55 protein-coding genes (1 of these 55 running past the window's edge) are annotated in these 56,015 nt (G+C 64.9%); 32 read left to right on the top strand and 23 right to left on the bottom strand.

Going from position 1 to position 56,015, the window contains the following annotated elements:
* Positions 1-193: 193 nt before the first annotated feature.
* A complete protein-coding gene (locus Q0K00_RS02065; protein ID WP_297226994.1) occupies positions 194-988 on the bottom strand; it encodes a hypothetical protein in 795 nt (264 codons plus the stop codon).
* Positions 989-1,339: 351 nt separating this feature from the next.
* On the opposite strand from Q0K00_RS02065, the gene panC reads away from it, so the two are divergent.
* From panC to panB, 8 genes are all read left to right on the top strand, one after another.
* Entirely contained in the window at positions 1,340-2,188 is an 849-nt protein-coding gene (gene panC / locus Q0K00_RS02070) for a pantoate--beta-alanine ligase (protein WP_297226997.1), read from the top strand.
* A gap of 18 nt (positions 2,189-2,206) precedes the next feature.
* Positions 2,207-3,379, top strand: a complete 1,173-nt coding sequence (gene metK / locus Q0K00_RS02075; protein ID WP_297226999.1) for a methionine adenosyltransferase — start codon at positions 2,207-2,209, stop codon at positions 3,377-3,379.
* Positions 3,380-3,478: 99 nt separating this feature from the next.
* Positions 3,479-4,201 (top strand): class I SAM-dependent methyltransferase, encoded by a 723-nt coding sequence (locus Q0K00_RS02080; protein WP_297227002.1) that lies wholly within the window; start codon positions 3,479-3,481, stop codon positions 4,199-4,201.
* 280 nt (positions 4,202-4,481) lie between these two features.
* The gene (locus tag Q0K00_RS02085) at positions 4,482-5,267 is read left to right on the top strand and encodes a threonine/serine exporter family protein (protein ID WP_297227004.1); all 786 of its coding nucleotides are present in this window, start codon (positions 4,482-4,484) and stop codon (positions 5,265-5,267) included.
* Positions 5,264-5,821, top strand: a complete 558-nt coding sequence (locus Q0K00_RS02090; protein ID WP_297227006.1) for a threonine/serine exporter family protein — start codon at positions 5,264-5,266, stop codon at positions 5,819-5,821. The genes Q0K00_RS02085 and Q0K00_RS02090 overlap by 4 nt, the downstream gene beginning before the upstream one ends.
* Positions 5,822-5,980: 159 nt before the next feature.
* On the top strand, positions 5,981-6,844 hold the full coding sequence (speB, locus tag Q0K00_RS02095; protein WP_297227008.1) for an agmatinase: 864 nt from the start codon (positions 5,981-5,983) through the stop codon (positions 6,842-6,844).
* A 5-nt stretch (positions 6,845-6,849) separates the two neighbouring features.
* Positions 6,850-7,500 carry a type B chloramphenicol O-acetyltransferase gene (gene catB, locus Q0K00_RS02100; protein ID WP_297227011.1) on the top strand — a complete coding sequence of 217 codons (651 nt, stop codon included), beginning with the start codon at positions 6,850-6,852 and terminating at the stop codon, positions 7,498-7,500.
* A gap of 1 nt (position 7,501) precedes the next feature.
* Positions 7,502-8,326, top strand: coding sequence for a 3-methyl-2-oxobutanoate hydroxymethyltransferase (panB, locus tag Q0K00_RS02105; RefSeq protein WP_297227013.1), 825 nt, complete (start codon positions 7,502-7,504; stop codon positions 8,324-8,326).
* A 71-nt stretch (positions 8,327-8,397) separates the two neighbouring features.
* On the opposite strand, the gene Q0K00_RS02110 is transcribed toward panB, so the two are convergent.
* From Q0K00_RS02110 to Q0K00_RS02170, 13 genes are all read right to left on the bottom strand, one after another.
* Positions 8,398-9,699: an amidohydrolase gene (locus Q0K00_RS02110; RefSeq protein ID WP_297227015.1), complete on the bottom strand. Its 1,302-nt coding sequence runs from the start codon at positions 9,697-9,699 to the stop codon at positions 8,398-8,400.
* A gap of 169 nt (positions 9,700-9,868) precedes the next feature.
* Positions 9,869-10,876 carry an inorganic phosphate transporter gene (locus Q0K00_RS02115; protein ID WP_297227017.1) on the bottom strand — a complete coding sequence of 336 codons (1,008 nt, stop codon included), beginning with the start codon at positions 10,874-10,876 and terminating at the stop codon, positions 9,869-9,871.
* The gene (locus Q0K00_RS02120; RefSeq protein ID WP_297227019.1) at positions 10,869-11,498 is read right to left on the bottom strand and encodes a DUF47 family protein; all 630 of its coding nucleotides are present in this window, start codon (positions 11,496-11,498) and stop codon (positions 10,869-10,871) included. Before Q0K00_RS02120 ends, Q0K00_RS02115 begins: the two co-directional genes overlap by 8 nt.
* Before the next feature lie 41 nt (positions 11,499-11,539).
* Entirely contained in the window at positions 11,540-12,568 is a 1,029-nt protein-coding gene (locus Q0K00_RS02125) for a pseudouridine synthase (RefSeq protein ID WP_297227021.1), read from the bottom strand.
* Positions 12,565-13,710, bottom strand: coding sequence for a GAK system CofD-like protein (locus Q0K00_RS02130; protein WP_297227023.1), 1,146 nt, complete (start codon positions 13,708-13,710; stop codon positions 12,565-12,567). Before Q0K00_RS02130 ends, Q0K00_RS02125 begins: the two co-directional genes overlap by 4 nt.
* Entirely contained in the window at positions 13,707-14,312 is a 606-nt protein-coding gene (locus Q0K00_RS02135; protein WP_297227095.1) for a 3'-5' exonuclease, read from the bottom strand. The genes Q0K00_RS02130 and Q0K00_RS02135 overlap by 4 nt, the downstream gene beginning before the upstream one ends.
* Before the next feature lie 41 nt (positions 14,313-14,353).
* A complete protein-coding gene (mnmE, locus tag Q0K00_RS02140; protein WP_297227025.1) occupies positions 14,354-15,751 on the bottom strand; it encodes a tRNA uridine-5-carboxymethylaminomethyl(34) synthesis GTPase MnmE in 1,398 nt (465 codons plus the stop codon).
* Entirely contained in the window at positions 15,748-17,166 is a 1,419-nt protein-coding gene (gene jag, locus Q0K00_RS02145; RefSeq protein WP_366937598.1) for an RNA-binding cell elongation regulator Jag/EloR, read from the bottom strand. The genes mnmE and jag overlap by 4 nt, the downstream gene beginning before the upstream one ends.
* Before the next feature lie 63 nt (positions 17,167-17,229).
* Positions 17,230-18,882 carry a membrane protein insertase YidC gene (gene yidC, locus Q0K00_RS02150; RefSeq protein WP_297227027.1) on the bottom strand — a complete coding sequence of 551 codons (1,653 nt, stop codon included), beginning with the start codon at positions 18,880-18,882 and terminating at the stop codon, positions 17,230-17,232.
* Positions 18,869-19,162 carry a membrane protein insertion efficiency factor YidD gene (gene yidD, locus Q0K00_RS02155; RefSeq protein ID WP_297227029.1) on the bottom strand — a complete coding sequence of 98 codons (294 nt, stop codon included), beginning with the start codon at positions 19,160-19,162 and terminating at the stop codon, positions 18,869-18,871. The genes yidC and yidD overlap by 14 nt, the downstream gene beginning before the upstream one ends.
* A complete protein-coding gene (rnpA, locus tag Q0K00_RS02160) occupies positions 19,150-19,548 on the bottom strand; it encodes a ribonuclease P protein component (RefSeq protein WP_366937599.1) in 399 nt (132 codons plus the stop codon). The genes yidD and rnpA overlap by 13 nt, the downstream gene beginning before the upstream one ends.
* 38 nt (positions 19,549-19,586) lie before the next feature.
* Positions 19,587-19,721: a 50S ribosomal protein L34 gene (rpmH, locus tag Q0K00_RS02165; protein WP_296303392.1), complete on the bottom strand. Its 135-nt coding sequence runs from the start codon at positions 19,719-19,721 to the stop codon at positions 19,587-19,589.
* Between the two features lie 216 nt (positions 19,722-19,937).
* Positions 19,938-20,786 (bottom strand): hypothetical protein, encoded by an 849-nt coding sequence (locus Q0K00_RS02170; RefSeq protein WP_297227032.1) that lies wholly within the window; start codon positions 20,784-20,786, stop codon positions 19,938-19,940.
* 207 nt (positions 20,787-20,993) lie between these two features.
* Between Q0K00_RS02170 and thrB the strand changes: the two genes are divergently transcribed.
* From thrB to fliW, 11 genes are all read left to right on the top strand, one after another.
* Positions 20,994-21,557, top strand: coding sequence for a homoserine kinase (thrB, locus tag Q0K00_RS02175; RefSeq protein ID WP_297227034.1), 564 nt, complete (start codon positions 20,994-20,996; stop codon positions 21,555-21,557).
* A 64-nt stretch (positions 21,558-21,621) separates the two neighbouring features.
* On the top strand, positions 21,622-23,028 hold the full coding sequence (locus Q0K00_RS02180) for an MFS transporter (protein ID WP_297227036.1): 1,407 nt from the start codon (positions 21,622-21,624) through the stop codon (positions 23,026-23,028).
* Between the two features lie 70 nt (positions 23,029-23,098).
* Positions 23,099-23,539, top strand: coding sequence for a hypothetical protein (locus tag Q0K00_RS02185; RefSeq protein ID WP_297227038.1), 441 nt, complete (start codon positions 23,099-23,101; stop codon positions 23,537-23,539).
* Positions 23,540-23,560: 21 nt separating this feature from the next.
* Positions 23,561-23,869, top strand: a complete 309-nt coding sequence (gene flgM / locus Q0K00_RS02190; protein WP_297227040.1) for a flagellar biosynthesis anti-sigma factor FlgM — start codon at positions 23,561-23,563, stop codon at positions 23,867-23,869.
* A 214-nt stretch (positions 23,870-24,083) separates the two neighbouring features.
* Positions 24,084-25,190 carry a flagellar basal body P-ring protein FlgI gene (locus Q0K00_RS02195; RefSeq protein WP_297227042.1) on the top strand — a complete coding sequence of 369 codons (1,107 nt, stop codon included), beginning with the start codon at positions 24,084-24,086 and terminating at the stop codon, positions 25,188-25,190.
* A 27-nt stretch (positions 25,191-25,217) separates the two neighbouring features.
* Positions 25,218-26,702: a rod-binding protein gene (locus tag Q0K00_RS02200; RefSeq protein WP_297227045.1), complete on the top strand. Its 1,485-nt coding sequence runs from the start codon at positions 25,218-25,220 to the stop codon at positions 26,700-26,702.
* Positions 26,703-26,819: 117 nt separating this feature from the next.
* The gene (gene flgN / locus Q0K00_RS02205; RefSeq protein ID WP_297227047.1) at positions 26,820-27,287 is read left to right on the top strand and encodes a flagellar export chaperone FlgN; all 468 of its coding nucleotides are present in this window, start codon (positions 26,820-26,822) and stop codon (positions 27,285-27,287) included.
* Positions 27,288-27,289: 2 nt separating this feature from the next.
* On the top strand, positions 27,290-29,413 hold the full coding sequence (gene flgK / locus Q0K00_RS02210) for a flagellar hook-associated protein FlgK (RefSeq protein ID WP_297227049.1): 2,124 nt from the start codon (positions 27,290-27,292) through the stop codon (positions 29,411-29,413).
* 19 nt (positions 29,414-29,432) lie between these two features.
* Positions 29,433-30,998, top strand: coding sequence for a flagellar hook-associated protein FlgL (gene flgL / locus Q0K00_RS02215; RefSeq protein WP_297227051.1), 1,566 nt, complete (start codon positions 29,433-29,435; stop codon positions 30,996-30,998).
* Between the two features lie 10 nt (positions 30,999-31,008).
* Complete coding sequence (gene csrA, locus Q0K00_RS02220; protein WP_297227053.1) at positions 31,009-31,245, top strand: carbon storage regulator CsrA; 237 nt, start codon at positions 31,009-31,011, stop codon at positions 31,243-31,245.
* On the top strand, positions 31,224-31,697 hold the full coding sequence (gene fliW / locus Q0K00_RS02225; protein WP_297227054.1) for a flagellar assembly protein FliW: 474 nt from the start codon (positions 31,224-31,226) through the stop codon (positions 31,695-31,697). Before csrA ends, fliW begins: the two co-directional genes overlap by 22 nt.
* Positions 31,698-32,011: 314 nt before the next feature.
* On the opposite strand, the gene ldhH is transcribed toward fliW, so the two are convergent.
* The 5 genes from ldhH to Q0K00_RS02250 form a co-directional block, all read right to left on the bottom strand.
* Complete coding sequence (gene ldhH, locus Q0K00_RS02230) at positions 32,012-34,186, bottom strand: L-lactate dehydrogenase (quinone) large subunit LdhH (RefSeq protein WP_297227056.1); 2,175 nt, start codon at positions 34,184-34,186, stop codon at positions 32,012-32,014.
* A complete protein-coding gene (locus tag Q0K00_RS02235) occupies positions 34,179-34,817 on the bottom strand; it encodes a lactate utilization protein (protein WP_297227058.1) in 639 nt (212 codons plus the stop codon). The genes ldhH and Q0K00_RS02235 overlap by 8 nt, the downstream gene beginning before the upstream one ends.
* 17 nt (positions 34,818-34,834) lie before the next feature.
* Positions 34,835-36,145, bottom strand: coding sequence for a (Fe-S)-binding protein (locus tag Q0K00_RS02240; RefSeq protein WP_297227060.1), 1,311 nt, complete (start codon positions 36,143-36,145; stop codon positions 34,835-34,837).
* Between the two features lie 11 nt (positions 36,146-36,156).
* Positions 36,157-37,545: an FAD-linked oxidase C-terminal domain-containing protein gene (locus Q0K00_RS02245; RefSeq protein WP_297227062.1), complete on the bottom strand. Its 1,389-nt coding sequence runs from the start codon at positions 37,543-37,545 to the stop codon at positions 36,157-36,159.
* 78 nt (positions 37,546-37,623) lie between these two features.
* On the bottom strand, positions 37,624-38,118 hold the full coding sequence (locus tag Q0K00_RS02250) for an EVE domain-containing protein (protein ID WP_297227064.1): 495 nt from the start codon (positions 38,116-38,118) through the stop codon (positions 37,624-37,626).
* 278 nt (positions 38,119-38,396) lie between these two features.
* Between Q0K00_RS02250 and Q0K00_RS02255 the strand changes: the two genes are divergently transcribed.
* Positions 38,397-40,037 (top strand): lactate permease LctP family transporter, encoded by a 1,641-nt coding sequence (locus tag Q0K00_RS02255; protein WP_297227066.1) that lies wholly within the window; start codon positions 38,397-38,399, stop codon positions 40,035-40,037.
* Between the two features lie 449 nt (positions 40,038-40,486).
* Here Q0K00_RS02255 and Q0K00_RS02260 read toward each other — a convergent pair whose 3' ends face one another.
* Together Q0K00_RS02260 and Q0K00_RS02265 are read right to left on the bottom strand one after the other, a co-directional pair.
* Positions 40,487-41,020 (bottom strand): hypothetical protein, encoded by a 534-nt coding sequence (locus Q0K00_RS02260; RefSeq protein WP_297227068.1) that lies wholly within the window; start codon positions 41,018-41,020, stop codon positions 40,487-40,489.
* Positions 41,021-41,162: 142 nt separating this feature from the next.
* Positions 41,163-42,350 carry a hypothetical protein gene (locus tag Q0K00_RS02265; RefSeq protein ID WP_297227070.1) on the bottom strand — a complete coding sequence of 396 codons (1,188 nt, stop codon included), beginning with the start codon at positions 42,348-42,350 and terminating at the stop codon, positions 41,163-41,165.
* Positions 42,351-42,459: 109 nt separating this feature from the next.
* Between Q0K00_RS02265 and Q0K00_RS02270 the strand changes: the two genes are divergently transcribed.
* Positions 42,460-43,152, top strand: coding sequence for a DedA family protein (locus Q0K00_RS02270; RefSeq protein WP_297227072.1), 693 nt, complete (start codon positions 42,460-42,462; stop codon positions 43,150-43,152).
* A gap of 25 nt (positions 43,153-43,177) precedes the next feature.
* Here Q0K00_RS02270 and Q0K00_RS02275 read toward each other — a convergent pair whose 3' ends face one another.
* Entirely contained in the window at positions 43,178-44,647 is a 1,470-nt protein-coding gene (locus Q0K00_RS02275) for an ATP-binding cassette domain-containing protein (protein WP_297227074.1), read from the bottom strand.
* A 467-nt stretch (positions 44,648-45,114) separates the two neighbouring features.
* Positions 45,115-45,786, bottom strand: coding sequence for a septal ring lytic transglycosylase RlpA family protein (locus Q0K00_RS02280; protein WP_297227077.1), 672 nt, complete (start codon positions 45,784-45,786; stop codon positions 45,115-45,117).
* A 414-nt stretch (positions 45,787-46,200) separates the two neighbouring features.
* Between Q0K00_RS02280 and Q0K00_RS02285 the strand changes: the two genes are divergently transcribed.
* From Q0K00_RS02285 to Q0K00_RS02335, 11 genes are all read left to right on the top strand, one after another.
* Entirely contained in the window at positions 46,201-47,280 is a 1,080-nt protein-coding gene (locus Q0K00_RS02285; RefSeq protein ID WP_297227078.1) for an aminopeptidase P family protein, read from the top strand.
* A 148-nt stretch (positions 47,281-47,428) separates the two neighbouring features.
* Positions 47,429-47,731: a 30S ribosomal protein S6 gene (gene rpsF, locus Q0K00_RS02290; protein ID WP_297227079.1), complete on the top strand. Its 303-nt coding sequence runs from the start codon at positions 47,429-47,431 to the stop codon at positions 47,729-47,731.
* Complete coding sequence (rpsR, locus tag Q0K00_RS02295) at positions 47,731-47,994, top strand: 30S ribosomal protein S18 (protein WP_297227080.1); 264 nt, start codon at positions 47,731-47,733, stop codon at positions 47,992-47,994. The genes rpsF and rpsR overlap by 1 nt, the downstream gene beginning before the upstream one ends.
* A gap of 10 nt (positions 47,995-48,004) precedes the next feature.
* Positions 48,005-48,514 carry a 50S ribosomal protein L9 gene (gene rplI / locus Q0K00_RS02300; RefSeq protein ID WP_297227081.1) on the top strand — a complete coding sequence of 170 codons (510 nt, stop codon included), beginning with the start codon at positions 48,005-48,007 and terminating at the stop codon, positions 48,512-48,514.
* A gap of 5 nt (positions 48,515-48,519) precedes the next feature.
* Positions 48,520-49,986 (top strand): replicative DNA helicase, encoded by a 1,467-nt coding sequence (dnaB, locus tag Q0K00_RS02305; RefSeq protein WP_297227083.1) that lies wholly within the window; start codon positions 48,520-48,522, stop codon positions 49,984-49,986.
* Positions 49,987-50,487: 501 nt separating this feature from the next.
* Positions 50,488-50,754 carry an RNA-binding protein gene (locus tag Q0K00_RS02310; RefSeq protein ID WP_297227085.1) on the top strand — a complete coding sequence of 89 codons (267 nt, stop codon included), beginning with the start codon at positions 50,488-50,490 and terminating at the stop codon, positions 50,752-50,754.
* A 67-nt stretch (positions 50,755-50,821) separates the two neighbouring features.
* A complete protein-coding gene (locus Q0K00_RS02315) occupies positions 50,822-51,397 on the top strand; it encodes a YbhB/YbcL family Raf kinase inhibitor-like protein (RefSeq protein WP_297227086.1) in 576 nt (191 codons plus the stop codon).
* A 113-nt stretch (positions 51,398-51,510) separates the two neighbouring features.
* Positions 51,511-52,065, top strand: coding sequence for a hypothetical protein (locus Q0K00_RS02320; protein WP_297227087.1), 555 nt, complete (start codon positions 51,511-51,513; stop codon positions 52,063-52,065).
* Positions 52,066-52,190: 125 nt separating this feature from the next.
* Positions 52,191-52,667 carry a siroheme decarboxylase subunit beta gene (locus Q0K00_RS02325; RefSeq protein WP_297227089.1) on the top strand — a complete coding sequence of 159 codons (477 nt, stop codon included), beginning with the start codon at positions 52,191-52,193 and terminating at the stop codon, positions 52,665-52,667.
* 9 nt (positions 52,668-52,676) lie between these two features.
* A complete protein-coding gene (hemL, locus tag Q0K00_RS02330) occupies positions 52,677-53,951 on the top strand; it encodes a glutamate-1-semialdehyde 2,1-aminomutase (protein ID WP_297227090.1) in 1,275 nt (424 codons plus the stop codon).
* Positions 53,952-54,496: 545 nt separating this feature from the next.
* Positions 54,497-56,015 carry the 5' portion of a PAS domain-containing methyl-accepting chemotaxis protein gene (locus tag Q0K00_RS02335; RefSeq protein WP_297227091.1) on the top strand. 74 nt of this gene lie beyond the right edge of the window, so the window shows 1,519 of its 1,593 coding nt (coding positions 1-1,519); the start codon lies at positions 54,497-54,499; its stop codon lies off the right edge, out of view.

Below are 56,015 nucleotides of genomic sequence, written 5' to 3' on the forward strand. Positions count from 1 at the left end.
ATGTGCCGCCATATAGTCTCTCCTCAGTGTAAGTGAAGAGATTATAACACACTCTTTAATTTGACGACACTACCTAGAAGAGCCCTCCGACGAAGATCAGGAAAATAAGGAAACTCAAGACCTCAACCATGGATCGACCTCCTGTGCGGGGGATCCTTCCCCCGAAATATGCAGTGAATAGTGGTGACAGCCTCTAGCGTTTGTCGGGACGGGCTACGGTGCGCCGTCTGGGCTGTTGTGGCTCGCTCTCGAGGTTTTTGCAGAGGACGGACAGCTTTTTCCGGGCCGCTTTCAGAAGGTTGCCGGTCTCATGCCGTCTGCGGGCATCCCAGGCCAGAAGGTTGCGTCTGGCCTGCGCGTGGAGGGCTTCTCCCCTGGCCTTGCAGGCATCGAGCTGCATTTTGGCCCGCTGGCTGGCCTCGCCGGCGAGTCCGCCGTATCCCTTCAGTTGCGCCATGTCGTCGGCGGAGAGTTTCACGTTCCGCCCGGCAGGGGCGTCTTCATCCTCCCCATCCGCGCACAGCTCCTCACAGGCGGAGAAGATCAGGCTGGTGGCGGTCTTCTGGCCGGTCTCGTCCGGGAGCGCTCCCGACAGATAGAGCCGGCAGAGATCATCGGCGGCGCAGGATCTGTTGCCGACTTCCATGCTCCGGCGGTAGCACATCTCGGCCCGCTCCATACTGGGCGGCTCCGTCCCGGCGTAGAGTGTGGCCAGGTAATGCATGGCCAGGAGATCGCCCGCTTCCGCAAGCTGCACGTTCCAGAAAAGGGCCTCGCGGGAGGACGGGGAGGACGCATCGAGCGGGGGATAAAGATGCATGGCGGGGTAATCGTCCGAATCTTCGATGTACAGATCCAGATTCTGGTAAAAGGACTCCTGAGCCTCGGTGTTGGACGCCTTGAGCAGGGGCAGATACTCCTGAAAGCTCTCCGGGGGCGTAAAGGGGAGGTCATGCCCGCAGACGCAGAGCAGCGCGGCGGCCTCCATGCCATCCCGGCTTCCGACGGAGCCGCTGCCCCGGAAGTGCTCGACCGCCCGCCCGCCGCCAGGCGGCCCTGCTGGCCTGGAGCGTCTTGCCGTTGAAAAAGGCAAGACGGGCGGCATAGCGTCGGAAAACGCGTTTTTCGCGAAGCATCAGGGCATAGGGGGGAACGCCGCGTGTTTCAACCGGGAAATACGCCATGCTGTCGTCCAATTCTCTTATGCCTGAGCCGCGTCGGCGGGTCAATGCGGCAGGCCTCCCCGACGTGGCGGGACGGCAGGCAAAAAGAAGGCTTTACAAGGCGTCGTTCGGCGGGTATAAAAAACTTCCCGTTAACAATATCACAAAACCTTGATATGCAGATATTGACATCACCTCAGGAGCTGGCGGCCCTCTGCCGCCAATGGCGCAAGGACGGCGAGCGTATCGCCCTCGTCCCGACCATGGGGTATTACCATGCCGGGCATGAATCCCTCATGGCGCGGGGGCGCGCGCTCGGCAGCAAGCTGGTGGTCAGCCTCTTCGTCAATCCGACCCAGTTCGGCCCCAATGAGGATCTGGCCGCCTATCCGCGCGACTATGAGCGGGATGCGGCCATCGCCCGCAAGCAGGGCGCGGATGTGCTCTTCATCCCCGAAGAGGGCAGCATGTACGCCCCGGATCACGCTACCTGGGTGGAAGTGCCGGACATGGCCCGTGGGCTGTGCGGGGCCAGCCGTCCCATCCACTTCCGCGGCGTCTGCACGGTGGTCATGAAACTGTTCTGGCTGGTGCAGCCGGATGTGGCCGTGTTCGGCCAGAAAGACTGGCAGCAGCAGGCCATCATCCGCCGTATGGTGCGGGACATGAACGTGCCGGTGCAGATCGAGACGCAGCCCACCATGCGCGAGGCTGACGGGCTGGCCATGTCGTCCCGCAATGTCTACATGACCGAGGCCGAACGCGCCCAGGCCCCGCAACTGCGGCAGGGCCTCGAGCTGGCCCGCCGTCTGGCGGCGCAGGGAGAGACCAGCGCCGCGCGCCTGCGGGATGCCGTGCTCCTCTACTGGGCCGAGCACCTGCCGCTGGGCCGTCTGGATTACCTGAGCGTGGTGGATGCCGACTCCCTGGAGCCGCTGGACACGCTCAACGGGCGCGGGCTCATGGCCTGTGCCGTGCATATGGGCAAGGCCCGCCTTATCGACAACATCCTTTTGCAAGACTAATCCCGCAAGGAGATACCCATGCAGACCAAGGGCAAATACTTCTTTACCTCCGAGTCCGTTACCGAAGGTCATCCCGACAAGGTGGCCGACCAGATTTCCGACGCCGTGCTGGATACCCTGCTGGCGCAGGACCCCGACGCGCACGTGGCGTGCGAAACGCTGGTGACCACCGGCATGGCCGTCATCGCCGGCGAGATCTCCACCAAGGGATACGCCGACCTGCCGCACGTGGTGCGCGAGACCATCCGCAACATCGGCTACACCAGCTCGGACATGGGCTTTGACGCCGACACCTGCGCCGTGCTGTCCTCCATCGACCATCAGTCCCCGGACATCGCGCAGGGCGTCAAGCGCGCCGCTCCCGAAGAGCAGGGCGCGGGCGACCAGGGCATGATGTTCGGCTTTGCCTGCTCCGAAACGCCCACCCTCATGCCGGCCCCCATCTTCTGGGCGCATCAGCTCTCGCAGCAGCTCACCCGCGTGCGCAAGGACGGCACCGTGCCCTTCTTCCGTCCTGACGGCAAGACGCAGGTCTCCTTTGAATATCAGGACGGCAAGCCCGTGCGCATCAATAACGTGGTGGTCTCCACCCAGCACGCGGCCAGCGCCTCGCAGGACGACATCATCGAGGCCGTGAAAAAGCACGTCATCCGCCCCGTGCTCGAGCCTTCCGGCTATTTCAATGAGAAGGATTGCGAGATCTTCATCAACACCACCGGCCGTTTCGTGGTGGGCGGTCCCATGGGCGACTGCGGTCTGACCGGCCGCAAGATCATCCAGGACACCTACGGCGGCAGCGGTCATCACGGCGGCGGCGCCTTCTCCGGCAAGGACGCTTCCAAGGTGGACCGTTCCGGTGCCTACATGGCCCGCTACATCGCCAAGAACGTGGTGGCCGCCGGTCTGGCTCCGGTCTGCGAAGTGCAGATCGCCTACTGCATCGGCGTGGCTGATCCGGTGAGCGTGCTCGTGTCCTCGCAGGGTAGCGGCGATGTGCCGGACGAAGTGCTGACCAAGGCCGTGCGCGAAGTGTTCGACATGCGCCCCTACTTCATCACCAAGCGTCTGGATCTCAAGCGTCCCATCTACTCCAAGACGGCCTGCTACGGCCACTTCGGACGCGAACTGCCCGAATTCAGCTGGGAAAAGACCGACGCCGTGGCCGATCTGCGCACGGCCGCCAAGGTCTAGTCCTCTCCGCCTTTCGGTCGTCATGCCTCGCCCCTCCGGGGGCGAGGCTTTTTTCTGCGGTCCCGCCCGCGCGGAGTCGATATCATCGAGAGGGCTTCCATGATGCCATCCTCCCCGTTGCCCCCCTCGCGGCCCAGTCTGCTGGACAGTCTGGCCCATGCCGCCCTGGCGCGCGCCTGTGCGGCCTTCCGTCAGTCCGGCGCGGAGATCTCCGCGCTGCCTCCCGTGCTGGTGGACGCCACCCTCGGCAATGGGCACGATGCCGCCTTCCTGTTGTCCTGTGCGCCGCCGGAGGCATTGCTGCTGGGGGTGGACATCCAGCAGCAAGCCGTCCAGGCGGCGACGGAACGTCTTGCGTCGGCCCGGCGGGAGCGTCCGGACTGCCGGGTGCAAATTTTTTGCCGCGGCCATCAGGAGTTGCCCCTGATCTGGGCGGGATTGCCGCCGGAAGAGCGGCAACGCCCCTTGCTGGCAGGCGTATTCAATCTGGGCTGGCTTCCGGGCGGGGACAGGGCCTGCCTTACGCAGGCGGATACGACGCTCACGGCACTGGATTTCCTGCTGGAACGACTCATGCCGCAGGGCTGCCTCAGCGTGCATTGCTATACGGGCAATGACGGCGGCCCGGAGGAAGAGCGCGCCGTGCTGCGGCGGGCCGCGGCTTTGCCGCCGCGCCGCTGGCGGGTCGTGCACTGCCGGGACGCCAACCGGGAAGCCTCCGGCGGGCGGGCGGAAAGCCTCATCCTCATGGAACGTCTGCCGGTTTCCCGACGAGAGTTGCGTCACGAAGCCTTCTACCAGACCCCGGTCGAGGAAGTATGACGGGGGATGGTTCAAAAATTTTTCTAGAGATTTCCGTGACAACGGGGAGGGCTAGAAAAAAGTTAAAAAAATTGTACGTTAATTGCTGGGGATATAAAATTAAAAGTTAATAAAATAAGTGTGTTAATTTGTTAGGCCGCTAGGGTTTTACTTGGCATGACATTTGCTAGAATAAAAGTACCTTCCTTTCTTAAACTGACAGTTCTCCAACCGGCCTGCCGCCCCAGCAGGCCGTTTTCCTTTTCGGCGGGGCAGCCTTGCATAGGGAAGCGGAGGCAGCGTGGCAACGGAACGGCAGACGCCGTCGGATGTGCGGCGGGTGAGCGAATTCTTGCAGACTTTCTGCGTCGTCATGCTGGCAGGCGGCGCACAGACCTTGCGCGTGGAGCGCAATGCCCGTCGCATCGGCACGGCCTACGGCATGGCGGTGGAGCTGGCCATGTTCTCCCGCCACATCATGCTGACGGTCAGCGACGGCGCGAGCGGCGAAACATGTACCGCGGTCCGTTCCCTGCCGGCGGGCGGCCCGAACTTCACGCGTGTGCAGGCACTCAATGCGCTGGGCTGGCGCATGGTCAATGAGCACCTCCCGCTGGAGGACGCCTGGCGGGAGGTGGAACATATCCTGTCGCTGCCTTCCGTGCCGCCGCTACGGCTCTGTCTGCTTGTGGCCTGCGCCAATGCCGCCTTTTGCCGTTTGTTCGACGGGGATGCCGTGGCCATGCTGCTGGTCTTCGTGGCGACCCTCATCGGTTTCAGCGTGCGGCAGGCATTGAGCCGGGTGGGCATGAATCCCAAGATCGTCTATCTGTGTGCCGCCTTCTGCGCCTCGCTGACGGCCTCCTGCGGGGTCGTCTGGCAGTTGGGGACGACACCGCAGACCGCGCTTGGGGTCAGCGTGCTCTTCCTCATCCCCGGCATCCCGCTGATCAATGCCGTACAGGACATCCTGGACGGGCATGTGCTCATGGGCATCGTTCGTGCCGTACAGGCGGGTATGCTCATCGCCGCCATCGCGCTCGGTCTGTCGCTGACCATGCTGCTGGTGGAGGGGGCGGGCGTATGAGCGACTTTTTGCTGCTGGCGGGCAAAGTGGCGGCGGACGGCCTGTTCGCCGTGGTGGCCTGCATCGGCTTTGCCCTCATCTCCAATGCCTCGCGTCCGGTCTGCCTGATGGCGGGCCTGCTGGCGGGGCTGGGGCACGCCACGCGTTATGTGCTGCTGCATCTGGGGATGGGGATCACCTCTGCCTCGCTCTGCGCGGCCACGCTCGTCTCCTTCTGCAGCATGTTCTGTGCGCGCCGCTGGCATACGCCGGCGGAGTTTTACGCCTTCCCGGCCCTGCTGCCCATGATCCCCGGCATGTACGCTTACCGGACCATCCTGGCCACCATGCATTTCCTGTCCGCCGCGGAACCGTCCGCCCGCGAGGCCCTGCTGGTGGAGATCGCCTATAATGCCCTGACCACCTGCTGCGTCATGGGAGCGCTGGTCATCGGGGCCATCGTGCCTCTGTTCGCCCTGCATGAGGAATCTCCGCTCGCGCGCTGGCGTCACCACAGGACCGCCGGGCCGGAAGGCGGCGACGCGGAGCACGGCGGCGGGGCGCGGCAGGACTGAGGCCGTCCCCCATAGCGACGGCGTTTTTTTTGCCTTTTCACGCGGCCTGTGGTACTGCCTGTGCGCTATGGGCGACAGATCACGCCGGTCGGCCGCAGCGCTTCGCGCCGTGGTCGCCGGACGCGCCTGTTGCCGGATCTTTTTTGGAGGATGTCCCCCATGTCCAAGCCAGCTTTTCTTGCGTCCGAATACGCCCCGGCCGCGCCGGAGGCCGCCGCCTTCCACATCATCCCCGCGCCGCTGGAGCAGAGCGTCTCCTACGGCGGCGGCACGGCCCGCGGGCCGCAGGCCATCCTGGAAGCTTCCCAGCAGCTCGAAGCCTGGGACGGCTGCAGCGCCCCGGGCGAAGGAGGCTTCTACACCGCTCCGGCCATCCCCTGCTCCGGTCCTGTGGAAACGGTGCTGGAGCGCATAGAGGCCGCCGTGCGCGAAGCCCTGGCTTGCCGGGCCTGTCCGGTACTGCTGGGCGGCGAGCATACCGTGACGCTGGGGGCCCTGCGGGCGCTGGCGGCCGAAGGGGAGCCTTTCGGCGTCGTGCAGTTCGACGCCCATGCCGATCTGCGGCCCAGCTATGAAGGGTCCATCTATTCCCATGCCTGCGTCATGCATCGGGCCGTGGCGGATCTCGGTTTGCCGCTGGCGCAGTTCGCCGTGCGGGACATGAGCCGCGAGGAGGTCGCCGTCCGGCGGCAGTACGGCGTCGTCTGCCATGATGCGGACGCGCTTGCCCGTGAGGGACTGCCGGACAGTCCGCTGCCGGAGGACTTCCCGCGCCGGATCTATATCTCCTTCGATGTGGACGGCTTCGACGCCTCTCTCATGCCTGCCACGGGGACGCCGTCCCCCGGCGGCCTGTTCTGGCATCAGGCCATGCGGATACTGGAAGCCTGCCTGCGCGGGCGTACGGTCGTGGGGCTGGATGTGGTGGAACTGGCTCCCATCCCCGGTCTGCATCATGCGGACTTCACCGCCGCCAAGCTCGTGCACAGCCTCATGGGTTTCGCTCAACGGGCCGGGAGATAGGTGGCGTGCCCCTGTTCGATTCTCCCTTTGAAGGCATGACGCTGGCCGGACGGGTACGCAATCCCAATATCCGGGTGGGGCGGCACAGCTATTATTCGGGCTATTACCACGGGCATGATTTTGACGACTGCGCCCGCTACCTGGCCGCCGACCGCGACGATGTGGACAAGCTCATCATCGGCAGCTTCTGTTCCATCGGCAGCGGGGCAAGCTTCATCATGGCCGGCAATCAGGGACACCGCACCGACTGGATAGCGACCTTCCCCTTTTACTACATGCGGGACGAGGACGCCTTTGCGGCGGCGGTGGACGGCTTTCGTCGGGCGGGGGACACCGTCATCGGCAACGACGTCTGGATCGGTTCCGAAGCCATGATCATGCCCGGCGTACAGGTGGGCAACGGGGCGGTCATCGCCGCCCGTGCGGTGGTCACCCGGTCCGTGCCCGCCTACACGATCGTGGCGGGACCCCCCGCACGCGCCGTACGCAAACGTTTTGACGACGAGCAATGCGCCCTGCTCGAGGAGATGCAGTGGTCGGAGTGGCCGTTGGAGCGCATCCGGGAAGCCATGCCGATGCTGTGCGCCTCCGATGTCCGCAAGTTGTATGCCTTTTGGGACAAGGGGCGCTTTTCCGCCTCGCAAAAAGGAGAGTGAGATGAAGGAGACCGCCGTGACCTTCCGCGCCGCCAAGGGGCAGCGCAAATTGTCCATGTTGACGGCCTACGACTACACCACCGCCCGGCTCATGGAGCAGAGCGGAGTGGATGCCCTGCTGGTCGGGGATTCGCTGGGCATGGTGATGCTTGGTCATGCCGATACCCTTTCCGTCACCATGGAGGACATGATCCGGCATTGCGCCGCCGTGGCCCGGGGCAGCGAACGTCCCCTGCTGGTCTGCGACATGCCGTTCATGAGCTATCAGCTCTCGCCGGAACAGGCGTGCGCCAATGCCGGCCGTCTGGTCAAGGAAGGTCGGGCGCAGGCCGTCAAGCTGGAGGGCGGCGCGGAATTTGCGGAACATGTGCGGGCCATCGTGCGGGCCTCCATCCCGGTCATGGGGCATATCGGTCTGACGCCGCAGTCCGTGCACGCGCTCGGCGGTTTCAAGGTGCAGGGCAAAGCGCCCGAAGCGGCCCAGAAGCTGCTGGACGATGCCCGCGCGCTGGAGGTGGCGGGAGCCTTTGCGCTGGTGCTGGAATGTGTGCCCGCCCCGCTGGCCCGGCGGATCAGCGAGGCGGTGACCATCCCCACCATCGGCATCGGGGCCGGGCCGGATTGTGACGGACAGGTGCTGGTCTGGCAGGACATGCTGGGCATGGTGGACGGCATGTCCCCCCGGTTCGTCCGTCATTTTGCCGAGTGCGGCACGGACATGCGCGCGGCCTTTTCCGCCTATGTGCAGGCTGTGCGGGACGGCAGCTTCCCGGCGGAAGAGCATTGCTTCACCATGGATGGAGCCGTGCTCGACAAGCTTTATTGACGTATCCGCTGACGGAGCGGGCAGCCGTGCGGGCCTTCCGCCGCTGTCCGTTCCCGTTGCGGGCGTGCCGTTCAGGCTGTCGTGTCGTCGGACGCTATCGCGCGGCAGACAGCTTCCAGCCAGAGCAGGCCCGGCCAGAGGCAGGCTTCATCAAGATCGAAATTCGGCGCATGGTGGCCCGCCTTCAGGCTGCTGCCGAGGATGGCATAAGCGGCCCTGCCGCCGTCGGCCTGTACCGCGCGCATGAAGACGGCGGCATCGTCGCTGGCCCCCATATCGACGCGTTCCTGGACGTGCGCGAAGAGCGGTTTGCCGTGCTCCGTGCGCAGGGAGCGGGCCAGCATGGCCAGCCGGGCGGCAAGATCCGCGTCGCTGGCGGCCGCGGGGGCCTGCCCCACCACCGAGATGCGGCAGCCCAGACCGTACATGGCGGCCGCGCCTTCCAGCACGTCGCGGGCGCGTGCAAAGAGGTCGTCGGCCATCTCGCAGGTGATGGCGCGGGTCTCGCCGCGCAGGACGGCCCTGTCCGCCACCACGTTGCGCGCACCGCCGCCGCGCAGCTCTCCGACATGGATGCGGCTTTCTCCATCCCCGTAACGAGGCAGGTCATGCAGACCGAGCAGGGCCGTCGCCGCGCCCTTGAGGGCGTCCCGGCCTTGTTGCGGCGCTTTGGCGGCATGAGCGGCACGTCCGCTGAACACGGCATCGAACTTGGTGCTGGCCATGAGGCCTACGGCGCCGGTGGCCAGCGTGCCCGTGGGGAGGCCCAGGCCAATATGCACAGCCAGAAAACGGGGGATGCCGCGCACCTGGTCCAGCATGGCGGCCGCGCCGCGCACGCCCTCTTCCGCAGGCTGGAACAGGAGGCGGACACGCCGCCGCAGTTCGGGGCCCGTCCGCAACAGGGCGGCGAGGCCCAGACCGAGCGCCGTATGCGCATCATGCCCGCAGGCGTGACATTGCCCGGCATGACGTGAGGCATAGCCGCCCGCGGCCGGAGCATGTTCGGGGGAATGGCTTTCCGTCAGCGGCAGGGCGTCCAGGTCGAACCGCAGGGCAAGGGCCACCGGCGCGGCCTGCGGGCCGATATCCACGACAGCCCCGGTACAGTCGCCCATGCGGTGCAGCAGGGCCTCGTCCGCGCCCTCGCCCTGGGCACGGCGTCGGGCCGCCGCCAGACGCTGCGCGCTGGGCAGGCCCATGCGGGCCGTCCGGTCGATCGCTTCCGCCCCGACGCGCGGCGAGAGCCCCAATCCCTGCAGGATGGCGGCAACGCGGGCCGTGGTCCAGAATTCCGTCCAGCCTTCTTCGGCGTGGGCGTGCAGCTCATGTCGCCAGCGCGGCAGAGCGGCACGTATCTGCTGTGCGTCCATATGATGCGTCCTGTGGTGATGAGCGTTCGTCCGTGGCGCAAGGGGGCGTCGGCCTGCGGGACGCCTCGTCGCGACGGACAGGTCTGCAACAAAGAAACGTACGGGGAGGGAGCGCGTCGTGCGATGCTCCCTCCCCGCCGGGAAATGGCCCGCCTGAACGGGGACGGCCTCAGGCCCAGATGAGATGCAGGATCAGATAGGACAGGCAGCCGATGACCGAGGCCGCGGGCAGGGTCAGCACCCAGGCGATGACGAGCTGTCCGGCCACGGTCCAGCGGACGGCGCTGAGGCGCTTGGTGGAGCCGACGCCGAAGATGCAGGCGGAAATGGTGTGCGTGGTGCTGACCGGCGCGCCGACCATGGAGGCTCCCGCGATGACGATGGAGGCCGACGTCTCGGCGGCAAAGCCGTGGACGGGTTCCAGCTTGAAGATGCGGTGGCCCATGGTCTTGACGATCTTCCAGCCGCCGATGGCCGTACCGAGGGCCATGGCGCCCGCGCAGCTCAGCTTGACCCAGAGCGGCACATGTTCCGTCGTGTCGGCAAAGCCGAAGATCATCAGTGCCAGCGTGATGATGCCCATGGTCTTCTGGGCGTCATTGAGGCCGTGGCTGGTGGCCATGAAGCCCGCGGACAGGAGCTGGAGCTTGCGGAAGGCTCGGTTGACCTTGCTTCGCTGTATGGGGGCGCAGACCCAGTAGATGATCCACATGAGCACGAAGCCCACGGCATAGCCCGACAGAGGGGAGATGATCAGCGGGAGCAGCACCTTGTTGACGATGCCGCCGAGGTTGAGCCCGGCCATGCCGCTATGGGCGATGGCCGCTCCGATGAGCCCGCCGATGAGCGCATGGGAGGAAGAGGAGGGGATGCCGAAATACCAGGTGATGCAGTTCCAGCCGATGGCTCCGACCAGCGCGGCCAGCACGAGGACATGGCTGCCCTCCACCACTTCGGGCAGCACGATGCCGCTGCCCAGCGTCTTGGCGACCTCCGTCCCGAGCAGTGCGCCGATGAGGTTGAGCGCCGCCGCGCAGCCCACGGCAAGCCGGGGCGTGACCACCTTGGTGGAGACGACCGTGGCGATGGCATTGGCGCAGTCGTGCGCGCCGTTGGTGAAGTCGAACACCAGAGCGACCAGCACGATGAGCACAAGAAGAAGGGGGATCTCAAACATTTTTCAATACCGCTTCTTCAAGGGTTTCGGCAAGGCTGTTGACGTTTTCCAGCAACATGCTGATGCGGTCGTATGCCTGGCTCCACTTGAGCATGTCCATGATGGCGGCGGGGGTGATCTCTCCTTGCGGGTCCATGAGTTCGGCCAGGCCCACGGCCAGCAGCATGTCGCACTCGTCGCGCAGGGTGCGGAAGGCGTGGGTCTTGTGGCAGTCCTTGCGGTGGGTGAGACCGTCCAGCATGAGCTGGGTGAGGTCGAGCATGGCGCTGATGGTGCGGGCCATCTGCACCATGGGGAAGCGCATCTTGGAGAATTCAAAGATGTGCAGACGGGTGGTGAGCGTATGGATGCAGTCCATGGTCTCCTCCTGCATCTGGTTGATGCGGAGGATGTCTTCCCGGTCGATGGGGGTGATGAAGGTTTGCGAGAGATCGCGGATGATCTTGACGTGCAGCACGTCGCCCTGTTCTTCCAGCAGGGAGATCTGCTTGTGGGCGTCATCCACGGCGTCAAGGTTTTCCATCATGCCCACCAGATGGTGGACCATGTGGCGGAGCAGGGTGTTCTGCTCCATGAGCATTTCAAAAAAAGGGGCAGACTTGGGCAGCAGGGATGCGAACATGCCGTCTCCTCAAAAAAGGTGGCGGAAAAAAGACATGGGATTCAGACGCGTTCCCGCACCGGCGCGCGGGCCGCAACGGCCTTTTCCGTGAGAGATATAGTATCGTAACGGCTGTGGGATTCAAGCCATTTTCGGAAATGATTTTCCAGAAAGGGCAGTCGCTCCCATGTCGGCAGGCACAGCCATCGCCAGCCGGGACCGGTCAGGCAGGCATGATGCAGCAGGAAGCGTTCCCGGCCCGGACCTGCGACGGCATCCCCCGGCCGCGCATAGCGGCCGTCGCCGCAAAGCGGCAGGCCGAGACTGGCCGCGTGGGCGCGGATCTGGTGACGTGCCCCGCACCGGATGACGCAGGCCGCAAGCGTGACGGCCGGGGCGGGAGCGGTCAGGCCGTTGGCGGTCTGCGCGGCGGCGGCTTCATCCCCGCGCAGGACATGCAGGGGGAAGAAACGGGTATGGCGCAGCGGCGGGGCCATCTTGTCCAGGATGCGGCTGACGCTGCGGCTGTCCACATCCAGCGCCCGGTCCGCCGTGAGCGGGGCCTCCAGCTCGCCGCGCAGCAGGGCCAGATAGTATTTGGCGCATTCCCCGCGGGCTTCGGCCGCCCGGAAGCGGCGCGCGGCGTCATCGGAAAGGGCGGCGCAGACGATGCCGGAAGTGGCCTGATCCAGCCGCTGGAGGAAATGCAGGGGAGCGGTCTGTGCGTCCTCGTTCCAGAGCGCCCGCGCGGCGTCTTCCAGATTGGGCGCGGTCCTTCCGGCAAGGGGGCTGCTGTGTAGTCCGGCGGGCTTGAAGAACGCCACATGGTCGCCCTGCCGCCCCAGCAGGCGGACGGCGCTGCTCAGGCCGTCGTCGGCCTCTCCGTCGGGGAACAATTCGAGGCGCTGGCCCGCCCGCAGGCGCTGGGCCGCGACGGCGGTCTTCCCGTCCACCCGTATGCCGCCGTCGTCGATGCGGCGACGAGCGGCCCGCAGGCTCAGGCCGCAAACGGCCATGAGGACCCGGTCCAGCCGTTCCCCGTGCTGCGCGGCCTCCACGGTCACATGACGCACTTGTCCCGGCGCGCTCATATATCCTCTCCCCGGCTAAGGCCGCAGAGCAGGCGGGCCACCTTGTCCGGGGCATGGCGTTCCGGCATGTCCGGGCGCACCATGTCCACGTCCAGCACGCGCAGGCCGAGGTCCGCCAGCGCCGTCGTGTCGCAGCCCCCTTCATACACGCCATGCCGTCGGTCCACCACGACCCATTGCAGCAGCTCTTCCGGTCGGGCATCCGGGCAGTCCGCCCGCAATGCGTCAAGGATCATGCGGGTCTGGCTCAGGATGGACAGGCCGCAGACCTCCCTGTCCTGCCCTGAATTGGGCAGAAAGACCTTGGGACAGGCGGCCGATCGGACGGCCCGGCCCACGCCGGCGGGCAGCAGATTGGCCAGCACGCTGGTGTAGAAGCTGCCCATGGGATAGCAGATGAGGCTCGCGCTTTGCAGATAGGTGGCCGCCGTACGGGTGATGGCCGGGCGGCAGGGCGTGGTGTCGTGGAAGGGTCTGTCCGGCTCGTGCACGGTGAGGAACAGGCGGCGGATATGCTGCCCAAGCTGGCCGAACTGGTGCTGACCGATCACCCGGCTGCCGTCGTCCAGCAGTGCCGCAAGGTGCAGGCTCTCTTCCACGATGGGCGTGACCACGCCGCGCGCCTGCAGGAGTCGGGAAAAAAAGGCCAGCACCGGCCCGAGATCGCGCCGGTGTTCCAGATAGCCCCCGGCCAGCATGAGATTGCCGAGACTGGCATACCGCGCATCGAAATGGGGCGGCATCCGGCGCAGGAAGAAAGAGAGGTACAGCCGCATGGAGGCGGCAAAGACATCCGGCAGTTCCCGCCAGCAGGGATGGACGCTCTCGCCCAGCCGCAGCAGTTGCTGGCGCAGGTCCTCCGGATCGCCGTCTTCGGGCAGGCGTCGTTCCCAGAGCTCCAGGACCGCATCAGGGATGATGTCCCTGTCGGCCAGGGCCGCCAGACGATTGCGGATGTCGCCCACGGCGGGCATGGCGAAGGCCCGGCGCAGACTGGCCGTGCTGCCGCCGGAATCGAAGGGCGTGACCAGATGGACGGAATTGTGCGTCAGTCGGGTGAGGCTGCGGCTGACCTCCCGCAGGGCCGTACCGCCGGTAAAGAACACCAGACGCGGGCCGAGCGCCGGAGGGGGCGTCTTCATGGCAGTTGCCTCACAAGGCCCAGCTCGCACATCTTGAGGAAGATGGCTCGTCCCACCCAGGCGTCCGTGGCGGCATAGAGGATCTGGCGTTGCGTCAGTTCGGGCAGGCCCCAGTTGGAGCATTGCGGCCCCTTGGAGATGCGCCAGCCGAACAGATGAGCGGTAAGGGAGCGCAGCCCCTGGCTGCACATGCGGTTCTGGCGCGCCATCTGGCCGAGATCCACATGCCCGGCCGGGGTGAAGGGATGGATCTTGCCCAGTTCCCGCATGTCGTCGCCAATGCCGACGCCGACCTTGAGATAGCGGCCGTCGGCCAGCAGGTCGGCAAGGTAGTCGCCAAAGGGCAGCCAGCCGAGCTGTACGAGATACACGGCGTCGGCGGTGGCGAGCTGCACCAGCGAAGGCTGGTTGATGCGGCCTTTGCGGAAGGAGGGGCGAGTCTCCGTATCGAAGCCGATGACGCGCTCATCCAGGAGCTGGGGCAGGGCGTTGCGCCAGTCCGCCTCGTTGCGGACAAGGTAGATGGGCCCTTCGTAATGCCGCAGGGGCAGGGCATTGATCTCGTCGCTGCTCAGGCGACGGCGCAACTCTTCAAGATTCATGGCCATGTTCCCCGGCAGGGCCTCAGGGGCGCTCCTGCCGTCTATTTGCCGATGCAGAAATGTTCAAAGATGCTGTTGAGCACCTCTTCAGTGCTGTTGCTGCCGGTGACCTCATCCAGAAAGGCCGTTGCCGCGTCCAGACGTACGGCGCAGCAGTCATAGGGCGTCCCGGCAAGGATGTCCGCATGGAGTCCTTCCAATTCCTGTCGTGCCCGCTCCAGAGCCAGCGCTTGCCGTGCGTTGGGCGCCAGACCGTCCTCCGGCGGCGTTCCGGCCGTCCCGGCAAGGATGCAGGCCCGGAGCCGCGCGGCCAGTTCGTCCAGTCCCTCACCGCTGCGCGCACAGAGCCGCAATGCCGGGCGCTGTCCCGCCCAGGCGGGAGGGAATACGGCCGGATCGCAGAGATCCGCCTTGTTCCAGACCAGCAGGACGGGGATATCCCCGGCGGTGGCCAGCACTTCGGCGGCGGCCGGTTCCGGGCAGATCGCGGCGGCCGCCCCGTCCTGTCCCAGTGCGCCGCCGTCCACCACGAGCAGGATGGTGTCCGCCTGGGCCAGTTTTTCCCGACTCAGGGCGATGCCCAGATGTTCCACGCTCTCGTCCGTCTCCCGCAGCCCGGCGGTGTCCACCAGACGTACGGGCAGCCCGTCCAGATCGCAGCCCTCCTCGATAAAATCGCGCGTCGTGCCGGGGATGTCCGTGACCAGCGCCCGCTGTCGCCCCAGCAGGGCATTCATCAGACTGGATTTCCCGGCATTGACCGCTCCGGCCAGCACCACCTGCGCGCCCTGCTGCATGACGCGCGCCCGGCGCTGCGCCCGCAGCAGGGCGTCCAGCGCGTGGATCACGGGGAGGATGCGCCCGGCAAAGGCGGACGGGGGAAGGCTCTCCACTTCCTCTTCAGGGAAGTCCACGGCAAGGCACATCTGGGCGCGCAGCCCGTCCAGTTCCGCCCGAAGCGTGCGCACCCGGCGTCCGAGCAGCCCGTCCAGCCGTGAGAGACCGAAACGCACGGCCTCGCGCGAGGGCGCGGCGATGAGCTCGGCCACGGCTTCGGCCTGGCTCAGGTCCATGCGGCCGTTACAGAACGCCCGGCGGCTGAACTCACCGCGCCGGGCCTGCCGCGCGCCGAGCCGCAGCGCGCTCTCCAGTACGGCCTGCACGATGTACATGCCGCCGTGGCAATGGATCTCGGCCACGTCCTCCCCGGTGAAGGTGCGGGGACCGGGCATGAAGACTGCCAGCACGTCGTCGAGCGCTTCCCCGTGGCAGTCCAGCACGCGGCCATGATGCAGCTGCCAGGGACGGAAATTGACGAAGCCCGCCGAGAGCGGCAGGAAGAGCCGCGCCAGGATGTCCTTGGCGCGCGGCCCGGAAAGGCGCACGATGCCGATGCCGCCCGCCCCCGGAGCCGTGGCGATGGCCGCGATGGTGGTCATGCCTCGTCCCGTGCGCGGTCGCCTTCAACGGCGTCAGGTCCCGCCGCGAGCTTCTCGGTGTCGGCGGCATCCGTCGCCGCCGGTACGCTGTCAGCCGTCAGAGGCGAAGCCTCGGCGGGCGTGTCCGGTCCGTGGACGGTGGGGGTGATATCCTCCGCTCCGGCTTCGGGACGCGCACGGCGGCGGTTCTCGCGTTCGCCCTGCGGCAGGCGCTCGCCTTTTTCCGGGCGACGGCGCAGGATGACGACCCGTTTCAGCGGCCCGTCCCCGGTGCTGCGGGTGAGGATGTCGTCCATTTCCTGCAGACAGAGATGGATGATGCGCCGGTGGTAGGAACTGAGCGGGCGAGTGGAGTAGGAGCGCCCCGTCTGGCGCACCTTGGCCGCCAGCGCCAGCGCCATGTCGCGCAATTTCTCCTCCTGCCGCTGCCGGTAGCGCCCGGCATCCAGCTGGACGCGCACAGCGGCATCCATGCCGCGCGAGACGATGCGCGAGGCAAGATATTGCAGGGCCGCCAGCGTCTGGCCCTCCCGCCCGATGAGCAGGCCGGAGTCCTCGCCGCAATCCACGGCCACACGCACCCGGCCGTCCACGATGTCCACTTCCGGCGCTTCCGCGGACTGGCTCAGGATGGGCCGGATGAGGCGGCTCACGCAGTCGCACGCCAGTTCGCGCAGGCGGTCCTGATCCAGCTCTTCCAGCGCGCGGCGCGGCAGGGTCTCGTCGGCCTCGTCCATATCGTCGTCCGCCGGGGGCCGCCGATTCTCCCGCTGTGGGGCTCGTCCGCCGGAGCGCTCCCCGTGGCGGGAGCGGTCGGAACGCGGCGCGGCTTCCGCACAGCTCGGTTGCGCGCCGTTGTTTTCGGCAGCCGGTTCGGTCGCGGCCTCTTCCGTCGGCTCCGGAGCGGGCTGGACGGGAGCGGGCATGGTCTGCCCCTTGCGGGCGGGCAGCAGCGATTCCTCACGCGAAGCGATGGCCTTGCGGGCGGCCTTCTGACCGCGTTCTTCGGAGCGGCGGCCTTCCCGCGCCTCGCCTTCCCGCGCGGGGCGTTCTTCCGTCCGGCCTCTGCCGCGACGGGGAGCGCCTCCTTCGCGTGCGGCGGCATTTTTCTCCGACCGCGCTTCACGGGCCGACTCGTCCGCAGGCGTCTCACCGTTCTGGCGACCGCCGGCGGCGTCCGCCTCAGCGGCAGCCGGGCGGCTGCTCCGTCCAAGCGCGCTTTCCACCACTTCCCGCAGAGCGGCGCGACGGGCGCGGACCTTGGCCTTACGGGCGCCGACGATGCCGAAGATGCCCGTCTTGGCGTCCTGGATGATCTCTATCTCGAGCTTTTCCCGCGTGGCGTTGTAGTAGGTGCAGGCCTCTTCAATGGCCGCATCCAGCGTTTTGCCAAGAAATTCCTTGAAACCTTCCATAACTACCCCGATAGAGCGGGCGGCCAGGCCGCCCGCCCGTTAGGAACGCATTGTGGCGGCCGACTAATTGTCGGCGTCGAGACGTCTGTTCTTGCGGTGCATCAGCCCCTGCTGGGCGATGGACAGGATGTTGTTGACCAGCCAGTACAGCACCAGACCCGACGGGAAGCCGAGGAACAGCACCGTAAAGATCAGCGGCAGGAACATCATGACCTTCTGCTGGGTGGGGTCGGTGGGCGGCGGGCTCATGCGCTGTTGCAGGAACATGGTCAGGCCCATGATGATGGGCGTGATGTAGAAGGGGTCCTTGGAGGACAGGTCGGCCAGCCAGAGCTTGTCGGTGAACGGCAGGAACTCGACGAAGGTGGCGTGACGCAGTTCGATGGCCGTGAGCAACGCCTGATAGAGGCCGAAGAACACGGGGAGCTGGACAAGGATGGGGATGCAGCCGCTGGCGGGATTGACGCCATAGGTCTTGTAGAGGGCCATGACCTCCTTGTTCATCATCTCCTTGTTGTCCTTGTACTTTTCCCGGATGTTCATCATCATGGGCTGGAGCTTCTTCATCTTCTCCATGGAAGCATAGCTCTTGGCCGTGAGCGGCCAGAAGACAGCCTTGATGAGCACGGTCAGGAGGATGATGGCCAGGCCCCAGTTATTGACGTACTGATGGAAGAATTCCAGCAGCCAGAGCAGGCCCTTGGCGATGATGCTGAACATGCCGAGCTCCACGCTGCCCGCCAGGGGTTCGGAGACTTCCATGAGCAGCTTGCGCTTCTTGGGGCCGAACCAGTAAGAGGCTTCCAGATCGGTGGTCTTGCCGGGCGTGAGCTGGATGTCCTGCTCCTCCACCGCCACGCGGTAGACGCCGCCCCGCAGCAGGCCCTTCACGGTGACGTTGTTCGTGTTGCCGGGCAGGATGGCCGACAGGAAATAGGTGCTCATGGGACCGGCCCAGCTGATGTTGCCGGTGGCCGTGACGCCCTTGGTCAGATCTTCGGCGTCGCTCTCCTGACCGAGGGAGTTGTCCAGATACCAGGCGATGCGCATGGCGTCGTACTGGCCGCCGCCGGCATTGCTGGCGTCGGAGGCCACGGTGTAGGCCACGCGAGCGCTGCGGGTCTGGTCGCCCAGCGGGGACAGGCTGGTCTTTTCGCGGATGAGGTAACTGTCGGCGGAGAAATTGAGCTCACGCACCACGCGCAGGCCGTTGACTTCGCCCACGAGGCGGAGTACCGCGCTCTGTCCGGCGGCGAGGGGACCAGAAGGCTCGGCCTCCACCGCCCACTGACCGAGACTCCAGGACGCGGCCCCGTCGATGACGAGGCCCAGAGGGGCGGATTCCGCCGTGGCACTGTCCACCAGTTCGACCGGCGGCGAATCCGGCTGGATGGTGGCGGAATAGTGCTTCAGGCGGAAGGAGCGCACCACGCCCCCGCCGCTGTGGATGACAGCCTCGTAAAGGGGCGTGGAAACGACGATGTCCCGTCCCGGGACCGGAGCAAAGACCGTGAGCGGCACGGAGGTGCGGGCCTTCTCGGCATCGGCCTTCTCCTGTCTGGCCTTCTCGGCCTCGGCCTGCTGCTGCGCCGCCACTTCGGGATCGGGCTTGGCGATCCATCCCATATATTCTGCGAAGAAGCTCCAGCCGAAGAGCACGGCAAGACAGAGGACGATGGCCAGAGCGAGGTTTTTGCTGCTGCTAGTTTCTTGCATCGGGGGTGGTACTCCTGTGAGGGACAGGTTCCGCAGGCTGCGGGCGCGCGGGAGGGACGGGATCATACCCTGAACCGCCCCAGGGATGACAACGCGCCAGACGGCACAACGTCAGCCACCCGCCGCGCAACAGACCGTGACGGGTGATCGCCTCAATGGCGTAGGCGGAACAGGTGGGGACGAATCGACAGGAGGGGGGCAGCAATGGCGAAAGGCACAACTGATAGAGACGGATGGGCAGGATGGCCGTAGCGCGCAGAGCCTTCTTCAGGGACGGCATGACTGCGTCTCCTGCTGCTCCCGCTGCCGGCGCTGCTGCCGCCGGAGCAGGGGCTCCAGTTCGGCGCGCACCTGAGCAAGGTCGAGTCCAGACTGCCCCGCGTGCTTCTTGGCCACGGTCACGATGTCGCTATCATACGGCAAAAGAGCCTGATGCAGGCGATAAAACTCCCGCAGCAGGCGCTTGAGCCGATTGCGTGTCACAGCATTGCCGACCTTGCGTGAAACGGCCATCCCGACACGGACTCTACCGCTGCCGGGTCGTGGGAATATGAAAAGGATGAAATTCCCCGTGTGATGACGCCGCCCCTGCTCATAACAGAGGGCGTAATCCGCATGTTTGCGAATCCGCCCTTCTTTCGGCAGTTGCTGCGGTGCCATCATCATGGCGCTTGTGCACGGCAAGGGCCTGCCCCGCCGCAGGTCTAGGCGCTCAGCTGCTTGCGGCCCTTGGCGCGACGGCGGCGCAGGACGGCGCGACCGCTGGCGGTAGCCATGCGGGCACGGAAACCATGCGTACGGGCACGACGGATTTTGCTGGGCTGGTACGTTCTTTTCATGGTCATATCTCCTTTCGTAAAGCGGCTGCGGACATGGGGCAGACGACCCGGCGCGAGGTAGGCGCATTCAGGCAGAAAAGTGTCCGCACGGCAGATTGTGCCTGCCGGAACGGGCCGCAGGCAAGACGTTCGAAAAATGGTTCATACATGGCATGGCGTGATTCGTCAAGTCCTCCGGCGAGGCCGTCCGGCGTCGCCATGCCGTGACGGGCGCGGTTAGCCTCCGCTGCGGGCGGTCATGCCGTTCTGGACGCCGGTCATGGCCGCCGTGCCCTGGACCCCCGGAAGGTTGGGCATGGGCTGCGCGGCCGCCGAGCCGGGCAGGGGCGGCAGCGGCGTGCCGGGGACCGTCTGCGGGCTGTAGACGTCCGCCGGGCCGCCGACAGGCGCGGGAGCCGCGGCCGGAGCGGCGGGTTGCGCCACAGCCGGGGCAGCCGGGACGGGAGGCGTCATGGCGGGACTGGTCGCCGCACCGGGCGGCAGAGAGCCTGCGGGGATGATGGCGGGCACGGGCTGGGCGTCGTACATGCCAAGTCCCGAGACCGGCGGCGTGCCGGGCACCGGGGCCCACGGACCGCCGGAGACGGGCGCCACGGGGCGCGGCACTTCGGTCGTGACGGCTATGCCGCCACCCCTGCGGCGGGAAGTTTGTTCGATGGGCACCGTGCCGGAGCTGACCGTCCCGCCGGATTTGGCGGCAGCCGGTTTGCGCAGGGACGTGGATGCGGCGTCCCTGGGGGCCTTCTGGGTGCGCACGGCGGAGGTCTTCTGTCGTGCGGACCGACGCCGCGTGGCGCTGCGACGTGCCGGAGCCTTGCCCCCGTCGATGAGCTGGGGATGGGAGGCCGGATCCACGAAGGGCAGGCCGCCCATACGGATCTGGCGCGGCTGCGCCACGGAGAGCCAGTACAGGCGGGCCCCCCCGTAGTCCTTCCAGTCCTGCACACGCTGGTTGATGTCGATGGAGCCGGAATCCTGTGACAGGCTGGCGGCGTCGGCCGTCAGCGGGGCTGCCGTCATGCCGAGCAGGCAGGCAAGGCCGAGCGGAAGAATTATATGGCGCATGGAATGTCACTCCTCTTGTGCTTCAATCGGAAGGCGTGGAGAAAACATTAGTGCCGGAGCGGCGGAGAAGCAAGAATTTTCAGCGGATGGACAAAACAGGGCTGACGGGAGGGCGGGTCGCTCCGCCTTGACAGAGGCATTTGCCTTGGGTCAATCTGGCGGACGTGCCGCCCGGCGCGGCGCGGATTCTTGCGGCAAGGAGAAGCTATGCACTGCACGCCCTGCGGCGGCCCCACGCAGCCCTGTATCAGCATCATCGGCATGGCCGGAGCGGGCAAGTCCACGGTCGGCCAGGCGCTGGCGCAACTGCTCGATTGGGCTTTCATGGACAGCGATCATCTTATGGAATCGCTCTATGCCAGCCGTCTGCAGGGCGTCACGGACGAGCTCTCCAAGGAGGCCTTTCTTGATCTCGAGGCCTGTGTGGTGAGCAGCGTGCGCGCGCCGCGGACGGTGCTTGCCACCGGCGGCAGCGTGATCTACCGGGAGGAGGCCATGCGCCATCTGGCGTCGCAGGGGCCTGTGGTCCATCTGGAAGTCCCCTTTGCCGTCATCGAGGAGCGCATCGCCCGCAATCCCGACCGGGGCCTGGCCATAGCGCCGGGGCAGACCCTGCGGGGCCTTTTCGAGGAACGTGAGGCCCTGTACCGGCGTTATGCCGGTCTGAATTGTCCCGCCGAAGGACGGACGCCGCAGCAGTGTGCGGAGTGGATCCGGGACCGGCTGCTGGAACAGGGACGCATCGCGTCGGAATACGCCGCTGGACGATGATGCGCTGACGCCGGACCGTACGGCGGTCGGCGCGGCCGGGCGGACGGCGGCGCGGGAGGGAGACGTGCCGGTTCTCAGGGAACATCGCTCACTTTTGGTGGCCATGTGCGCCGCCCAGTTTTTCATGCCGTTCATGATGGCCGGGGTCAATGCGGTGCTGCCGCCGCTGGGCGAGAGCCTCGGCGCCAGCGCGCGCGAGCTCAGTCTCGTGGCCGCCGTCTATTCTCTGGGACTGGTCATCTTCCAGCTGGCCGGAGGCACGCTGGGGGACATCTTCGGCCGTCGTCGCGTCTTTCTTGCCGGTATGGCCATCTTCGGCTGTACGAGCATCGTGCTCGGCTTTGTGGGCGATATGACGCTGTTCATCGCGCTGCGCCTCGTGCAGGGGACGGGCTGCGCCCTGCTCAGCTCCTGCAGTCTGGCCCTGCTCGTCTCGGCCGCGCCGTCCGAACTGCGCGCCAGCTATCTGGGCATCAGCGGCGCGGCGGTATACGCGGGCATCGCCTGCGGACCGCCTCTGGCCGGTTGTGTGGCGGGCTGGCTGGGCTGGCAGTGGCTGTTCTGGCTGACAGGACTGGCGGCGCTGGGGGCCATGCTGCTCACGGTGTTCCATGTGCGGATGGAGTGGCGTCCCGCCAGAGGGGAACATTTTGACACGGCGGGCTGCCTCATTTATGGCTGTTCCATGGCCGCGCTGACCATCGGCGCGTCCGAGCTGGCCGACTATCCCGGCCTTGGCGGGGCCATGCTGGCGGCATGGGCCGTGCTGGCCGTGGTCCTGTGCCTGCGGGAGCTGCGTACGGCCTTCCCGCTGCTCGACGTGCGGATGCTGGCCCACAATCGGGTGACGAGCCTCTCGCTGGTGGCGGCGTTCATCAACTATTGTTCATTTTTCGGTATGCTCTTCTTTTTCAGCCTCTTCCTGCAGATGGGACGGGGGATGAGCGTACAGGACGCCGGGCTCGTACTGGCCATGCAGGCGCTGGTCCAGGCGCTTTCCAGCCCGCTGGCCGCGCGCCTCTGCGGTCGCTGGCAGCCCGGCCATGTCTGTACGCTGGGCACGGTGCTCTGCGGCTGCGGTCTGTTGCTGGCGGCCTTTCTGGAGCTGGACTCCACGCTCTGGATCATTTTCGGCACGCAGGCCCTGCTGGGCGTGGGGGTCAGCTTCTTTGCGCTGTCCAATACGGCCATCATCATGGAAAGCGCCGGGGAAAAGAACGTGGGCCGCGCTTCGGGGCTGGTGGGCATGGTGCGCACGGCGGGTATGCTCTGCAACATGGTCATCATCACCCTGACGCTCAGTTTTTTTCTGGGGCATGAAGCTGTCGGGCCGGACAACATGCCGCAGTTCTTGCGGGCCATGCGCACGGATATGATCCTTTTCGGCGTGCTCAACCTGCTTGGCGTGACGTGCACCCTGGCCCGCAACGGCAGTCGGCCGAATGGGGACGGGCGGAAAGAGATTGCCTAATCTTTTCGGAAGCCTCTAAAGTAATCGCGCGCGCGGTCGAAAAGAATGCCAGAAGGGAATGGGGAGTCTTATGTCTGATATCGCTGCCGTTCGCTTGCGCCAGAGGGTCCAGGGCTACGAGCTGCAATTGCTTGCCGCTCGGCGTCTGACTCGTCTGCGCACACGTATGCGGCTGGCGGCGGGCGAGGCTCCGCAGGATCCTGATCCGACCCCCCGGCGCGGCGTCTATGTGGAGAAGGTCGCGCAGGAAGTGTACGAAAGCCTGTTGTTCACCGGCAGTGACAATCCTGTGGTGGAGGATATCCGCAGGGCGCTCAGCGAGCGCGTGGGCTTTACCATACGCTTCACCTATCCTCCGGGGGAGGGGCTCTGTTTCGTCCGGCAGGACGACAGGGGGGCACGCAAGCTCTCGGCCGAGCTGCAGGCCCGCGTACGTCGCCTGTTGTGGCGCATAACACGAGAAAAAATTGACAGGAGTATGCTGGACAAGCCTGCTCCTGTTCGGTCCTGATTCATCAGGCAGGAGGACAAGATGGAAATTCAACATGCGTCCGGTTTGCTTGGTTCCGTGCGGGATGTCTACGCGCAGGGCCGCCTGGAGAACGCCGGCGAGCGTCAGCATGTCGGCACGTCTCATGCCGCACAAGGGGATTCCATAAGCGTCTCGAAGGATGCCATGCTGCTCAGCGAGGCGCATCGCGTGGCACAGAACGCGCCGGATGTGCGCGCGGACAAGGTGGAGGCCCTGCGTATGCAGGTGGCCAACGGTACCTATACGGCGGACAGTCGTCTGATCGCCGCCAATCTGTTGCGTGAGGAGCCCGCGCTCTTCACGTTGTGATCATCCTTGCATCTCCGCATCATGCACGGGGAGGACGCCATATGCGGCGTGCTCCCCTTTTTTTGCGTCCGGACAGCGCCAAATGTCTGGCGCGCCGATCGTGAAAATGTCGTATCGTTGCAAGTAACCTCCAGGGATCATTTGTTGTTTTTATTTTATGGCGTGATTTTTGCAAATTCTCCTGCGCCGTATTGTCGGCAGAGGAGAATAGCGAATGAATCTGAATCCGGTTCGCATTGCGTCGTTCCTGCTGGCCCTGATCGTCCTGTCCCTGCCGGGGCGGGCGGAGGCCGTGCGCATCAAGGACATCGCCACTTTTTCCGGCGTTCGTGACAACCAGCTCATCGGCTATGGTCTGGTCGTCGGTCTGGCCGGGACGGGCGACAAGAAAAATTCCGTCTTTACCCTGAGTTCCATGAAAAACATGATGGACCGCATGGGCGTAGGGGTGGATGCCGATGCGCTCAAGGTCAAGAACGTGGCCTCGGTCATGGTGACGGCCCGTATGCCGGTGTCGGCCAAGCCGGGCACCCGTCTGGACGTGACCGTGTCCTCCGTGGGGGACGCTACCTCCCTTTTGGGCGGCGTGCTGCTGCAGACGGCCCTCAAGGGTGTGGACGGCAAGATCTATTCCCTGGCGCAGGGGCCGTTGACCGTGGGCGGTTTCTCCATCACCGGGGCGGCGGCTCGCGCGGCCCAGAACATCCCCACCGTGGGCACCATCCCCGGCGGGGCCATCGTGGAACGGGCCATCCCCTTTGAATTCAATCAGCAGGATCAGCTGACGCTCAATATGCGCATGGCCGACTTTTCCACGGCCCAGCAGATAGCCGAACGGCTCAATGAAGCCATGGGCGGGCCCTACGCCAATGCGCAGGACGCCAGTTCCGTGGTGGTCAATGTGCCGCCGCAGTACCGCAGCAACCTCGTGCCGCTCATGGCCTCCGTGGAGAACCTCGAAGTGTCGCCCGACGTTCCCGCCAAGGTGGTCGTGGACGAAAAGACGGGCACGGTGGTGCTGGGACGGGACGTGCGCATATCTCAGGCGGCCGTGGCGCACGGCAACTTGCAGATCGTGGTGCAGGAGAGCGAGCAGGTCTCGCAGCCCGGTCCCTTCTCCGCCGGGCAGACGGTGGTCACTCCAGGCACGGACATCAACGTCCGCGTGGAGAATCGGCGTCTGGTGATGGTGGAAGGCGCGACGCTGCAGGAACTGGTGGACGGCCTCAATGCCATCGGGGCCACGCCGCGCGACCTTATTTCCATTCTGAGAACGCTGCAGGCGTCGGGATCCCTGCACGCCAGCCTGGAGGTGATCTAAATGGGCGCTTCTTCACTGGATTCCAGCATGATGCAAGCCTCGCTCGGCCAGAGCCAGGGGCGGCAGCTCGAGCTGCAGAACAGGGTGCGCGGCCTCAACGAGTCCGCTTCCAGCCGCCTTACGCCCGAGCAGAAGGAAAAGCGGCTGCGTGAAGCCTGTGAAGGTTTTGAATCCATCTTCATTCAGAAGATGTGGCAGCAGATGCGCGCCACCCTGCCGCAGAACGGTCTGTTGCACAGCCGGGACGAAAAGATGTGGCAGGACATGTACGACCAGGAGCTGGCCAAGTCCATGGCCAGCGTGGGCGGTATCGGCCTGGCGGACATGATGTACGAACAGCTTTCGCGCAATCTGGTGTCGGCCAGCCGGGGCACGGCCGGTACGGCCGGGCGTTCGGCGGCTTTCGTGGCCGAAGCCGCGCCGCTGGTCGCGCCCGCTGCCGAAAAGCCTGCCGAGGTCGGCAAGGGGCCTGCCGTGGTGGCGGACGCCACGCCCGCCGCGTCGCAGAACGCCGGCATCTATGAAGGATATGCGCCGGTGAGCGGGGTGGTTGATCAGAACGCCGCTGCCGCAGCACAACAGCAGACCGCCCCGCAGCAGCTGGCGGCCTTGCAGCCGCCTGCGGCCCCGCAGTCGACAAAGCGGCAGATCGAAGTGCGCCGCCATCAGCGCACTTCCGACCAGCTTTCGGGCCTGCAAATGGCCCAGCAGGCCCAGCGGCAGGCCGGGGACAAGCTGGGCAACGGCGTACGCCCCGCCACGCGGCGTCAGCGGAAGGAGGAAAATGCCTGGCAGGCGACCCAGCCCGCCAGCGTGGCCCAGGCAGGAGCAGCGGTCCCCGCGGCTAACGCGTATGCGCAGCCCGCAGGCCCGGCGGCCAGTCCGGCAGCCATGCAGGCCGCCATGCAACCGCCCCTGACGCCCGCGCAGATAGCGCAGCCTGTAGCGCCGTTCACGCCAGCCGGTACGGCGGCGGCCATGACGGCGGCGGCCCAGCCCGCCCAGTCCGCGCAGCCCGCGGCTCAGCAGGCCAATGCGTCGGATGTGGTGCGCGTCCGCTATCAGACCAATATCCCTCAGCAGGCGCAACAGTTGCGGCAGGGCCTCAATCAGGATCTCATCCGTACGCTCAATCTGGACGCCGGAGGCCAGAAGGCCGGTCAGGGCATCCGGGCCTACCACGTGCAGGGCAACAGCGCCGCTTCCCAGCAGGTGATCCAGACGCCTCAGGCCGCCCAGCTTGAAGCCTCGCAGCTGCAGGCACAAGTACAGCAGCAGAACATGGATGCCGCGCAGGGACAGGCCGGTCAGGCTCCCGTGGCGCCCCTGAGCGGCGCACAGGCGACGGCGCAGGCGCAGCCTGCGCAGCAGCAGATGCCGGCCTCCGGCATCCCGCCGCTGACGGCGCCCCATGCCAGCATGGGACAGACGCCCGTCTTCCAGCCCGCGCAGAAGGGGGAAAAGTCTCGCCTGAGTGCCGAGGAATCGCTTATCGCGGGCGTTCCCATGTAACCTTGTCCACGAACGGCATATCTCTTGCACAATAGAGTGTGCACGCTCCACCGGCGGCAGAAAATGCCGCCGGTCGCATTAGCGGGGGGCGTGTGCAAAAACTGCAAGGATATGTGTATGTTTCAGATCGTTAGTCAATCTCTGCAACGTCAGGCAAGGGCGTTGTCACTGTTGTTCGAGCTGCTGGAAGAGGAATATTTTTCCATCATGGAGCGCAAGACGGAGACCGTCGTGTCGCTGGAATTCTCTCTCCAGGAGCTCATCCGTCAGATCGCAGTGGAAAAAAGCTGCGTGATCCGGTCGCTTGCCGGGCAGCGCGTGCTTGCGTATGCCGAAAGCCTGCCGGAAGAACAGGCTGACGAGCTGAGGAATATTTTTGCCGAAGTGGACAGGGGGGAACAGCGTGCGGCGCGCCAGGCGTCCCGCAATGCGCAGCTTTCGCTTGCGCTGCTCGACCAGAGCACGCGCAATCTCCGTCATTTGACCAAGCAGGTCACCCCCCCCGATGCCGAAATCTACGGATCGCAGGGAACCATGTGCTACAAGGCGCATCCTGATGCGGCCATTATTTCCGGGAGGCTGTGATTATGCTGAGTGGTTTGATGAACATAGGGAAGTCCGCCCTTAACGCCTCGCAGGCGTGGATATCCGTTACCGGTAACAATATCGCCAATGCGGATACCGAAGGTTACTCGCGCCAGTATGTGGACCAGCGCGATTCCTACGCCATCCAGGCCAAGCCGGGCGCCCAGGGGCTGGGGGTCAATGCCCAGCAGGTGCTGCGCTACTATGACGCCTTCCTCGAGCGCTCCTATGTGCGGCAGTCCACCGTGTCCTCCCGCTGGAACGAACAGGACACCATCATGACCTCGCTGGAAGGGCTCTTCAACGAATCCAACCGTTCCGGCGTGAACTCCTCTCTGGGCCTCTTCTTCGATGCCTGGAAGGACCTGGCCCTGTATCCCGACAGCACGGCCCACCGCGAGGCGCTGCTTTCCTATGCCGAATCCATGGGGGACATGTTCTCCTCCACAGTGGACAGCATCAAGCAGCTGCAGAGCGACATGGACAAGTCCATCGACGAGACCGTCGCCCGCGTCAACGAGATCTCCAAGGCCATTGCCGACGTCAACAAGCAGATCACGGCCAATACGGTGGAAGGGATCAGCAATCCCAACAACCTGTATGACGAGCGCGACCGCCTGGTGCGCGAGCTGGCGACCCTGGTCGATGTGGAGACCATCGACAACGGCAAGGGCGACTTCCGCGTGCAGCTGACTACCGGTCAGCCGCTGGTGGACAAGCAGGAATCCTGGGAACTGGAGATGCTGGACCCGCAGGCCGAGAACCGGCTGCGTCCGGAATCCACCTATCAGGGCCAGATCGAATTCGAAGGCTCCGACGGCTTCGAGTACACCGTCGAGATCGTCAACGGCGGCAACGTGGGCGACAATCCGCCCCCGTCGTTCCGCGTGTCGCTGGACGGCGGCAAGACCTGGCTGCGCGACGACAACGGTCAGGAGCTGCGCTACGACATCACGGACAACGACGGCGACGGCAAGATCGACCCGGTCAAGGTGAAGAACCTGACCATCTCCTTCACGGATACGCAGAATTTCCACGCGGGCGACAATTTCGACATCGTGCCTAAGCGCGCTCTCTACTGGATCGAGCCCACGCGCGGTCCGGAAAACGTCACGCCCCAGCGCTACCTCAACGGCACGGAGAACACTAACCGCGTGACCGGCGGCAAGCTGGCGTCCTACTTCAACATCCGTGACGACAACTGCAACCGCTATCTGGACGAAGTCAACGCCACGGCCGAAGCCCTCATCTGGGAAGTGAACCGCCTGCACAGTCAGGGCGTCGGCCTGAAGCCGCTGGACTACGCGCAGGGCACGCAGACCATCGGGGCCATCAATCAGGCGCTGGGTTCGCCGCAGTCCATGCACGCCTACAGCGACCGTCTCCAGGCGGGCAACGTCAACTTCCACTTCTACAACAAGACCACCGGGGAACACGTTTCCTCCGGGATGCTGGACTTCGACGCCGCCACGCCCGGCGTCCAGAACTTCGATCCTTCGGTGCATACGCTTGAGGACGTGCGCGACGCCATCAATCGCTCCTTCCCGGATGCGGCGGGCAACATGCTCAACGCCACCATCCAGGACGGCAGGCTGCTCATCGAAGCCAACCCCGACAGCAACGTCAACTTCGCCATGGGCGCGGACAGCAGCGGTCTCATGGCCGCGCTGGGCATCAACGGCTTCTTCTCCGGCACCGATGCCTCCAGCATGGCCATCAACAACGAGCTGTATCAGGATGCGGATCTGGTGGCCGCGGGCCGCGTCAACGGTCAGTACCAGATGAACGTGGGCGACAACTCTCTGGCCAACGACATGGGTCTGCTGTCCACCAAGAACGTGGTGATCTCCACCGTCTGGAAGACCGTGGATAACCAGAGCATCACCTCGTATTATTCCAACCTCGTCACCACCGTGGGTTCGGACCGGCTCCAGGCCAAGACCAATGCCGAGTACAACACCACGCTCACCCAGGATCTGAGCGACCGCGTGGCTTCGGTGTCCGGCGTCAACCTGGACGAGGAACTGGCCAATCTCATCAAGTACCAGAGTTCCTACACGGCGGCCGCCAAGCTCATCACCACGGCCGACCAGATGCTGGAGACCCTGCTGGGACTCAAGCAGTAGGGCACAAGGAGGGGACATCATGGCAATCCGCGTAACGCAGCGTAATATGTACGGCAGCATGATCAACAACATGCAGAACAGTCTTGCTGCCTATATGGAAAGCGTCATGCAGGGGTCGACGCAAAAGCGCATCAACCGGCCGTCGGACGATCCCGCCGGCGCCTTCCGGGTACTGACCGCCCGTAACCAGATCCAGAACACGGATCAGTACAAGACCAATGTGGAGACCGCCAAGGGCTGGCTGCAGCTGGCCGACAACGTGGTGGCCACTCAGACCAGCAACGTCCTGACCCAGCTCAAGGAACTGGCGGAACAGGCCTCCACGGACACCTATACCGCCGAACAGCGCAAGATCATGGCCGACGAAGCGCGGGCGCTCTTCGGCTCCCTGCTCAATCTGGGCAATACGGAATTCGACGGCAAGAGCATCTTCGGCGGGCACAAGTACGACATCAATGCCTTTGAGGAAAGCCTTGCCGTGACCTCCTGGGACGAGAACTGGGGGCCAGCCGCCAATGAGGGCGCCTTCACCATCGAAGGTTCCTCCAAGAGCACCGTCATGGTGCAGTTTACCAGCGACGGCACCGTGGGCGACGACGACCTGAACTATCGCTGGTCCGCCGACGGCGGCAAGACCTGGACGGAAGGCACGCTGGCGGCCAATGCCGACCCCAACGCCTCCTTCACCATCAACGCCAACGGGGTGACGCTCACCGTGCCGCGCGGCCTGCAGACCAGCGCCGCCGATGTCGATCTCGGCCCCGGGGCCAATAACGGGACCCTGCTCTATATCCGGCCTACGGCTGTGTACAAGGGCGACGACAACAATCCTCCGCCGGACATCGTCGTCATGGGCGGACAGGATGGTCTGGGCAAGGATCAGGTCTCCGCTACGGGCAACTTCGGCAAGGACGTGCTGGTGCGCTTCGATACGGAGGCGGATCTGGCCACTGCCGGTAATGAGTTCAACTATTCCTACAGCACTGACGGCGGCAACACCTGGGTGACGGCCAAGGGCACGACCACCGGCGGCGATACCCTGCGCCTGACCATCCCCGGCGGCTACATGGACTTCAATACCGCGGGCGTCGCGGGCGGCTCCACCATCCCCGCCGGCGCGCAGATCATGGTGCATCCCGACCGCGCGGATCTCAACTACGAGATCATGGAAGACACCTACGTCTCCGTGAACAATGTAGGCATGGAGATCTTCGGCGGGTACTACCAGGGCAAGCCCGCCCTGCCCACCGACCAGAACGTCTTTGAGCTGGCGGGCGAATTCATCGCCTATCTGGAATGCGACAACCGCGACGGCTGCGCGCAGGTGCTCGCCAAGCTGGACAAGACGTGTATGCCCTACGTGGAGTCCCAGGCCGCCAAGATCGGCGCCAAGGAAAACCGCGTGGAGACCGTGTACGACATCCTGGATTTCCGCAAGCTGGACCAGCAGGAACTGTTGAGCAACGTGGAAGACATCGACCTGACGGAACTGCTGACCAACCTTACGCGGCAGCAGATGACCTACAGCATGGTGTTGCAGTCGTCTTCCATGATCATGCAGCTCAATCTTTCCAATTTCCTCTAATGGACGGCATATGCTCATACTTGCCCGTCGTCCAGGGGAAAGCATCTGTCTTGGAGAAAATATACGTATAACTGTGTTGAGTATGCAGGGGAAACAGGTTAAATTGGGACTTGATATCCCTGCGGACACGACCGTATACAGAGAAGAGCTTTACAAACGCGCTGAAGAAGAAAACAAAGGCGCCATTCCCACAAACAACGAAGACCTTATGGTGGCATTGCAGCTATGGAAGAGAAAAAAGCCCTAGAGATCGACACCCGTCTTGGCCGTCGGAGCATCGAAGCCGACAAGATCATCAATTTCCCCCGCGGCCTGGCCGGACTGGAAAACGAGCATTCCTTCACCCTGCTGCAGATCCAGCAGGGAGGAGCGCTGCTCATCCTGCAAAGCACCGAAACGCCCACGCTGGGCCTGATGGTCACGGACCCCTACAGCTTCCTTGACTCCTATCCCGTCATCATCGGTGATGCGGAGCAGATGCTGCTGGGTCTGGAAAAGCCCGAAGATGCGGCCATCCTGGTGACCGTTTCCATCCCCATGGGCAAACCTGAAGAAGCCTGCCTCAATCTGAGCGGTCCCATCGTCATCAACTTCAAGACGCGCGTGGGCCTGCAGGTGCCGCAGTCCGGCGACGGGCCGCAGAAGGTCAGCTTCCGTGAAGTGTTTGAGCGCATGAGCCAGAAAGCCGAAAAGGCCTAGGCGAACATATCACAGCCCAAGAAAAGCGGCGGACAGGTCAGATGCCTGTCCGCCGCTTTTCCTTTTTAGCTCACTTTCGCTTGAAACTCTTCACGTTCCAAGCCATACGGCCTGTCGTTTCACGGAAAAAGCGCGGTGTTTCCGCGTTGTTTTGGCGGGTGGCGTTATGCCGCCGTCACCATGTGTCTCTGTCTCTTCCCCGGTAAAAGCGCGCTGGGGAAGGGAAGGGGGGCTTGGGGGGAAGGGAAAACCCTTCCGCGCCGGCGGAGGGGTTTCCCTTCTCCCCAATAAACAGTGAAGAGTGTTAACAGGCCCTAACCGCGCGTACGCACGTTCTCGGCCATGAGTTCGACGATGTGGCTCACCTTGATGGGCAGCCCCTTCTTTTCCACGCCGCCACGGATCTGCAGCACGCAGCCGGGGCAGTCGGTCACCAGACGCTTGGCGCCGCTGGCCTGCACGTTGCTGAGCTTGTTCTCCAGCAGCTGGGCGGCCACTTCGGGGAACTTCATGGAGTAGCTGCCGCCGAAACCGCAGCAGACGTCCTCTTCCGCGCAGGGCACGTATTCCGCCGCCTGCGCGATGAGTTCGCGCGGAGCGTCCTTGACGCCGCAGCCGCGGCAGAGGTGGCAGGGCAGATGCAGGGTGACCTTTTCGCCGCTCTGGTTGAAGTCCTCGGCTTTCACGCCCAGCGTATCATGCAGGAAGGCGCTGAACGGCTGGACGGACTGGGCCAGCGCTTCCGCCTGATGCCGGTAGGGGCTGTTCTCCAGGATCTCGGGGTAGACGTTCCTGATGTGCGAGGCGCAGCTCGCGCAGAGGGTCACGATGGCGTCATACTTCTTGTGGGCAAAGGCGTCCACGTTCTGCTGCGCCACTTCGATGGCCGTGGCGCGCTGGCCCATGACATCCAGCGGCAGGCCGCAGCAGGTCTGTTCCAGGGGGAAGTCCACGTCCACGTTGAGCGCCGTCATGAGCTTGACGAAGGCTTCCAGCTGATCCGGGAAGATGAAGTCCTGCGCGCAGCCGCTGAACAGCGCGATGCGCATACGAGGCTCCCGCAGCACGGGTTTGATGCGGGCCCAGCGGTCGCGGAAGGATTCGGCGGCGATGGCGGGCAGGGCCTTGTACTGATGCTTGCCCAGGAAGATGGCGGGCAGATGACGCAGATAGCTCACGTTGTCGCTGCCCGTCCCGGTGAAGGGACGCTGGGCGAAGCTCGCGAACTTGATGAGGTTGTGGAACATCTTGCGGTTCTTCATCACCGAGGACAGCAGGCTCATGGGCAGGCCCGCGCCGTCCTTTTCCACCAGGCGGGCACGGATCTCCCGGATGAGGCGCGGCAGGTCGATGCCGCCCGCACAGACGTTCTTGCAGGCTTCGCAGCCGATGCAGTTCTGGCTGAGGATCTTGGCCTTGTCCTGCCCGTGGTAGAAGTAGGTGAGGATGAGCCCGATGGCCCCGATGTAGACGTAGCCCATGCGATGGCCGCCCACCAGACGGAAGACCGGGCAGACGTTGGCGCAGGCCCCGCAGCGCACGCAGCGGAAGATCTGGGAGAAGATGGGGTCCTTGGCGATCTCGGTGCGGCCGTTGTCCAGGAAGACCACATGCATGATCTTCTTGCCGGAGGGAGAGGCCGCGCAGTCGCCCGCGCCGTCCATGAAGGTGACGTAAGAGGTCAGGCGCTGGGCCGTGGCGTTGCGCGGCAGCACCTGCAGGGCCGTCAGGGCCACATCCAGCGTGGGCACGAGCTTGTCCAGACCGGCCAGCACCACGTGCACGCGCGGCAGGGTGGTCACCATCTCGGCATTGCCTTCATTGGTGACGGTGCTCACGCTGCCGTTTTCGGCCACGGCGAAGTTGCAGCCGCTCACGCCCATGTCCGCGCGCAGGAACTTGCGGCGCAGCTGCACGCGGGCCACCTTGACCAGCCGCTGTACGTCCGTGTCCTGCGGGACGCCGGTGGCCTTGGCGAAGTCGTCGGCCACCTGCTGCCGGGAAAGGTGGATGGCTGGCATGACCATGTGCGAGGGGCCTTCATGCCGCAGCTGGATGATCCATTCGCCAAGGTCGGTCTCGTCCACCACGAGGCCGTCGGCCTCCAGCCGCGTGTTGAGGTGGATCTCCTCGGCGGTCATGGACTTGGACTTGATGACGTACTTGACGTTGTTCTCTTTGGCGATGCGGGCGATGATCTCGTTGGCGTCGGCGGCCGTGGCCGCCCGGTGCACGATGACGCCGCGTTTTTCCGCCTCGGCCCGGAACTGGGTATAGAGCTCTTCCATGTGACGGCAGGCGTCGTCCTTGGCGTCGGCGATCTGCCGGATGAGGCCGCGTTCGTCCACTTCCTTGAAGATGGCTTCGCGGTTGGCGCGGTAGGACACGGCAAAGGTGTCCAGCGTCCGGCGCAGGAAGCCGTCTTCCAGCGCGCTGTCGATATCCTTGTGGTATGCGGATACGCTGCCGAGTTTTTCGCTGTTAGACATGGGCATCCTCCAGAAGAACGATATGCAGTTCCAGCGGGCCGTGCACGCCCACGGCGCCGATGCGCTCGATGTCGGCGGTGCGGCTGGGGCCGGTGATGAAGACGGTATAGCTGCCGGGACGCTCGGCCATGCGCTCGCGGAGCTGTCCGGCGATGGACGGCAGGTCGGGGTAGATCTCCGAGGCGCGCAGGATGAGGATGTGCGTCTCGCTGATCATGCCCGCCAGACGAGTATCCTCGTTATCGCCCACGGTCAGGCAGGTGCCGCTGGCGGCCACACCCAGCCGGGCCGTGGTCAGGCCCACGTCGATACCGGCCAGATGGTTGCGCAGGCCGTCCCGGCGGCAGGCAAAGCCCTGCGCGGCGCAGGCTTCGGCCAGGGCGGCAAAGTCCGCATCCGGCAGATCCGGCGCGGCAAGGATCTTCTGCACGCGGGTGGGCACTTTATTGGGGCCGTCCGGGCCTTTTTCCACATCTTCATCGGCCAGCAGCTCGCAGGGCGCCTTGCGGGTGCAGACGTCCACGGCGTACTGCAGGGCGGCGGCCATGTTGGGCAGGCGCTGCACCTGGGCGGCAACGGCCTCCGCGCGGGCTATGAAGAGATCGACAAGTTCCTGATCGACAGGGGCCATGAGTCACTCCTTTGAAACTATGCCGTCGGCCCGTCGCCCAGTCCCAGATGCTGTGCGTACAGCTGGACAGGATGACGGACGGTGACGGCGTCGTGATTTTGCGAAAGCATATCTTCCAGCTGCATCATGCAGGCCGGACAGGCGGCGGCCACCACGGCGGCGCCGCTCTCCACGATATTGTCCCGTTTGCGCTGACCGATGCGCCGGGAAAGGTCATAGTGGGTCAGATTGAAGGAGCCGCCGCAGCCGCAGCAGCGATCGGCCTCGTTCATCTCCACCAGACGGCAGGGCCCGGACGCCTTGATGAGCGTGCGGGGCTGGCTGCGGATCCCCAGTCCCTTGGAGAGGTGACAGGAGTCATGGTAGGTGACGGCGAGCGTCCCCTCGCCGTCGGGCAGGGCCTCCACCTTGAGCACATCCACCAGAAAGGCGGTGATGTCCCGCGTTTTCTCGGCCAGGCGGGCGGCGGCGTCGCGTTCCAGTGAGCCGAGACGCTGGGCATAGCGCGGCCAGAGGGAAGCGATGGTCTTGGTGCAGGTGGGGCAGGGCGTGATGAGGTAGTCGAAATCCCCGCGCAGTTTGGGCAGGTTGACGGCGATCTGCCGCAACATGCCTTCGGCGTCGCCGGACGCCAGCGCCGGCATACCGCAGCAGGCCAGCCCTTCCGGCAGGAAGACGGCCACCTTGTGATGGCGCAGCACCGCAAGGCAGGCCCGCGCCATGTCCACATAGAGCTTGTCCCCCATGCAGCCGAGATAGAAGGCCACCTTGAGGCCGCCTTCCGGGCGCGGTTCGTCCAGAGGCCCGACGAGGGCGGACAGGGGACGCAGGGCCAGCGGACGCACATGCCGCTTGCCCAGCATGAAGGAGAGCATGGGCGCGCAAGCCGTCTCCTGCGCGTCATGGTTGCGACGCAGCACGAGGCGCTGCAGGGGTGCGCCCACGCGCACGCTCATGTTGAACAGCTCCGGCCGGGGCAGCAGGAAGCGGAAGATCATCTTCTTGAGCGGATGCAGGCCGAGGTAGGCGTTGACCACCTCGCGCGCCTCGAAAAAGATCTCCGTGATCTTCACCCCGGAAGGGCAGGCCGCTTCGCAGGAACCGCAGAGCAGGCAGCGGTCGAGCTTGCCCGCCACGGCCTGCGGATCGCAGATGAGTTCATGGGCCAGATTGCTCACCAGCGCCAGCTTGCCGCGGGCCACGTCGGCCTCCTTCATGGTGGCCCCGAACATGGGACAGACGCCCTGACAGAGGCCGCAGCGCATACAGGCCGCCAGCCGGTCATCCAGCGCCATGAGACGCCGGGCGAGAGTGTGCAGATCGCTCATGGCACGACCTCCTAACGGATGCTCACCAGCTTGGTGGGATTGAGCAGGCCCTTGGGGTCGAGGGCGCGCCGCAACCGTTGCGAGAAGAGGATGGTGCCGCGCGAGGTCTCCTTTTCCATCCACTTGGCCTTGGCCGTGCCGATGCCGTGCTCGCCGGAAAGGGTTCCGTGCAGGCTGATGGCCGTCTCGAACATCTCGTCGATGGCGGCCTCCACCCGGGCGAACTCATCGGCATCGCGCTTGTCGCACAGGAAGGTGGGATGCAGGTTGCCGTCCCCGGCATGGCCGAAGGTGCCCACTTCCACGCGGTACTTGGCGGCGATGTCGGTGACGGCCTTCATCATGGCCGGGATCTGCGAGCGGGGTACGGTGGCGTCCTCAAGGACGGTGGTGGGTCGGGCGCGGGCCAGCACGGGCAGGGCCATGCGGCGCGCTTCCCAGAGCTTGGTCTTTTCGGCGGCGTCGCGGGCCACATGCACGGCCGAGGCTCCGGTGCTCTTGAGTACGCGCTCCACGGCTTCGGCGTCATCGGCCACCTGCGCCGGATGGCCGTCCACCTCGATGAGCAGGATGGCGGCCGCGTCGCGCGGCAGGCCGGCATGGGTGAAGTCGTCCACGCGTACGATGGTGTTGTTGTCCAGGAATTCGAGCGTACAGGGCACCACATGGGCGGCGATGATGCCGGCCACGGCTTCGGCGGCTTTCTGCATGTCGTCGAAGACGGCCATGAGCGCCTTGGAGGCCTTCGGCGGGGGCACCAGCTTGAGGATGGCCTGCGAGATGACGCCGAGCGTGCCCTCGCTCTGGGTGAGCATGCCCGCCAGATTGTAGCCGGTCACGCATTTGACGGTGCGGGAACCGCTCTTGACCACTTCGCCGGTGGCGTCGAAGAATTCCACGCCCATGACGTAGTCCTTGGTGACGCCGTACTTGAGGCCGCGCAGGCCGCCCGCATTTTCCGCGATGTTGCCGCCGATGGTGGAAACAGACTGCGAGCCGGGATCCGGGGGATAGAACAGGCCCTTCTTTTCCACGGCCGCGGCAAACTGCGCCGTGATGACGCCCGGTTCCACCACGGCGTAGAGGTCGTTCTCGTTGATCTCGAGGATGCGGTTGAGGCCGTTGGTCAGGATGACCACCGTATCCGGCGCGTCGGGGATGACGCCGCCGGAAAGATTGGTGCCCGCGCCGCGAACGGTCATGGGGATGCCGTTGTCATAAAGCTTCTTGACGCACTGGCCGATCTGTTCGCAGGTGGTGGGGCGCACCACCAGCGTGGGGACCACGGGCGCGAGCACCGCGGAATCATAGGAGTAGCTCTGCCGGTCGGCTTCGGAGCTGAACACATTTTCGGGGCCGAGCAGGGCCTCGAAATCCTTGATGAGAGCATTGTTCGCCATGGGAAAAACCTCGGATCCCGCCGAAAGGATACATTTTGTCACAGTACGTCGGCGGAATAGTGAAAAATGATGACTGTCTTACGTTAGAGGGGACGGGCCTGTAAAGTCCGCCCCGCTGTGTTCGGCCAGCGCACAGATGAAGGCAAAGGCCTCCGGACTGACCGGCTGTACGGACAGGCGGCTGCCCCGCCGCAAAAGCTCCATGCCCGCCAGTTCCGGGAAGGCGGCCAGATCCTTGCGCCGCAGGGGGCTGGGGAAGGCCCGCTCCAGCCGCACGTCCACCATCTCCCAGATGGGCTTCTCCGGCGTGGCGCGCGGGTCGAAGTGATCGTTTTCCGGGTCCTGCGCCGTATGGTCGGGATAGGCTTCCCGCACGATGCGCACCACGCCGATGATGGCGGGGTCGGCCCCGCTGTGGTAGAAGAACCCCAGATCGCCCGCCTGCATGGTCTTCATGAAGTTGCGCGCCTGATAATTGCGTACGCCGTCCCAGGATGTGGTCTGCTGCGGCGCATCGGTCAGGTCCTGCCAGGAAAAGCAGGCAGGTTCGGATTTGAACAGCCAGTAGCGCATCGAGGCGTCCCCCTGTGGGCATGCCGGCAGGCAGCCTGCCGGTGACGGTGGATGAATATGCAAACATGTGGGCAAGAGCCCCGTCCTGTCAAGATGGCAGGGAGGAAAGAAGAGTATGCAACCATTTTTTTCCTTATTTTCTTGACGCATGCAGGGTAAATGAGATATAATTCTGAAAATACCCTGCAAAAAAGGGGCCGTCCTACTTCTCCCTCGGCATGGCATGATGACGGAAGAGGGCGGCAAGGATGAACTTCTAACCGTCTTTGGAGAGTCATATGGCTTGGACTCAGGTGTACGATCCCGCCGGGGGTGCGTTGTTGTCCGCGCTGTGCGCGGCGGTTCCGCTCATTGCACTTTTTTACATGCTGGCCGTGCGCCGCGCCAAAGGGCATCATGCCGCCGGCGTGGCCGTCGTGCTGTCCTTCGCGCTGGCTGTGCTGGTCTGGGGGATGCCGGCCACCACGGCATTCAGCTCCTTTCTCTACGGGGCGGCCTTCGGCCTGTTCCCCATCGTGTGGATCGTGATCACGGCGGTCTGGGTCTATAATATGACCGTCGAATCCGGCGAATTCGAGTACATCAAGCAGTCCCTGGCGCGGTTGACCGACGACCGCCGCCTCCAGGCCATTTTCATCGCCTTCGCCTTTGGTTCCTTCATCGAAGGCACGGCGGGCTTCGGCACGCCTGTGGCCATCACCGCCGCCATGCTGGTGGGCCTGGGCTTCAAGCCGCTCTACGCCGCCGGCATCTGTCTCATCGCCAATACCGCGCCTGTGGCCTTCGGGGCCATCGGCGTGCCGGTCATCGTGGCCGGGCAGGTCTCGGGCTTCTCCGACCTGCACATCAGCGCCATCGTGGGCCGTCAGCTGCCTTTCCTTTCTGTCATCGTGCCGCTCTGGCTCTGCGTGGTCATGTGCGGCTTCAAGCGTTCGCTGGAAGTGCTGCCCGCCATCATCGTCTCCGGCGTCTGCTTTGCCGGCTCGCAGTTCGTGTTCTCCAATTTCCACGGTCCGACCCTGCCGGACATCATGTCCGCCATCATCGCCATCATCGGTCTCGTGCTGCTGCTGCGCGTCTGGAAGCCTGTGCGCATCTTCCGCTTTGAAGGCGAGTCCGAAGCCGTCCTCGAGGGCGAAGCGCCCCGTTTCGGCGTGGTGGTGCGCGCCTGGGGGCCTTACATCATCCTGGCCGTGATGGTCTTTTTCTGGGGGCTGCCCCAGTTCAAGGATCTGCTCAACGCCGTTCCCGGCGCGGTCATCAAGTTCAGCTGGCCCGCTCTTGACGGCCTCGTGCTGAAGGCCGCTCCCATCCTGCCCGCGGGCAAGGATCCGGTCTATGCGGCGCAGTTCACCCTCAACTGGCTCTCCGCTGGCGGCACGGCCATCCTCATCGCTGGTTTCCTCTCGGTGCCGCTCATGCCCGGCTACAGCTTCAGCCGTGCGGTGAGCTGCTTCGTCCGTACCGTGGTGCAGCTGCGCTTCCCCATCCTGACCATTGCCATGATCCTGGGGCTGGCCTATCTCATGAACTACTCCGGCATGAGTTCCACGCTGGGCATCGCCTTTACCCTGACCGGCAGCATCTTCCCCTTCTTTGCTCCGCTGCTGGGCTGGCTGGGCGTGTTCCTGACCGGTTCGGACACCTCGTCCAACGCGCTGTTCTGCGGCATGCAGCGTTCCACCGCCGAAGTGGTGGGCATGCCGCCTGAACTGGCCGTGGCCGCCAACTCTTCCGGCGGCGTGACCGGCAAGATGATCTCGCCCCAGTCCATCAGCGTGGCTACCGCCGCCACCAGCATGGTGGGACAGGAGGGCGATCTTTTCCGCTTTGCTCTGCCGCACAGTATCGCCATGACGCTCTGCATCTGCGTGCTGACCTGGCTGCAGGCCACGGTGCTGAGCTGGATGCTGCCGTAGATCACGCAACGATAGTCGTCAGCAAGGGCCGTGCCTTCGGGCATGGCCCTTTTGTTTTCCGCGACGGAAGGACCTGTGGCGGGTGAACGACAGGGGGAACGGCTCCCGCAAGTGCGACCATGAGAAGGATGCCGGCGGTCATCTTGGCTGCGGAAGGTGTGTGGAGCGCCCTCAGGCGATCGTCTCCTTGTAGTCCTGCCTGTCATGACCGTTGCCGCCACGTATGCTTAGGCGGACGGTCTCTGTATATATGTCCGCTCCCTGCGGTTGGGGAGGAAAGGGGAGAAAGGGACGACACGAAGGATGTCATGCCCTCGTCTCGCGTGAGGGGGGATGATCGAAAGGCGGCCGAAGGCCGTGACCGTTAGGCGACGCAGGAGCCTTACGGGCATCGACAGCAGAGCGAGGGGGCGCTGCCTCGAACAGGCAACGGATGGTGCCGGCAGCGCCTAGCTGCCGGTGCGGCGCGGCTGGAGATAGCCGGTATCGAGATTCAGGCGGCGGGGATGGTTGACGCCGCTCTGGGCGGGCAGGGTGGCGAGGCCTTCCACGGAAAGCGGTTTGCGGGAAAGGCCGAACGGCTCCAGTTCGCTCATGGGCACGGCGGTACGGGTCGCGCCGTCACCGACGATGTAGATGACCATGATGCGGCGGTCGGCGTGTCCGGCCAGCAGCACGGTGGCGGCGGGATGCCCGCTGGACACCTTGCCCGTGGCATTGTTGAGCAGGGAGGGCATACGCACATCGCTGCGGTGCAGGATCTCCAGGAAATCGTTGCCGGTACGGCCCACGAAGCTCACCAGCGAGCTGCCGTCCTGACTGACCAGCAGGCTGACGGGGACCGTGCCGCCGTGTATGCCGATGTAGGTGGGGCGGGCCCCTTCGGGCATGAGCTGCCAGCCGTCGGAAGAAGCCGCGGCGGTCAGCGGGAGCGGCAGCAGGGACAGTGCCGCCCAGAGAAGGGACAGGAAACGCAGCATCATGTGTCCTTGGCGAAAAACGCCGGTCATCCGCGGAACACCGGGAGGATACGGGCAAAAGACTGCCCTATTGAAGGGCTGTAGCTGTTTGGGCCTGCCTTGTCAAGCCGGAAAGACCGCCCGTCGTTCGTTGGTCCGCGCGGGATCAGCGGCGCTTGCGCCGCTCCTTGGCGGCGGGTTTTTCCGGCTGGACGGCAGGAGCGGGCTCCGGCTTCGGCGTCAGATCCGGCGGTGCGGGGATGACCGGGATATTCTCGCTGTTGCCGAGCCACTGGAGGAAGAAAGCCAGCAGTTCCTGCCGCAGCAGCTCCTGCTGACGGAAACGCTCCTGCGGCGTGACGCTCAGGCAGAGTTCGGGCAGCTCTTCGGCAAGGGAGGGCGGGCAGGGCGCCAGCAGAGCGCCCCCGTCTGCGTCCGGCAGGCGCAGGAAGCGAGCCCGCTGCGCCAGACGGCGGGCCAGCTCCTCGGTCAGGCGGCTGTCGCTGTCGCCGTCCTGTGCGGCGCTGACCAGCAGCAGGCGCGGATGGAACCAGCGCAGGCCCGTGTCGAACAGCATGAGGTGCGTGGGATTGACGGCAGCCACCACCTTGATGCGGGTATCCGCCGGGCTGACGGTGAGCGGCAGCTTGTTGCAGAGCTTGACCAGCTGACGCCGCGCCCAGCTGTTGCAATAGGGATCTTGCGGCGACGCCGCCGCGCAATAGACATCCAGACGCTCGCAGTCGGGCAGTGCGCCGCCCAGCAGCAGGCCCGTGGTCCCTCCAGCGCCGAAGCCCAGGAAGCCGATACGCTGCGGGTCGATGCTCTTGCCGAGTTTTTCATGGCGCAGCAGCTGGTCGATGAGCGCGCCGGTATCCTTCAGCCGTCCCGCGAACTGCTGCCAGGTATGCAGCTGGTCCATGTTGCGCATACAATCGCGGGCGTGCGTGGGGGCCGCCACCACGAAGCCGTGTTCAGCCAGCCAGGCGGCCGTATCATGATAGGAGAAGCGCGTGCCCGCCGAGGGATGGGAAAGCACGATGAGCGGGAAGCGTCCGGCCACGGCATCGCTGTTGCGGGCCGCCTCCACCCGCCAGGGGGGGAAGCGCAGCTCCCGCGGCGTCCAGTTGGTGGGATACCAGACGTTCACGTCCAGACGCACGCCGTCGTCCGGCAGCCAGAATCCCAGCGTGCACAGCCCCACACGGTAGGTCTCTTCCGCGCGGGCCGGGGCGGGCGACAGGACGGCAAGCAGCGTCCCGCACAGCAGCGCGGCGGCCAGAAGGGCGCGCAACGGGCGCGGAGCGGAGGGACGGCGGTGGGCAAACACGGCGGACAACGGGGAAAGCGGCATGTACGATGCACCTCGACGGGCAAAATGTCCCCTGTTGTGCCATAAGCGGCCTTGGGGTACAAGAGCATGACGGGTGCCTGTACCCGCGACGTCTTTCCTCGAGGTTATCATGGAATTGCTCTCCTATCTGGTGGACTTCGTCCTGCACATCGACGACCATCTTTTTGAGCTGGTGGCCAATTACGGTCTGTGGATCTACGCCATCCTCTTCGTCATCGTCTTCTGCGAGACCGGCCTCGTGGTGACGCCCTTCCTGCCGGGCGATTCTCTGCTTTTCGCGTCAGGCGTGGTCGCCGGGACCGGGCACATGGGCTATCTGGAAGTGCTGGGCGTGCTGCTGGCCGCGGGCATCTGCGGCGATGCGGTGAACTACGCCATCGGACGGCATGTGGGACCGGCCATCTTTTCCCGCGATTCGCGTCTCATCAAGAAGGAGCATCTGCTCAAGGCCCATGCCTTTTATGAACGACACGGAGGCAAGGCCATCGTGCTCGCGCGCTTCGTGCCCATCGTGCGGACGTTCGCGCCCTTTGTGGCCGGTATAGCCCTCATGTGCCCGCGTCAGTTCTTTTCCTACAATGTGCTGGGATGCTGCCTCTGGGTGGGCAGCCTCGTCTCGGCGGGCTACTTCCTGGGCAACCTGCCCTGGGTGCGGGAGAACTTCGGCATCATCGTTTACGCCATCATCGTCATTTCCGTGCTGCCGGTGATCATCGAGCTGCTCCGGGCCCGTTTCGGCAAGCAGCCGACCACGACGCGTGAGCTGGCCAATCCCTACGAAAGGACGTCGGAGGACAAGTAGCCGCTGCGGCGGGCGCTGAGGATGCTCACTCGCCGTCCGCGGCGTCGAGCACGCGCAGTCGGCCGTCTTCCATGAGTGCGGTGCGGTTGAGACAGGATGGGCCGTCCGTGGGCAGATGGGAGACGAAAACAAGATGCAGGCCCTCGGCCGCCAGCTTGTCCAGCAGGGCAAGGTACTGGCGGCGACTGCTCTCGTCCAGACCGGAACAGGGTTCGTCCAGCAGCAGGATGTCGGGATTGCCCAGCAGGGAGCGCGCAAGGAAGAGGCGGCGCAGCTGCCCCGTGGAAAGGCTGCGTATGGATTTCTCCGCCAGCGTGATGCAGTCCAGCCGGGCCATGACGGCACGAGCCTGGGCCAGCTCCTCTTCGCTGTATTCGCGGTAGTTGCCCACGGTATTGTCCCATCCGGAGCAGACAAGTTCCAGCGCGCTCAGGCTGTAGCCGTACTGGGCTTGCGCGAGGTCGCTGACCAGGCGCACGCCCTTGCGGATGTCCTGCAGGATGCTCGTCTTGCCGCCCTGTCCGGGCAGGTCGCGTAGCAGGCTGCCCCCGTCCGCCACGAATTCGTCCCCGGCCAGCATCCGGAGGAAGGTGGACTTGCCTGAGCCGTTGGCCCCCACGATGCGCCAGTGTTCCCCGCGTCGCAGTTGCCAGTTGATACCGTGCAGCACTTCCTTGCGGTCGATGAATACCGTGGCGTTGCGCACTTCCAGCAGAGGGGCGGCGGATCCCCCCATCCCCGTGACGGCGTGCGGCCGGGCGGGAGTCGGCAGCGGCGGGGCGCTTCCTTCCGTCTCGTCGGGCGTCTGCCCCTCAGGCAGGAGCCGTCCGGCCACGACCCAGCGCACATGGCGGCACCAGTCGGGAAGCTGTTCGGGACGGTGTGTGCTCATGATGACGGTGCTGTGTTCTCGTGCTCTGTCCAGCTCTGCGAAAAACAGGTCCCGGTGGCGGTCGTCGAGGCCGTCGGCGCATTCGTCCAGCAGCAGGAGGGCCGGACGCCGTACCAGGGCGCGAGCCAGCAGCAGCAGGCGCAGCTGCCCCTGCGACATCTCCGGTACGCAGACATCCAGCAGCGGGAGGGCATCCAGACGGCGGGCCATCTCCTCGGCGTCCCGCAGGCGTTCGTCCGCCGTGGTGCTGTAGAGCAGGGGCGTGTCGTCAAAGCCGGTGAGCAGCAGCTCCCTGCCGCTGATGTACCAGCCCTGCCGCTGATAGTTCTCCTGAAGGGCGGGGGAGACCAGCGCGCTGATGGCCCGCCCGGCAAGGGGGGCGTCTTCGGGGCCGTCCGGCCCGTTCCAGAGCACGCGTCCTTCCGTGGGCCAGCACTGACCGTGCAGCAGACGGAGCAGCGTGGACTTCCCCGCGCCGTTGTTGCCCATGAGGGCGTGATGCGCGCCCCTGTCGATATGCCAGGTGATATGCCGCAGGGCCCAGGTATCCGCCTCGCCGGGCAGGGGCAGGCTGACGTTCTCCACGCGCACAAGTTCGTTCATCGCTCATCCTCGACAAAAAAGAGGCAAGGGGCGTCCGGCGGACGGCTGGACGGGGCAAGCGGGCGGAAGTCTAGCCGAAGGCGTGCCAAAAGACCAGAGGCGGCAAGAGCCTCTCCAGTGTGGAACGCTTTGCGTCTCAAACCATACGGCCTGGCGTTTTGCAAAAAAAACGCGGTCGTTCCGCCTGGTCTCGGCCGGGTGGCGCTGTGCCGCCGTCTCGCATTCTGCCTTTCTCAAAGGCAACATGCTCAAGAGGCCCCGGCAACGAAAAAGGCCGTCCCCCCGCAGGGAGACGGCCCGGAGAACAGGCTCTTGTCGATTGAGAGCATTGTCAGTTTGGAACGCTTTGCGTCGCAAACCATACAGTCTGGCGTTTCGCGGAAAAAAACGCGGTCATTCCGTTTGGTTTCGGCCGGGCGGCGCTGTGCCGCCGCCTCGCAATTTGCCTTTTTCAAAGGCAAAGTGCTCTACTGGGCCTTTTCCAGGATGACTTCCGCATCGGGATGCGCCTGCCGCATGGCCTCATGCATGGCGGCCGCATCGGCAAAGGCCCGGAAGGGGCCCACGGTCTCCGCCTTGTCCAGACTGCGGAACCGCACATAATAGGCTTCATCCGTGGAGAGCGGCGTGCCGTCGGCATCGCTCACCACCTCCAGCCGTACATTGCCGACGCCGCGGCGGCGCATGTCGATCTTGTCAGCCGCCGCATAGGAAAGGTCGATGATGCGTCCGCGCGTGAAGGGGCCTCGGTCGGTCACGCACACCATGACGCTCTTGCCCGACTGTTCGTCGGTGACGCGCACCACGGTGCCGATAGGCAGCGTACGATGTGCCGCCGTGAAGGTATACATATCGTAACCGACACCGCTGGCCGTCTTCTTGTTATGAAATTCGGGGCTGTAGTAGGAAGCCTTGCCGAGGAGGAAATCGGATTTGCGGGCACGCTCCAGCCAGACGTCACGGTTGGCATCGGCGTGTTGGGATTTCTCGGCGGTGGGGGATTTTTTTCGCTTTTCCTTGCGGGATTCGGCCTTGCTCTTGGTGGGGGCCGTCTCTTTCGCATGAACAGCCAGCGGTGCGGCGAGCCCGATACAGGCCACGGCAGCCGCACAGATGGCAAGCCTGCGCATCAATTTCATGGGGTCTCCTTTGCTGAAGTACAGGTGCGCCTCCCTAACACGGTCGGCGCAGGCCGCATGGATGCGACCCACTCGGTCTGCGGTCGGGGACCGGCAGACAGGGTTTGCCTTTACGGGTGATACTCCTCCTAAGTGGGGGAGAGTATGCCCCAGACAACAGCTTATGTCAAGCTGAACTCTCCTTTTATTTCAAATGGTTATCAGTAGCGCTCCCCGCCGTAGCCCTGAAAGGTGGGGGGCCGCCGCCCGCTCGCGGCAGCGGTCGGGGGCCGTCTGGCCTTTGCTGCGGGCATGGGGTAGCATCGCTTCCCGTCAGGCGCGGACGACGCGTGCGCGGCGCTTCGTGCCGTTGTCCGGCGGGCCGTCAGCGGCTGCGTCCGGCCTGCGTAATGCCATTCGTTCGAGGTTGTCATCATGACGCAAGACATGTTTGCCGCACGGCGGGAGCGCCTGCGGGAGCTTTTGCGGCGGCGGGGGCTGGATGCCCTGCTCGTGAGCCGCGCCCCCAATCGGTATTATCTTTCCGGCTTCGAGCTGCATGATCCCCAGTGCAACGAAAGCGCCGGGCGTCTGGTCATCTGCGCCGACGGCCGGGACTGGCTGGCCACGGACGCGCGCTACAAGGACGCCGCCGCCCGGCTCTGGGACGGGGAGCGGATCCTCGTCTACGGACACGATACCGCCGGAGAGCTGGCAGGGCTGCTGCGTCGCTGCGGCGAGCGCATCGGCCTGGAAGCGCGCGCGGTGAGCCTGGACTTTGCCCGCGCGCTGGGACGGCGGGCGGGTGGGGCCTTCACGCTGGAGGGCGCGGACGGTCTGGTGGAGGAGCTGCGCCTCATCAAGGACAGCGCGGAGATCGCGGCGCTGGAACGCTCCTTTGCGCTGAACCACGAGCTCTTGCGCTGGCTGGAGGAGGAATTGCGTCCCGGTCGCAGCGAGCGTGAACTGGCGTGGCTCGTGGAGCGTTTCTTCCGGGAGAACGGCGCGACGGAACAGGCTTTTGCGGGCATCGTGGCCGTGGGGGCCAATGCCGCTCTGCCGCACGCCATCCCCGGCGAGACCCGCGTGACGGAGAATTGCCCCGTGCTGGTGGATGTGGGCTGCCGGGTGGACGACTACTGTTCCGACCAGACGCGCACGTTCTGGGTGGGGGACAGGCCGCACGCGGAGTTCACGCGGACGCTGGAGCTGGTGCAGGCGGCGCAGCAGGCCGCGCTGGACATGATGCGGCCCGGCGTCCGCATGTGCGATGTCTACGCCACGGCCCGCAAGGTCTTTGAGGAGGCGGGGACCGCCGAGTTTTTCACGCACGGTCTGGGGCACGGCGTGGGACTGGAGACCCATGAAGCGCCTTCGCTCTCGCCGCAGCGGGAGGATGTGCTGCGGCCCGGTATGGTGGTGACGGTGGAGCCGGGGCTCTACTATCCTGAATGGGGCGGCGTGCGCTGGGAATACACCGTGCTGGTGGAAGAGGACGGCGTGCGCCTGCTGTAGGCCTGGGGCGGCTGCCGCGCGCATCGTCCGGCAAATGACCGTCCTGTCTGTCGGAAGAGCTTGACAGGCGGAGGGAATCAGGGTAATAACTCCCGTTCCTTGCTCGCGCCGGAAGGGTGCGGGCTGATCAGTCCAAAAGGAGATAACCATGCGGAAATTCGAAACCCTGCTCCTCCTTTCGCCGGAGCTTTCCGCCGAGACCCGCGAGGGCATCCTTGCCGCCCTTACCGGTGTGGTGGAACGTGAAAAAGGCGTCATGGAAGAAGTGGATCACTGGGGTATGCGCGATCTGGCCTATCCGGTGCGCAAGCAGATGCGCGGCTACTATGTGCGCCTCGTGTACAATGCCCCGGCCCAGCTCGTTGCCGAACTTGAGCGCAACATTCGCATCACCGACGGCATCTTCAAGTTCGTGACCGTCAAGCTGGCTGACGAAGTGGAGGTCGCGTAATGGCTTTCAAGAAAAAATTCGCCCCGCGTCGCAAGTTCTGCCGTTTCTGCGCGGACAAGGATCTGCCCCTGAACTACAAGCGCCCCGACGTGCTGCGTGATTTCATCACCGAGCGCGGCAAGATCATCGCCCGCCGCATCACCGGCACCTGCGCGCATCACCAGCGGCTGCTGACCACCGAAATCAAGCGCGCCCGCCAGATGGCCCTGCTCATCTACACGGCCACCCATGATTCCGGCGTCAAGAAAAAGAGCATGATCTAAGGAGGCGCACATGAAACTGATTCTTCGCGCCGATGTGGAAAATCTCGGCAATCTTGGCGACGTTGTGAACGTGCGCCCCGGCTACGGCCGCAACTTCCTGCTGCCGCAGGGCCTTGCCATGGTGGCTTCCGACGCCAACCTCAAGGTCTTTGAACTGGAACGCAAGAAGCTGCAGGAACGCATGGACGCCCTGCGCGCCGATGCCCAGGCCGTCTGCGCGCGCCTCGAGGCGCTGGAAGTCGTCATCCCCATGCATGTGGGCGAGAACGACAAGCTGTACGGCTCCGTCACCTCCACCATCATCGGGGACGCCCTTGCCGCCCTTGGTGTGGAAGTGGACCGTCGCCGCATCCTGCTGGATGCCCCCATCCGCAGCCTTGGCGAACATCCGGTGCGCGTGCGTCTGCACGCCAGCATCATCGCCACGGTGCCGGTGAAGGTCATTTCCGACAGGCCGGAAGAGCCCGCTGAAGCGGAAGCCGCCCCGGCTGAAGAGAATGCGGAAACCGCCGCCGAATAAGGCGTATGGCCACACCATCCGATAACAACGCCGCCTCCGGCTCCCGAGCCGGGGGCGGCGGTTCCTTTTCGGGCCGGGGCGCGGGCGGCCGCAATGCCGAGGCGGACCTGCTGCGCCGCGTGCCGCCGCACAGCGCCGAAGCCGAGCAGGCCGTGCTCAGTGGCGTGCTCATGCGGCCCGACGTGCTGCATGTCGTCGTGGACATCCTCACGGCGGAGGACTTCTATCTTCCCGCGCATACGGCCATCTTCGCCGCCATCCTCGACCTCTATCGCAAGAGCGCGCCCATCGATCTGGTGACGCTGGCCGAGCAGCTCCGTTCCCGCGGCTCGCTGGAAGAGGCGGGCGGGGCCGTCTACCTCGGTGAGCTTGCGCAGGCCGTGGTGTCCGGCGCCAATGCCGAATACTATGCCGGCATCGTGCGGGACAAGGCTTTGCAGCGCAGCCTCATAACGGCCTGTTCCGGCATCATCGGCAACTGTTACGACGCCTCGCGCGATGTGGGCAGCCTGCTGGACGAATCGGAGCAGGCGGTGTTCGCCATCTCGCAGCGTACCACGGGGCGGGATTTTTCCGACGCCGGCGAGCTGGTGGCCCGCGTGTTCGACAATCTGTCCCGCATGGCCAGTACGCAGGACCTCATCACCGGCGTCACCACCGGTTATGCCCGGCTGGACAAGCTTACTTCCGGTCTCCAGAGATCCGACCTCATCATCGTGGCGGCCCGCCCCAGTATGGGCAAGACGGCCTTTGCCATGTGCATGGCCCTCCATGCCGCCATCCGTCAGAACATCCCTGTGGCTGTCTTTTCGCTGGAAATGAGCAAGGAGCAGCTCGTCCAGCGTATGCTGGCCGTACAGGGCAGGGTGGACGTTTCCAAAATGCGGCGTCCGGCCCTGCTCACGGACGCCGAGTGGGCCCATCTGTCGCAGGCGGCGGACACCATCTCCGCAGCGCCCATCTACATCGACGACACGCCCGCGCTCTCCACGCTGGAACTGCGCTCCCGCGCGCGTCGTCTCAAGAGCGAGAAGGGGCTTGGACTTGTGGTGGTGGACTATCTGCAGCTCATGCGTGCCGGGCGACGGGTGGACTCGCGCGAGCTGGAGATCTCGGAGATCTCGCGTTCGCTCAAGGGACTGGCCAAGGAGATGGATGTGCCCGTGGTGGCGCTCTCCCAGCTCAACCGCAAGGTGGAAGAACGCAGCGACAAGCGGCCCATGCTCTCGGACCTGCGCGAATCGGGCGCCATCGAGCAGGATGCGGACGTGATCATGTTCGTCTACCGGGACGACGTCTACCGCTACACCAAACCGGCCGAGCGGCCGCCCAAGGGCGTGGCGGAGATCATCATCGGCAAGCAGCGTAACGGCCCGGTGGGCGTCGCTGAACTCATGTACGTTTCTCCCTATACGGCCTTCGAGGATCTTGCGCCGGACTGGGTGCCTTCGCCTTCCGAGAACCTCGGCTAGCGTCTCCCCGCCCGTTTGGGCGTCTCCCCTCTCTCCCCGTGCGGCGGGGAGGATACGCTACGCGCAGACAGTGGCTTGTCTTCCCCCGGTCGGGCAGCGTGCGGCGCTGCCGGCGCAGGGCTCCTTTTTCTCGTCCCGTCTCGTCGGCGCTCCATCCGTCTCTTGTCCGGTCGGTCTCCCGCCGTTGTGGCTCGGTGAGCGCGCATGTCGGCGCTTTTTCTTCCCGTTCTCCAAGCCGTTTGTGCGCACAATCACTTTGTGCCGTCATCCCGTTGGAAAATCAACGTTTCACAAAGTAACGAACTGGCATCACTTTTGCCGTCCCAGCCAAAAACGCTGCCGGGACGTTTGCGCAAGCCGTTTTATGCGCTACAGTTTTTGTCTTGCGCGTTGACAAGGCGCAGAAAGCATGATTTTGTCATATCAACAGTCGCGTGCTGACAAGAGGTTTGATGGGAGAGAGCGCGCGGCAAGACTGCTTTTTTGAGAGGGTGTTTTTTCATGTCCAAGTCCATCTATGTGGGGAACCTTCCCTGGTCGTCTACCGAAGAGCAGGTTCGCGACCTCTTCGCCGAATACGGCAACGTGCATTCCGTGAAGCTTGTCAATGACCGCGAAACCGGCCGCGCCCGCGGTTTCGGTTTCGTCGAAATGGATGACGCTGCCGCCGAGGCCGCCATTGAAGCTCTGGACAACCAGAACTTTGGTGGGCGTACGCTTCGCGTCAACGAAGCCAAACCCCGCGCCCCCCGTCCGCCCCGCTATTAAGGCGTAAGGACTGCCCCGAAGCCCCGTCTTCGGGGTTTTTCTCCCACCCTAAACAGAGTGATATACTATGAAATTCAGCGCACGCCTCCTTTCCGCCTGCGTCGCAGGCGCGGCTCTCTCCCTCTCTCTGTTCTGCGCGGCCCCCTCCGCCGCGGACAAAACCTTCACCCTGACCAGTCCGCAGCTCAAGGACGGCGGCGTCATGGGCATGGATCAGGTATTCAACGCCTTCGGCTGCACGGGAAAGAACGTTTCCCCCGAACTGGTCTGGAGCGATCCGCCCAAGGGCATCAAGAGCTTCGCCGTGACGGTCTATGATCCCGACGCGCCCACCGGCAGCGGCTGGTGGCACTGGGTGGTCTCCAACATCCCGGCCGACGTGCGCAGCCTCAAGCTCAACGCCAGCGCCGGCAAGAGCCTGCCCGCCGGTGCTGTGGAATCGCTCACCGACTTCGGCGCTCCCGGCTACGGCGGGGCTTGCCCCCCGCCCGGCGACAAGCCGCACCGCTATGTGGTGACGGTCTATGCGCTGGATACGGCCGACATCGGCGTGACGCCGCAGACCCTGCCCGCCATGGCCGGATTTTCCCGCTACGGCAAGGTGCTCGGCAGCGCCAGCCTCACCGTGACCTACAGCCGCTGACGGCGGCGGCAGGGGAGCGGCCCGCGGCGGCGACGCCTTGCCGTCAGGGCGCTTTTCTGCCATGATGCAACGACATCATTGTCCGCAAGGGATTCAACACAGCAGGAGGCGATATGCTCGATCCCAAACAATGTGTGCTTTATAGCGGCGGCGCTGCCGGAACCGAGCAGTTTTTCGGGGCACTGGCCGAAAGCTGGGGTATCGAAGAAGTCAACTACAGCTTTGAAGGCCACCAGATGGAACGCAAGCGCGGCGTGCGCGTGCTGACCAGCGAAGAACTGGCCCTCAAGGACGTGAGCCTGACCTATGTTTCCAAGCTGATGAACCGTGAGTATACGCGCGCGCCCCTGTTCCGCAAGGTGCTGCAGTCCATCTGCTGGCAGGTGAGCAGCGGCAACCAGATCATCGTGGTGGGCGCCATCCAGCCGGACGACACCGTCAAGGGCGGCACCGGCTGGGGGGCGGAATTCGCCAAGATCTGCAACAAGCCGCTGCTGGTGTTCGACCAGCCGCGGGATGCGTGGTTCGCGTGGGAAAAGGATGTCTGGACCGAAGTGAAGGACCCTGTCGTCGACCATGCGCATTTTGCGGCCACCGGTACCCGTTTCCTTGAGGCCAACGGGCGGCAGGCCATCCAGGAACTCTTTACGCGCTCCTTCAGCCGCTAGATCGGCGGGAGATGACGAACCTTTGACGACCGCGCCGGAGCATGACGACCGGCGCGGCGTTTCGCGTCTGGAGAGGCGAGGCCGCGGGCATGGCCTCCCGGATGTCCGTTTGCCAGGGAGGCAGCATGAGCCGGAGCTTCAGCGAAACCGAACGCGCCATCCTGCGTATCGCGCAGGCCGATCTTCCCGACAGTCTCACCCCTTATGCCGATATGGCCGCCCAGACCGGCAGCAGTGAGGAAGAGGTCCTTGCCCTCTTGCAGGAACTGCGGGACTCGGGGGCCATCCGCCGTTTCGGGGCGAGCATCAAGCATCAAAAGACGGGCTGGAACCATAACGCCATGGTGGCCTGGCAGGTGGATGCCGACAAGGTGGACGCCTGCGGCAAGGTGGCGGCGCAGAATCCGCATATCTCCCATTCCTACTACCGCCCCAGCCCGGCGGAGGACTGGCCCTATACCTTCTACACCATGATCCACGGCCGCAGCGAGCAGGAATGCCTCGACGTGGTGCGTGATCTGGCCGCCGCGGCCCCCCTCGGCCCGTATGCCGTGCTGCGGAGCCTGCGGGAGCTGAAAAAAATCTCCATGACCTATTTTTAAGGAGCCGCAATGGACAACAGCACTTCCAGCCAGCTTTTCGACAGGGCCTGCGCCGTCATCCCCGGCGGGGTCAACAGTCCGGTCCGGGCCTGCCACAACGTGGACAGCCTGCCGCTCTTCATTGCCGAGGCCCACGGTTGCCATATCCGCGACGTGGACGGGAACGACTATGTGGACTTCGTGCTCTCGTGGGGCCCCATGATCCTCGGGCATGATCACCCCGCCGTGACCGCTGCCGTGCGTGAAGCCGCGGGACGCGGCACGAGCTACGGCGCTCCCTGCCCGGACGAGGTCACTCTGGCCGAGGAAGTGGTGGCCGACATGCCCACGCTGGACATGGTCCGCATGGTCAATTCCGGTACCGAAGCCACCATGAGCGCTCTGCGGCTGGCGCGCGGCGTGACCGGCCGGGACAAGGTGGTCAAGTTCATCGGCTGCTACCACGGTCATGCCGACCCCTTCCTGGCCGCGGCCGGTTCCGGCGTGGCGACCTTCGCCATCCCCGGCACGCCCGGCGTGCCCGCCGCCGTGGTGGGGGATACGCTGCTCGCGCCCTATAACGATCTGGACGCCGTCCGCGAGCTCTTTGCGGCGCACGGCAAGGACATCGCGGCGGTCATCGTGGAGCCGGTAGCGGCCAACATGGGCCTTGTGCTGCCCGTGGCGGGCTTCCTGGAAGGGCTGCGCGAGCTGACCAGCGCCCACGGCAGCCTGCTCATCTTCGACGAGGTCATCACCGGTTTCCGCGTGGCCTTCGGCGGGGCGCAGGCTCGTTTCGGCATCGAGGCGGATCTGACCACCTTCGGCAAGATCATCGGCGGCGGCCTGCCGGTGGGGGCCTTCGGCGGACGCCGGGCCTATATGGAGAACGTGGCCCCGCGCGGCAAGGTCTATCAGGCCGGTACGCTTTCCGGCAATCCGCTGGCCATGGCCGCGGGCATGGCCACGCTGCGTGAGCTGCGGCGGCTGGACTATGCCGCGCTGGAAGCCCGCACCGCCGCCTTTGCCGGTGAGCTGGCCTCCATCCTGGCCGCCAAGGGCGTGCCCATCCAGATGCCCACCATCGCCTCCATGTTCTGCCCCTATTTCAGCGAAACGCCGGTGCGGAACTTTGCCGATGCGCAGAAGTGCGATCAGAAGCTCTTCACCACCTTCTACAAGCAGATGCGGGAGCAGGGGATCAATCTGGCGCCTTCCGGTTTCGAGACCGGCATGGTCTCCTTTGCCCATACCGACGACGATTTCAACAAGGCGCTGGACGCCGCCCGCAAGGTGGAGTTCTAGCGTCCTGCGGATATTGCGTACACGAAGGGGGGCGAAAGCCCCCCTTTTTCCTGTCGCGGTCATCGTGAACACTTTCCGTTCGGGACGTTTCGTGTTTCAAACCCTGTGGGCCGCCGTCTCGCGGAAAAATCGCGTTTCCCCCCTGGTTTTGCCGGGCGACGCTGTGCCCCCGCCTCGCGTTTCGTCTTTTTCCACGGCAAAACGTGCGTGTCCGTGCTGTCCGCTTCCGTGACGCTTTCGGTACGCTGTCCGGCGGCCGACGTTATTGTGCGAAAAAAATGTAAAATCAAGGCCACTTCTCGTGCCGCGCGCTAATCATTCTCGCACTCCGTACGATAAACTATAAAATACCTGCTTCCGCCGCGGTCGTTCGGCAGCGGGCGTTTGCCGAAGGACGAGCCTCAGGAGAGACATGCCCGGAAAGGCAAGGAGCAGGCCCCGTATTCAGAGACAGGACGGACTACATGAATTTTTTTCAGAAAATACGGCATAGTGCCCGTTTGGTAGACCTGTGGGGCTCCGCGGCGGGCGTCGGACTATGGGACGTGGAACTTTTCAACGCCGACCCGCTATCGCCCAAAAGCCACTGGACCTGGTCATCGGAATTCCATCGTCTTCTGGGATTCACCAGCAAGAGCGAATTCCCCGATGTGGTCGGCTCGTGGAGCGATCGTCTGCATCCCGACGACAAGGGGCGTACCTTTGCCGTCTTTGGCGATGCGCTTTCGGGCAAGACCGACCGCTATGACGTGGTCTACCGCCTGCGTATGCGTGATGAATCCTATCGCTGGTTCCGGGCCACGGGCGGCGTGCAGCGCGACAGCAGCGGCAAGGCCGTGCGCGCCTGTGGTTCGCTGGTGGATATCCACGAGAACCATCAGCGGGAGGAGATCCTCCAGCTCTGGAGCACCGCCGCCGGTGTAGGTCTCTGGGACGTGGTGCTGGCGGAGGACGGCGACCCCATGTCCCCCCGCAGCCACTGGACCTGGTCAGCTGAGTTTCGTCGTCTCCTGGGCTTTTCCAAGGTGGAGGAATTCCCCGATCTCGTCACGTCCTGGACCGACCGCCTGCATCCCGACGACAAGGGGCGTACCTTTGCCGTCTTTGGTGAGGCGCTGGCGGGCAAGACCGACCGCTATGACGTGGCCTACCGCCTGCGGATGCGTGATGAATCCTACCGCTGGTTCAGGGCCACCGGTGGCGTGACGCGGGACAAGGCCGGCAAGGCCGTGCGCGCCTGCGGTTCGCTCGTCGATATCCAGAATGTGGAAGAGCAGAAGGCCCGCATCTTCTCCACGGCCGCGCATCTGGAAACCATGGCCAGGACCTTGTCCACGGCGGCCCAGCATCTTTCGGAGTACATCGCGCAGTCCGAGCAGGGCGCCGCCCAGCAGGCGGCCCGGGCGACGGAGACCGCCACGGCCATGGAAGAGATGAATTCCACGGTGCTTGAGGTGGCCAAGAATGCCGGGCAGGCGTCGGACGCCTCCTCCTCGACGCGCAACAAGGCCGAGGACGGCGAAAAGGTGGTACAGAAGGCCATCGACGGCATCGAGGTCGTCCGGCAGCAGGCGCTCACGCTCAAGACGGATATGGGACAGCTGGACAAGAGCGCTCAGGCCATCACCCAGATCATGGGCGTCATCTCCGACATCGCGGACCAGACCAACCTGCTGGCGCTCAATGCGGCCATCGAAGCGGCCCGCGCCGGGGAGGCCGGGCGCGGCTTCGCCGTTGTGGCGGACGAAGTGCGCAAGCTGGCGGAAAAGACCATGGCCTCCACCGCTGAAGTGGACAAGGCCATCGTGGATATCCAGAAGAGTACGGAAAAGAGCATCGCGCAGGTGGACATTGCCGCCAAGGCCATCGAGGACGCCACCCTGCTGGTCAATCAGTCGGGCGAGGCCCTTCAGGAGATCGTCCACATGGCGGACATCACCGCCGACCAGGTCCGCACCATCGCCACCGCCGCCGAGGAACAGTCCTCCACCAGCGAGGAGATCAATCGCTCCATCGCGGAAGTGAACGGCATCGCGGGCAGCACGGCCCAGGCCATGCAGGAAG

Source organism: uncultured Desulfovibrio sp. (assembly GCF_944327235.1).
In the GTDB taxonomy this organism is placed as follows: Bacteria; Desulfobacterota; Desulfovibrionia; order Desulfovibrionales; family Desulfovibrionaceae; genus Desulfovibrio.

Excerpts from the sequence above, each read along its gene's own strand:
- Q0K00_RS02065 (WP_297226994.1), bottom strand. The coding sequence starts at position 988 with ATGGAGGCCGCCGCGCTGCTCTGCGTCTGCGGGCATGACCTCCCCTTT.
- panC (WP_297226997.1), top strand. The coding sequence starts at position 1,340 with ATGCAGATATTGACATCACCTCAGGAGCTGGCGGCCCTCTGCCGCCAA.
- metK (WP_297226999.1), top strand. The coding sequence starts at position 2,207 with ATGCAGACCAAGGGCAAATACTTCTTTACCTCCGAGTCCGTTACCGAA.
- Q0K00_RS02080 (WP_297227002.1), top strand. The coding sequence starts at position 3,479 with ATGATGCCATCCTCCCCGTTGCCCCCCTCGCGGCCCAGTCTGCTGGAC.
- Q0K00_RS02090 (WP_297227006.1), top strand. The coding sequence starts at position 5,264 with ATGAGCGACTTTTTGCTGCTGGCGGGCAAAGTGGCGGCGGACGGCCTG.
- speB (WP_297227008.1), top strand. The coding sequence starts at position 5,981 with ATGTCCAAGCCAGCTTTTCTTGCGTCCGAATACGCCCCGGCCGCGCCG.
- panB (WP_297227013.1), top strand. The coding sequence starts at position 7,502 with ATGAAGGAGACCGCCGTGACCTTCCGCGCCGCCAAGGGGCAGCGCAAA.
- Q0K00_RS02110 (WP_297227015.1), bottom strand. The coding sequence starts at position 9,699 with ATGGACGCACAGCAGATACGTGCCGCTCTGCCGCGCTGGCGACATGAG.
- Q0K00_RS02115 (WP_297227017.1), bottom strand. The coding sequence starts at position 10,876 with ATGTTTGAGATCCCCCTTCTTCTTGTGCTCATCGTGCTGGTCGCTCTG.
- Q0K00_RS02120 (WP_297227019.1), bottom strand. The coding sequence starts at position 11,498 with ATGTTCGCATCCCTGCTGCCCAAGTCTGCCCCTTTTTTTGAAATGCTC.
- Q0K00_RS02125 (WP_297227021.1), bottom strand. The coding sequence starts at position 12,568 with ATGAGCGCGCCGGGACAAGTGCGTCATGTGACCGTGGAGGCCGCGCAG.
- Q0K00_RS02130 (WP_297227023.1), bottom strand. The coding sequence starts at position 13,710 with ATGAAGACGCCCCCTCCGGCGCTCGGCCCGCGTCTGGTGTTCTTTACC.
- Q0K00_RS02135 (WP_297227095.1), bottom strand. The coding sequence starts at position 14,312 with ATGAATCTTGAAGAGTTGCGCCGTCGCCTGAGCAGCGACGAGATCAAT.
- mnmE (WP_297227025.1), bottom strand. The coding sequence starts at position 15,751 with ATGACCACCATCGCGGCCATCGCCACGGCTCCGGGGGCGGGCGGCATC.
- jag (WP_366937598.1), bottom strand. The coding sequence starts at position 17,166 with ATGGAAGGTTTCAAGGAATTTCTTGGCAAAACGCTGGATGCGGCCATT.
- yidC (WP_297227027.1), bottom strand. The coding sequence starts at position 18,882 with ATGCAAGAAACTAGCAGCAGCAAAAACCTCGCTCTGGCCATCGTCCTC.
- yidD (WP_297227029.1), bottom strand. The coding sequence starts at position 19,162 with ATGCCGTCCCTGAAGAAGGCTCTGCGCGCTACGGCCATCCTGCCCATC.
- rnpA (WP_366937599.1), bottom strand. The coding sequence starts at position 19,548 with ATGATGATGGCACCGCAGCAACTGCCGAAAGAAGGGCGGATTCGCAAA.
- rpmH (WP_296303392.1), bottom strand. The coding sequence starts at position 19,721 with ATGAAAAGAACGTACCAGCCCAGCAAAATCCGTCGTGCCCGTACGCAT.
- Q0K00_RS02170 (WP_297227032.1), bottom strand. The coding sequence starts at position 20,786 with ATGCGCCATATAATTCTTCCGCTCGGCCTTGCCTGCCTGCTCGGCATG.
- thrB (WP_297227034.1), top strand. The coding sequence starts at position 20,994 with ATGCACTGCACGCCCTGCGGCGGCCCCACGCAGCCCTGTATCAGCATC.
- Q0K00_RS02185 (WP_297227038.1), top strand. The coding sequence starts at position 23,099 with ATGTCTGATATCGCTGCCGTTCGCTTGCGCCAGAGGGTCCAGGGCTAC.
- flgM (WP_297227040.1), top strand. The coding sequence starts at position 23,561 with ATGGAAATTCAACATGCGTCCGGTTTGCTTGGTTCCGTGCGGGATGTC.
- Q0K00_RS02195 (WP_297227042.1), top strand. The coding sequence starts at position 24,084 with ATGAATCTGAATCCGGTTCGCATTGCGTCGTTCCTGCTGGCCCTGATC.
- Q0K00_RS02200 (WP_297227045.1), top strand. The coding sequence starts at position 25,218 with ATGATGCAAGCCTCGCTCGGCCAGAGCCAGGGGCGGCAGCTCGAGCTG.
- flgN (WP_297227047.1), top strand. The coding sequence starts at position 26,820 with ATGTTTCAGATCGTTAGTCAATCTCTGCAACGTCAGGCAAGGGCGTTG.
- flgK (WP_297227049.1), top strand. The coding sequence starts at position 27,290 with ATGCTGAGTGGTTTGATGAACATAGGGAAGTCCGCCCTTAACGCCTCG.
- flgL (WP_297227051.1), top strand. The coding sequence starts at position 29,433 with ATGGCAATCCGCGTAACGCAGCGTAATATGTACGGCAGCATGATCAAC.
- csrA (WP_297227053.1), top strand. The coding sequence starts at position 31,009 with ATGCTCATACTTGCCCGTCGTCCAGGGGAAAGCATCTGTCTTGGAGAA.
- fliW (WP_297227054.1), top strand. The coding sequence starts at position 31,224 with ATGGAAGAGAAAAAAGCCCTAGAGATCGACACCCGTCTTGGCCGTCGG.
- ldhH (WP_297227056.1), bottom strand. The coding sequence starts at position 34,186 with ATGTCTAACAGCGAAAAACTCGGCAGCGTATCCGCATACCACAAGGAT.
- Q0K00_RS02235 (WP_297227058.1), bottom strand. The coding sequence starts at position 34,817 with ATGGCCCCTGTCGATCAGGAACTTGTCGATCTCTTCATAGCCCGCGCG.
- Q0K00_RS02240 (WP_297227060.1), bottom strand. The coding sequence starts at position 36,145 with ATGAGCGATCTGCACACTCTCGCCCGGCGTCTCATGGCGCTGGATGAC.
- Q0K00_RS02245 (WP_297227062.1), bottom strand. The coding sequence starts at position 37,545 with ATGGCGAACAATGCTCTCATCAAGGATTTCGAGGCCCTGCTCGGCCCC.
- Q0K00_RS02250 (WP_297227064.1), bottom strand. The coding sequence starts at position 38,118 with ATGCGCTACTGGCTGTTCAAATCCGAACCTGCCTGCTTTTCCTGGCAG.
- Q0K00_RS02255 (WP_297227066.1), top strand. The coding sequence starts at position 38,397 with ATGGCTTGGACTCAGGTGTACGATCCCGCCGGGGGTGCGTTGTTGTCC.
- Q0K00_RS02260 (WP_297227068.1), bottom strand. The coding sequence starts at position 41,020 with ATGATGCTGCGTTTCCTGTCCCTTCTCTGGGCGGCACTGTCCCTGCTG.
- Q0K00_RS02265 (WP_297227070.1), bottom strand. The coding sequence starts at position 42,350 with ATGCCGCTTTCCCCGTTGTCCGCCGTGTTTGCCCACCGCCGTCCCTCC.
- Q0K00_RS02270 (WP_297227072.1), top strand. The coding sequence starts at position 42,460 with ATGGAATTGCTCTCCTATCTGGTGGACTTCGTCCTGCACATCGACGAC.
- Q0K00_RS02275 (WP_297227074.1), bottom strand. The coding sequence starts at position 44,647 with ATGAACGAACTTGTGCGCGTGGAGAACGTCAGCCTGCCCCTGCCCGGC.
- Q0K00_RS02280 (WP_297227077.1), bottom strand. The coding sequence starts at position 45,786 with ATGAAATTGATGCGCAGGCTTGCCATCTGTGCGGCTGCCGTGGCCTGT.
- Q0K00_RS02285 (WP_297227078.1), top strand. The coding sequence starts at position 46,201 with ATGACGCAAGACATGTTTGCCGCACGGCGGGAGCGCCTGCGGGAGCTT.
- rpsF (WP_297227079.1), top strand. The coding sequence starts at position 47,429 with ATGCGGAAATTCGAAACCCTGCTCCTCCTTTCGCCGGAGCTTTCCGCC.
- rpsR (WP_297227080.1), top strand. The coding sequence starts at position 47,731 with ATGGCTTTCAAGAAAAAATTCGCCCCGCGTCGCAAGTTCTGCCGTTTC.
- rplI (WP_297227081.1), top strand. The coding sequence starts at position 48,005 with ATGAAACTGATTCTTCGCGCCGATGTGGAAAATCTCGGCAATCTTGGC.
- dnaB (WP_297227083.1), top strand. The coding sequence starts at position 48,520 with ATGGCCACACCATCCGATAACAACGCCGCCTCCGGCTCCCGAGCCGGG.
- Q0K00_RS02310 (WP_297227085.1), top strand. The coding sequence starts at position 50,488 with ATGTCCAAGTCCATCTATGTGGGGAACCTTCCCTGGTCGTCTACCGAA.
- Q0K00_RS02315 (WP_297227086.1), top strand. The coding sequence starts at position 50,822 with ATGAAATTCAGCGCACGCCTCCTTTCCGCCTGCGTCGCAGGCGCGGCT.
- Q0K00_RS02320 (WP_297227087.1), top strand. The coding sequence starts at position 51,511 with ATGCTCGATCCCAAACAATGTGTGCTTTATAGCGGCGGCGCTGCCGGA.
- Q0K00_RS02325 (WP_297227089.1), top strand. The coding sequence starts at position 52,191 with ATGAGCCGGAGCTTCAGCGAAACCGAACGCGCCATCCTGCGTATCGCG.
- hemL (WP_297227090.1), top strand. The coding sequence starts at position 52,677 with ATGGACAACAGCACTTCCAGCCAGCTTTTCGACAGGGCCTGCGCCGTC.